The sequence below is a fragment of the Curtobacterium sp. Leaf261 genome, from assembly GCF_001422205.1.
GTDB lineage: Bacteria > Actinomycetota > Actinomycetes > Actinomycetales > Microbacteriaceae > Curtobacterium.
Map to the genome: position 1 here is coordinate 1 of NZ_LMMJ01000002.1, position 57,671 is coordinate 57,671.

46 protein-coding genes (1 of these 46 running past the window's edge) are annotated in these 57,671 nt (G+C 70.0%); 26 read left to right on the forward strand and 20 right to left on the reverse strand.

Going from position 1 to position 57,671, the window contains the following annotated elements; translation table 11 throughout:
• Positions 1 to 271: 271 nt before the first annotated feature.
• Positions 272 to 1,213, reverse strand: a complete 942-nt coding sequence (locus tag ASF23_RS03775) for a helix-turn-helix transcriptional regulator (protein WP_200919296.1) — start codon at positions 1,211 to 1,213, stop codon at positions 272 to 274.
• Between the two features lie 18 nt (positions 1,214 to 1,231).
• Between ASF23_RS03775 and ASF23_RS03780 the strand changes: the two genes are divergently transcribed.
• From ASF23_RS03780 to ASF23_RS03800, 6 genes are all read left to right on the forward strand, one after another.
• Entirely contained in the window at positions 1,232 to 1,555 is a 324-nt protein-coding gene (locus ASF23_RS03780) for a putative quinol monooxygenase (protein WP_055949290.1), read from the forward strand.
• Positions 1,556 to 1,566: 11 nt separating this feature from the next.
• On the forward strand, positions 1,567 to 2,259 hold the full coding sequence (locus ASF23_RS03785; RefSeq protein WP_055949293.1) for an SDR family NAD(P)-dependent oxidoreductase: 693 nt from the start codon (positions 1,567 to 1,569) through the stop codon (positions 2,257 to 2,259).
• Positions 2,260 to 2,388: 129 nt separating this feature from the next.
• On the forward strand, positions 2,389 to 2,715 hold the full coding sequence (locus tag ASF23_RS03790; protein WP_055949296.1) for a putative quinol monooxygenase: 327 nt from the start codon (positions 2,389 to 2,391) through the stop codon (positions 2,713 to 2,715).
• A gap of 362 nt (positions 2,716 to 3,077) precedes the next feature.
• Positions 3,078 to 3,647: a recombinase family protein gene (locus ASF23_RS03795; RefSeq protein WP_055949299.1), complete on the forward strand. Its 570-nt coding sequence runs from the start codon at positions 3,078 to 3,080 to the stop codon at positions 3,645 to 3,647.
• 83 nt (positions 3,648 to 3,730) lie between these two features.
• On the forward strand, positions 3,731 to 3,985 hold the full coding sequence (locus ASF23_RS18135) for a hypothetical protein (protein ID WP_156364151.1): 255 nt from the start codon (positions 3,731 to 3,733) through the stop codon (positions 3,983 to 3,985).
• Between the two features lie 321 nt (positions 3,986 to 4,306).
• On the forward strand, positions 4,307 to 4,744 hold the full coding sequence (locus ASF23_RS03800; protein ID WP_055949301.1) for a hypothetical protein: 438 nt from the start codon (positions 4,307 to 4,309) through the stop codon (positions 4,742 to 4,744).
• 104 nt (positions 4,745 to 4,848) lie between these two features.
• On the opposite strand, the gene ASF23_RS03805 is transcribed toward ASF23_RS03800, so the two are convergent.
• From ASF23_RS03805 to ASF23_RS03820, 4 genes are all read right to left on the reverse strand, one after another.
• A complete protein-coding gene (locus ASF23_RS03805; RefSeq protein WP_055949304.1) occupies positions 4,849 to 6,123 on the reverse strand; it encodes a bifunctional glycosyltransferase family 2/GtrA family protein in 1,275 nt (424 codons plus the stop codon).
• 66 nt (positions 6,124 to 6,189) lie between these two features.
• Positions 6,190 to 7,680, reverse strand: a complete 1,491-nt coding sequence (locus tag ASF23_RS03810) for a sensor histidine kinase (RefSeq protein ID WP_082473794.1) — start codon at positions 7,678 to 7,680, stop codon at positions 6,190 to 6,192.
• A 53-nt stretch (positions 7,681 to 7,733) separates the two neighbouring features.
• The gene (locus tag ASF23_RS03815; RefSeq protein ID WP_055949307.1) at positions 7,734 to 8,453 is read right to left on the reverse strand and encodes a response regulator transcription factor; all 720 of its coding nucleotides are present in this window, start codon (positions 8,451 to 8,453) and stop codon (positions 7,734 to 7,736) included.
• Between the two features lie 35 nt (positions 8,454 to 8,488).
• Positions 8,489 to 10,669: an ArnT family glycosyltransferase gene (locus ASF23_RS03820; protein ID WP_156364157.1), complete on the reverse strand. Its 2,181-nt coding sequence runs from the start codon at positions 10,667 to 10,669 to the stop codon at positions 8,489 to 8,491.
• 328 nt (positions 10,670 to 10,997) lie between these two features.
• Between ASF23_RS03820 and ASF23_RS18930 the strand changes: the two genes are divergently transcribed.
• The 3 genes from ASF23_RS18930 (at position 10,998) to ASF23_RS03835 (ending at position 13,710) form a co-directional block, all read left to right on the forward strand.
• On the forward strand, positions 10,998 to 12,929 hold the full coding sequence (locus ASF23_RS18930) for an ArnT family glycosyltransferase (protein WP_055949311.1): 1,932 nt from the start codon (positions 10,998 to 11,000) through the stop codon (positions 12,927 to 12,929).
• A 113-nt stretch (positions 12,930 to 13,042) separates the two neighbouring features.
• Positions 13,043 to 13,252: a hypothetical protein gene (locus ASF23_RS03830; RefSeq protein WP_055949315.1), complete on the forward strand. Its 210-nt coding sequence runs from the start codon at positions 13,043 to 13,045 to the stop codon at positions 13,250 to 13,252.
• Complete coding sequence (locus ASF23_RS03835) at positions 13,249 to 13,710, forward strand: hypothetical protein (RefSeq protein ID WP_055949318.1); 462 nt, start codon at positions 13,249 to 13,251, stop codon at positions 13,708 to 13,710. Before ASF23_RS03830 ends, ASF23_RS03835 begins: the two co-directional genes overlap by 4 nt.
• Before the next feature lie 52 nt (positions 13,711 to 13,762).
• Here ASF23_RS03835 and ASF23_RS03840 read toward each other — a convergent pair whose 3' ends face one another.
• Positions 13,763 to 14,131, reverse strand: coding sequence for a winged helix-turn-helix transcriptional regulator (locus tag ASF23_RS03840; protein ID WP_055949321.1), 369 nt, complete (start codon positions 14,129 to 14,131; stop codon positions 13,763 to 13,765).
• Between the two features lie 106 nt (positions 14,132 to 14,237).
• Between ASF23_RS03840 and ASF23_RS03845 the strand changes: the two genes are divergently transcribed.
• On the forward strand, positions 14,238 to 14,459 hold the full coding sequence (locus ASF23_RS03845) for a 2-hydroxymuconate tautomerase (RefSeq protein ID WP_055949324.1): 222 nt from the start codon (positions 14,238 to 14,240) through the stop codon (positions 14,457 to 14,459).
• A 482-nt stretch (positions 14,460 to 14,941) separates the two neighbouring features.
• On the opposite strand, the gene ASF23_RS03850 is transcribed toward ASF23_RS03845, so the two are convergent.
• Entirely contained in the window at positions 14,942 to 16,543 is a 1,602-nt protein-coding gene (locus tag ASF23_RS03850) for a Na+/H+ antiporter (RefSeq protein WP_235510772.1), read from the reverse strand.
• Between the two features lie 220 nt (positions 16,544 to 16,763).
• On the opposite strand from ASF23_RS03850, the gene ASF23_RS03855 reads away from it, so the two are divergent.
• From ASF23_RS03855 to ASF23_RS03870, 4 genes are all read left to right on the forward strand, one after another.
• Positions 16,764 to 17,939: an ROK family protein gene (locus ASF23_RS03855; protein ID WP_082473796.1), complete on the forward strand. Its 1,176-nt coding sequence runs from the start codon at positions 16,764 to 16,766 to the stop codon at positions 17,937 to 17,939.
• An 80-nt stretch (positions 17,940 to 18,019) separates the two neighbouring features.
• On the forward strand, positions 18,020 to 19,213 hold the full coding sequence (gene xylA, locus ASF23_RS03860; RefSeq protein WP_055949329.1) for a xylose isomerase: 1,194 nt from the start codon (positions 18,020 to 18,022) through the stop codon (positions 19,211 to 19,213).
• The gene (locus ASF23_RS03865) at positions 19,206 to 20,744 is read left to right on the forward strand and encodes a xylulokinase (protein WP_235510773.1); all 1,539 of its coding nucleotides are present in this window, start codon (positions 19,206 to 19,208) and stop codon (positions 20,742 to 20,744) included. The genes xylA and ASF23_RS03865 overlap by 8 nt, the downstream gene beginning before the upstream one ends.
• Positions 20,745 to 20,846: 102 nt before the next feature.
• On the forward strand, positions 20,847 to 21,836 hold the full coding sequence (locus tag ASF23_RS03870) for an Abi family protein (protein WP_055949332.1): 990 nt from the start codon (positions 20,847 to 20,849) through the stop codon (positions 21,834 to 21,836).
• A 49-nt stretch (positions 21,837 to 21,885) separates the two neighbouring features.
• Here ASF23_RS03870 and ASF23_RS03875 read toward each other — a convergent pair whose 3' ends face one another.
• The gene (locus ASF23_RS03875; RefSeq protein WP_055949335.1) at positions 21,886 to 22,884 is read right to left on the reverse strand and encodes a LacI family DNA-binding transcriptional regulator; all 999 of its coding nucleotides are present in this window, start codon (positions 22,882 to 22,884) and stop codon (positions 21,886 to 21,888) included.
• 205 nt (positions 22,885 to 23,089) lie between these two features.
• On the opposite strand from ASF23_RS03875, the gene ASF23_RS03880 reads away from it, so the two are divergent.
• From ASF23_RS03880 to ASF23_RS03895, 4 genes are read left to right on the forward strand one after another with little or no spacing between them, the layout of a single operon-like run.
• The gene (locus tag ASF23_RS03880; protein WP_055949337.1) at positions 23,090 to 24,388 is read left to right on the forward strand and encodes an ABC transporter substrate-binding protein; all 1,299 of its coding nucleotides are present in this window, start codon (positions 23,090 to 23,092) and stop codon (positions 24,386 to 24,388) included.
• A 2-nt stretch (positions 24,389 to 24,390) separates the two neighbouring features.
• Positions 24,391 to 25,440, forward strand: a complete 1,050-nt coding sequence (locus tag ASF23_RS03885) for a carbohydrate ABC transporter permease (protein WP_055949340.1) — start codon at positions 24,391 to 24,393, stop codon at positions 25,438 to 25,440.
• On the forward strand, positions 25,440 to 26,354 hold the full coding sequence (locus tag ASF23_RS03890) for a carbohydrate ABC transporter permease (RefSeq protein WP_055949343.1): 915 nt from the start codon (positions 25,440 to 25,442) through the stop codon (positions 26,352 to 26,354). The genes ASF23_RS03885 and ASF23_RS03890 overlap by 1 nt, the downstream gene beginning before the upstream one ends.
• A complete protein-coding gene (locus ASF23_RS03895) occupies positions 26,351 to 28,900 on the forward strand; it encodes a beta-glucosidase family protein (protein ID WP_082473798.1) in 2,550 nt (849 codons plus the stop codon). Before ASF23_RS03890 ends, ASF23_RS03895 begins: the two co-directional genes overlap by 4 nt.
• A gap of 154 nt (positions 28,901 to 29,054) precedes the next feature.
• On the opposite strand, the gene ASF23_RS03900 is transcribed toward ASF23_RS03895, so the two are convergent.
• Positions 29,055 to 29,885: an oxidoreductase gene (locus ASF23_RS03900; protein ID WP_055949346.1), complete on the reverse strand. Its 831-nt coding sequence runs from the start codon at positions 29,883 to 29,885 to the stop codon at positions 29,055 to 29,057.
• A 120-nt stretch (positions 29,886 to 30,005) separates the two neighbouring features.
• Here ASF23_RS03900 and ASF23_RS03905 point away from each other — a divergent pair, with 120 nt between their 5' ends.
• Complete coding sequence (locus tag ASF23_RS03905) at positions 30,006 to 30,887, forward strand: helix-turn-helix transcriptional regulator (protein WP_055949349.1); 882 nt, start codon at positions 30,006 to 30,008, stop codon at positions 30,885 to 30,887.
• Between the two features lie 58 nt (positions 30,888 to 30,945).
• Here ASF23_RS03905 and ASF23_RS03910 read toward each other — a convergent pair whose 3' ends face one another.
• Positions 30,946 to 31,830 carry an aldo/keto reductase gene (locus ASF23_RS03910; protein WP_055949352.1) on the reverse strand — a complete coding sequence of 295 codons (885 nt, stop codon included), beginning with the start codon at positions 31,828 to 31,830 and terminating at the stop codon, positions 30,946 to 30,948.
• Between the two features lie 117 nt (positions 31,831 to 31,947).
• On the opposite strand from ASF23_RS03910, the gene ASF23_RS03915 reads away from it, so the two are divergent.
• Positions 31,948 to 32,388 (forward strand): MerR family transcriptional regulator, encoded by a 441-nt coding sequence (locus ASF23_RS03915; protein WP_055949355.1) that lies wholly within the window; start codon positions 31,948 to 31,950, stop codon positions 32,386 to 32,388.
• On the forward strand, positions 32,385 to 33,362 hold the full coding sequence (locus ASF23_RS03920) for an NAD-dependent epimerase/dehydratase family protein (RefSeq protein ID WP_055949358.1): 978 nt from the start codon (positions 32,385 to 32,387) through the stop codon (positions 33,360 to 33,362). The genes ASF23_RS03915 and ASF23_RS03920 overlap by 4 nt, the downstream gene beginning before the upstream one ends.
• 443 nt (positions 33,363 to 33,805) lie before the next feature.
• On the opposite strand, the gene ASF23_RS03925 is transcribed toward ASF23_RS03920, so the two are convergent.
• The gene (locus ASF23_RS03925) at positions 33,806 to 34,564 is read right to left on the reverse strand and encodes a TetR/AcrR family transcriptional regulator (RefSeq protein WP_055949361.1); all 759 of its coding nucleotides are present in this window, start codon (positions 34,562 to 34,564) and stop codon (positions 33,806 to 33,808) included.
• Positions 34,565 to 34,646: 82 nt separating this feature from the next.
• Between ASF23_RS03925 and ASF23_RS03930 the strand changes: the two genes are divergently transcribed.
• The gene (locus ASF23_RS03930; protein ID WP_055949363.1) at positions 34,647 to 35,528 is read left to right on the forward strand and encodes an NAD(P)H-binding protein; all 882 of its coding nucleotides are present in this window, start codon (positions 34,647 to 34,649) and stop codon (positions 35,526 to 35,528) included.
• Between the two features lie 30 nt (positions 35,529 to 35,558).
• On the opposite strand, the gene ASF23_RS03935 is transcribed toward ASF23_RS03930, so the two are convergent.
• The gene (locus tag ASF23_RS03935) at positions 35,559 to 39,539 is read right to left on the reverse strand and encodes an ABC transporter ATP-binding protein (RefSeq protein ID WP_055949366.1); all 3,981 of its coding nucleotides are present in this window, start codon (positions 39,537 to 39,539) and stop codon (positions 35,559 to 35,561) included.
• 247 nt (positions 39,540 to 39,786) lie between these two features.
• Between ASF23_RS03935 and ASF23_RS03940 the strand changes: the two genes are divergently transcribed.
• Entirely contained in the window at positions 39,787 to 40,353 is a 567-nt protein-coding gene (locus ASF23_RS03940; protein WP_082473799.1) for a DUF4304 domain-containing protein, read from the forward strand.
• 207 nt (positions 40,354 to 40,560) lie between these two features.
• Here ASF23_RS03940 and ASF23_RS03945 read toward each other — a convergent pair whose 3' ends face one another.
• Both ASF23_RS03945 and ASF23_RS03950 read right to left on the reverse strand, forming a co-directional pair.
• Positions 40,561 to 41,898 carry an alpha/beta hydrolase gene (locus ASF23_RS03945; protein ID WP_055949372.1) on the reverse strand — a complete coding sequence of 446 codons (1,338 nt, stop codon included), beginning with the start codon at positions 41,896 to 41,898 and terminating at the stop codon, positions 40,561 to 40,563.
• A gap of 240 nt (positions 41,899 to 42,138) precedes the next feature.
• Positions 42,139 to 43,635, reverse strand: coding sequence for an L-serine ammonia-lyase (locus tag ASF23_RS03950; RefSeq protein ID WP_082473800.1), 1,497 nt, complete (start codon positions 43,633 to 43,635; stop codon positions 42,139 to 42,141).
• Positions 43,636 to 43,806: 171 nt separating this feature from the next.
• Between ASF23_RS03950 and ASF23_RS03955 the strand changes: the two genes are divergently transcribed.
• A complete protein-coding gene (locus ASF23_RS03955) occupies positions 43,807 to 45,900 on the forward strand; it encodes a potassium transporter Kup (protein ID WP_235510774.1) in 2,094 nt (697 codons plus the stop codon).
• A gap of 248 nt (positions 45,901 to 46,148) precedes the next feature.
• Here the strand turns inward: ASF23_RS03955 and ASF23_RS03960 are convergent, their stop codons facing one another.
• The 5 genes from ASF23_RS03960 to ASF23_RS03980 all read right to left on the reverse strand — a co-directional run bounded on the left by ASF23_RS03960 (position 46,149) and on the right by ASF23_RS03980 (position 51,601).
• On the reverse strand, positions 46,149 to 46,868 hold the full coding sequence (locus ASF23_RS03960; RefSeq protein ID WP_055949375.1) for an NUDIX hydrolase: 720 nt from the start codon (positions 46,866 to 46,868) through the stop codon (positions 46,149 to 46,151).
• Positions 46,865 to 48,502, reverse strand: a complete 1,638-nt coding sequence (locus ASF23_RS03965) for a nicotinate phosphoribosyltransferase (protein ID WP_082473801.1) — start codon at positions 48,500 to 48,502, stop codon at positions 46,865 to 46,867. Before ASF23_RS03965 ends, ASF23_RS03960 begins: the two co-directional genes overlap by 4 nt.
• The gene (locus ASF23_RS03970; protein WP_055949378.1) at positions 48,499 to 49,359 is read right to left on the reverse strand and encodes a phosphoribosyltransferase family protein; all 861 of its coding nucleotides are present in this window, start codon (positions 49,357 to 49,359) and stop codon (positions 48,499 to 48,501) included. Before ASF23_RS03970 ends, ASF23_RS03965 begins: the two co-directional genes overlap by 4 nt.
• Positions 49,360 to 49,629: 270 nt before the next feature.
• On the reverse strand, positions 49,630 to 51,282 hold the full coding sequence (locus ASF23_RS03975) for a cation:proton antiporter (RefSeq protein WP_156364159.1): 1,653 nt from the start codon (positions 51,280 to 51,282) through the stop codon (positions 49,630 to 49,632).
• 70 nt (positions 51,283 to 51,352) lie between these two features.
• Complete coding sequence (locus ASF23_RS03980) at positions 51,353 to 51,601, reverse strand: hypothetical protein (protein WP_156364160.1); 249 nt, start codon at positions 51,599 to 51,601, stop codon at positions 51,353 to 51,355.
• Positions 51,602 to 52,169: 568 nt separating this feature from the next.
• On the opposite strand from ASF23_RS03980, the gene ASF23_RS03985 reads away from it, so the two are divergent.
• A complete protein-coding gene (locus ASF23_RS03985; protein WP_055949383.1) occupies positions 52,170 to 54,380 on the forward strand; it encodes an NADP-dependent isocitrate dehydrogenase in 2,211 nt (736 codons plus the stop codon).
• Positions 54,381 to 54,590: 210 nt separating this feature from the next.
• The gene (locus tag ASF23_RS03990; RefSeq protein ID WP_055949386.1) at positions 54,591 to 55,301 is read left to right on the forward strand and encodes a DUF4240 domain-containing protein; all 711 of its coding nucleotides are present in this window, start codon (positions 54,591 to 54,593) and stop codon (positions 55,299 to 55,301) included.
• A 112-nt stretch (positions 55,302 to 55,413) separates the two neighbouring features.
• On the opposite strand, the gene ASF23_RS03995 is transcribed toward ASF23_RS03990, so the two are convergent.
• A protein-coding gene (locus tag ASF23_RS03995) for an excinuclease ABC subunit UvrA (RefSeq protein WP_055949389.1) crosses the window boundary here: on the reverse strand, positions 55,414 to 57,671 show its 3' portion. It continues 160 nt past the right edge of the window; 2,258 of the gene's 2,418 nt are visible here — the last part of the coding sequence; its start codon lies beyond the right edge, outside the window — the gene reads right to left on this strand; it ends in the stop codon at positions 55,414 to 55,416.

Below are 57,671 nucleotides of genomic sequence, written 5' to 3' on the forward strand. Positions count from 1 at the left end.
TGACCGCATCGTCGAGACCGTGGGGCCAGCAATACAATCCGTCCTTGACCGCATCGTCGAGACCGTGGGGCCAGCAATACAATCCGTCCTCACTCCGCCCAGCCCCGTTGTCTGATGGTTCGTTGCCTGTCTCGATAGCCGATCCGATGATGCAGGAAGAGTGGGCGCTGCCGCACTCGCGGGGCGTTCGATCATCACGGAGGAGCGGTCGGCGTGGAAAATTCTTTCCAAGACGACGCCGTGGCCGGCTGCGAGGCAGTGTCGGCTCCTATCAGGGGAATGCGGTGATGGCGGCCACGCGGAGGAAGTCGAGCTTCTCGGCGTTCGGCCCCGTGCTCGTCGTGCTGTAGAGCACGATCTTGACGTCGGTGTCCGGTATAACCACGACATCGCAGTCGAGGACTACGTCGCCGACGACGCGGTTGTGAACGGTCTTGGTGAGCGTGGTGTGTGCGGCTGCCTGTGCGTCGCCCCACAGTCGGTCGAAGCGGGGGCTACGGGCCCGGAGATCCGTCACGAAGGTGTGGAGAGCGACGTCCTGGTCGAGCAGCCCCACCGACCGACGCAGGTCGGCGACGAGTGCGCGTTCGAAGCGGTCAGAGCCGCCATGCGCGGTCGCGATCTCCGCGATCGAGTTGTCGATGAACGTCTGGACCAGGAGGTTCTGGTCTGGGTCCGCGAGCACGGACGGGGTGTGGAACAGGCGCTGCCACAGCGACGTCGAGTACAGCAACGACCAGTCCGCGGCGAAGACGGCGACCGGGAACGCGGACAGCCGCGAGACGATGCGCTGCACGCCTGGTGGGACGTGACGAGTAACCGTGCCCGCCGATGGGGGAGCGACTCCGGCGGCGCGGTGCAGCAGGTCGTTCTCGCTGCGGCTCAACTGGAGCGCACGGGCCAGGGCTGCCACGACCTGCGCCGATGGGGTGCGGAACCGTCCTTGCTCCAGCCGGGTGACGTAGTCGACGCTCACGCCGGCGAGCTGGGCCACCTCCTCACGCCGTAGGCCCGGCGTGCGTCGCCGTCCGTACGGCTCGAGGCCGACATCCTCAGGTGTCAGGCGCTCCCGCCAAGCACGCAGCAGCTCGCCGAGATCAGTGCTCAGAGGGTGTTCGTTCACCGTCACATTCTCCGGTGGAACGGGCACGCCAGGGTGGCAGCGGTCTTCCCTGGCTGCGCGCCCCGCCAACACTGACGCTGGTTCCTGCACGACGAAAGGAAGCAGCCCATGACCGCAACACCCAACGGATACGTCACCGTCATCTGGCAGACCCGCGCGAAGCCGGGCAAGGAGACCGCGCTGCGGGACTTCATCACCGCAGCTGTCACCCCGTCCCGGAACGACCCGGGGAACATCGACTACGAAGCGCACCAGGTAGAAGGCGACCAAGCCGCGTTCGTCATCTACGAGCGGTGGGAGAGTCGACAGCACCTCGACGACCACCTCGGTGCGCCGCGCATGCAGGGACTCGTCCCGCAGATGCTGGAGCTCATCGATGGCTCGATCGAGGACGGCATCACCCTGCTCCAGCCGTTCCGTCCGAGCAACTGACGCGAACCGGCGTGACCATCACCCTGATCACCGGCGCCAACACAGGCATCGGCTTCGAGACAGCCCGACAACTAACCGCAGCAGGACACAACGTGTGGATCGGCGCGAGGAACCTCGATCGCGGCCGTACCGCCGCTGAGGCGCTCGGCACACACGTGGTCCAGCTCGACGTCACCGACGATCGTTCCGTCGCTGCCGCGGTCGCGCACCTCGAAGAACACGCTGGGCGGCTCGACGTCCTCGTGAACAACGCGGGCATCCTCGGCGAGGTCGTCCCGCCCGAGGAGATGACCGTCGAGCAGATCCGCACGGTCTACGAGACGAACGTGTTCGGCGTGGTCCGGGTCACCCGCGCATTCCTCCCGCTGCTCCGACGCGGCACCGATCCGTCGGTGGTCAACGTCACCAGCGGACTCGGGTCCTTCACGCTCACCGGCGACCCCGACCGCGTCGAGTCGCAGTACCCGCTCGTCGCCTACGGATCGTCGAAGACGGCCGTCACCATGTTGACGATGCAGTACGCCAGGACAACTCCCGGCATCCGATTCAACGCCGTCGACCCGGGGCAGACCGCCACTGACTTCACCGGCGGGCTCGGCGGCACCATCGAGGACGGTGCCGCCGCGGCCGTTCGCATCGCAACGCTCGGAGCAGCCGCTCCAACCGGCACCGCGACCGACAAGGACGGCACCTTGCCCTGGTGAGGAGTGCGAAGTGCTGCTCTGTCAACGGCGCCCCAGCCATAGAACCTCGACTCACAAATCAGGTGGCATCGCGCTTCCCTGACCCGTCCGCCCGATCCATCAACCCTCGAACAGAGAGACAGACCACCGATGACCACCATCTCCACTCCTGCGACCATCATCATCGCGGGCCGAGTGTTCTTGCCGCCCGAGCAGGTCCGGGACTACCTTGCCGATGCTCAAGCCCTCTACCCGATCGGCGAGGCAAACCCCGGGGCCCGTCTCATCTCCTTCGGCCTCGACGACGAAGCAGCTGGGGTCGTCACCATCCTCGAACACTTCGGGTCCCAGGAGGCCCAGGACCGACACTTCTCCCACCCCGACGTCGTTGCCTTCCTCACGAAGTGGAGCCCACTCATGCGTAACGAGGTGCTCAAGTTCGACGCTTCGAACGAACGCAACCCCACCGAGGCCTAACCCTGTCACCACGTCGGTAGAACCCGGACACAGCTCGCACTAGGAGGGGCCATGACCCGCAACGCGGAGCAGGGCCCCTCCTAGTGGTTCCACCTGGCGTGGCTTCGAGGTTGAGCCAAACCATCCCGCGCGACGGACACCCGACGACGAGTGCGTTGCCGCGTTGTACCAGCTACGTGGGCGGCGTGCTTTGCAAGACAACAAGCGCCACCTCGTGTCCGCTGGCCGGTCGCCTCCCGGACACGCCTGCGGCGTTGTGGGAGTGGATCAAGAACTCAGGCAACGCTTGGGTTCGTCGAGTCTCAACAGACTGTCCCGCGAATCTGCCCGGGGAGGGTGCGGCTGACAGTACAGTTGCCGTCATGCTGATCGGATATGCCCGTGTATCGACCTCGGGGCAGGATCTCGCGGCGCAACGCGATGGTCTACATGCCCTCGGCGTCGAAGACCTGAACCTTCACGTCGACCACGGCATGTCTGGAACGTCTCGCGAACGCCCTGGCCTCCGTACCGCTCTCGCGGCGGTCCGTGCGGGCGACACTCTCGTCGTTACGAAGCTCGACCGGCTTGCGAGGTCGCTCCGTGACGCCACCGACATCGCGGACGAGCTGACGAAGAAGGGTGTGGCGCTCAACCTTGGGGGAGCGGTCTACGACCCTACCGATCCAGTCGGCCGGCTCCTGTTCAACGTGCTTGGTATGGTCGCCGAGTTCGAGGCCGACCTCATCCGGGCACGCACCCGTGAGGGGATGGCGATCGCGAAGGCCGCTGGGAAGCTGCGCGGTGGCAAGCCCAAGCTCAACAAGGCGCAGGAGAAGCACCTGGTCGATCTGCACCGTGCCGGCAGCCACACCACCAGCGACCTCGCCGAGCTCTTCGGTGTGGGACGCGCCACCGTCTACCGCGCGGTACACCGGGCCGAACCTCAGTAGAACGTCCCAGTCCTCGGGCGCCGATCCGCTTCCGGTCAGGGCTCAACCACTCGCTGCCGCTCGCGTACAGATACCGTGAAGCGGTGTCCAACCTGTCTGAGGAGCAACTGCGTCGAAGCGTCCGCCGCGCAGCGCGCAACACCGTGATCTTTGGGGCTGCGTTCGTCATCTTCGGTGCGGCGATCGTCATCGGCAGGTGGGGGCACCTTGGCGAGCCTCTGAGTCATCGCCCTGTACCACCCGCAATTCTCGCCGGCATCATGCTCGTGTGCGGCCTCGGCCTGGTCGTTCAGGGCGTCGTGCGTTGGAGAAGAGTCAAGCGGAACGGCCGCGACTGACCAGCTGACGTCGGTGCGCCGATCAGCTGCCAGGGTGTCCGATGGCCGATCGGTCTGCGACAGTGACAGCAGCGCGACACCCCGTCGAGCAGCACACCGGTCTCAGCGCCAGGTCGAGCTTCCGTCGCTGATCTGCAACAGAAGACGGAGGGCCGAATCGGGTGTGAGTCCTCTGCGCCGCTGAGCGGGTTGAATGAACCCATGCTCGAGGTGAGAACACGTGCCGCACGTTCTACGGCTCTTTGGACGGCGTCGGCACCGGTTGACGTGGTGCGTGAGCGGCTACTGAACGAGATCGCACAGTCACCACGTGCACAACTGATGACGAGCACGAACGACGCTATCGAGGCATCGGTGCATGGCAACGCGTTCTCGTGGGGTGAACGGATCACGGTAAGGCTGACCCCGACAATGGGCGGAACGAGCGTGGCCGTCGAGACGCGACCAGCCATGCCTTTCACGCTGTTCGACTGGGGTGAAGGCGAACGGGATATCCGCCTCCTGCACGCGGCGGTGCCAGGAATTGACGGCGGCTCGGGCCAGCAATCCGTCGTCGACGGTGCTCCTGCCAGGCTCGGGAGGACGTCGAGGCTCACGAAGCCCCTCGGGTGGTCCGTCGTGTTCGTTGCCGGCGTCATGCTCGTGCTCGCGCTGGTCAACCTGGTGGTGAACACCGAACGCATCGGGTCATGGCTCCCACTCCTTGTCCTCATGTCGTTCGCACTCATCGTCGTGCTGCGGGACCTCAGACGGCGCTGAAGTCCGCGCCACGTTATGCGGCGAACTGTTCCGTTAGCGGATCGGCTATCGAGATGGGTCGAAGGGGTGTGTCTGAGACCAGCTCGGCACCCCGACTGCTCGGGCTAGGGGTGCGTCGTAGCGGTCGTCGGCAGCGGTTCGGTGCTGGCCGCTGTGGCGGGTGTCGTTCCGGGGCGGATGAGTTCGGGTTGGCGGCGGGTGCGGAACACCCATGCTTTGAAGAGCAGGAATCGGACGAGTGTTGCTACCAGGTTCGCGCCGGTGAGGACGGCGATCTCCGCTTGGTGCGTCGACCCGGGGTCCGTCGCGTGGAGAATGACCAGCGAACCGGAAGTGATGGCCCAAGCGATGCCGAAGACGACCAGGCCTTGTATCTGGTGTTGTCCGGCGCCTGCTCGGCCTCGGACGCCGAATGTGAATCGGCGGTTCAGCGCGGTGTTGCCGACCGCGGTCAGCAGGAGTGCGAGGAAATCGGCGGTCTGTGCGCCGAGCGCGGGGCGGAGGACGGCGTAGAGCAGCGCGAACGCGATCGTGGACAGGATGCCGATCGCTCCGAACCGGAGGATCTGCCCGAGAATCCCGACGGGTGGAGTGGTGAACGGTTGCCGGCCGATCGCGGCGTAGATGGGCGTGATCGGGGTGCGACCGGTGGCGAGGCCGCGGGAGACTCGCCACATGCCCTTGAGGTCCTCGGTGGCGGTGGAGGTGATGTCGACGGAGGAGTTGACGTCGTCGACCCAGTCGACGGGAACCTCGTGCACGCGCAGGCCTGCGTGTTCGGCAAGGACGAGCATCTCGGTGTCGAAGAACCAGGCGTTGTCCTCGCAGAGCGGCAGGATGTGCTCTGCGGCCTGTCGGGTGATGGCTTTGAACCCGCACTGCGCGTCGGAGAACGACACGCCCATTGTGGTGCGGAGGAGCAGGTTGTAGGAGCGGGAGATGAACTCACGCTTCCCGCCTCGGACAACGCGGGAGGAGCCAGCGAGGCGGGTGCCGATCGCGACGTCGGAGTGGCCTGAGAGCAGCGGTGCGATGAGGGGCTCGAGGGCGGCGAGGTCCGTTGACAGGTCCTCGTCGACGTAGACGAGGACCCGCGCCGGCGATGCACCCCATACCGCTTTGAGTGCGCGCCCACGGCCCTTCTCCGGCAGGTGCACGGCGTGGACTTCGGGGAGCATCGCGACGAGGTCGTCGGCGATGCGGGCGGTGTCATCCGTCGAGGCGTTGTCGGCGATCGTTATCCGCCAGCTGTGTGAGAACGTCGCCTGGCAGAACGCGTGGAGTCGTCGGACGTGTGCCGCGAGGGTGTCCTGCTCGTTGTAGCAGGGGACGACGATGTCGATGTCGAGTGGGGGGTTCGTCTCCGTCATGCTGCTCATGCTCGGCAGCGGGGTTACGGGGATTGCAGCAGCCGGCTGTGCTCGATCTAAGAACGCATCGGGCTGTCACCGACCTGCGGGGAGGGTGACGGTGAAAGCGGTGCGGGCAGTGTCCGAAACGACGCGGATGGTGCCGCCGTGCGCCTCGATGACGGCTCGCACAATCGCAAGACCAAGCCCACTGGTGCCGTACTCGCGGGATCGGGAAGCTTCGCCGCGTGTGAACCGGTCGAACAGTGTCGGCAGTGTCTCGGCGGGGATCGATGGGCCGTCGTTCGTGACGACGAACCGTACGTCGTCGCGCACGCGTTGTAATGAGACGACGATCGCGGTGTCGGGTGGGGTGTGTGTTCGGGCGTTGGTGAGGAGGTTCGTCACGACCCGCCGTAGCTCTGCGTCGTCCCCGGTGACGGTGATGGGTTCGGGATCGACCTGAAGCGTCCAGCGGTGATGCGGCGCGGTCGCTCGGGCGTTCATTGTCACCTCGACAACGATCGCGGTGAGGTCGACGGGACTGTGCACAGTGGGCGCCGCGGCAGCGATCGCTGCCGCGTCGAGACGGGCGAGCAGGAGGAGCTCCTCGACGAGGTTCCCCATCCGGATCGCTTCGGTGCCGATGCGTGTGACGTTGCGATGGATGTCGTCCGGGTTCTGGGTTCGAGTGGTGAGTTCCGCGTATGCGCGGACTGTGGCGATCGGCGTGCGGAGCTCGTGCGAGGCGTCCGCGACGAAGGTCCGCATCCTGGCTTCAGCGTCACGGCGCACAGTGAGTGCACGGGCGACGTGTCCGAGGAGCTGGTTCAGTGCGGTGCCGACTTGACCGACCTCCCGGCTCGCGCGGAGGTCCGCCAAGGCGACGCGGGCCTGGATGTCGGGGTCGCCGCGTTCGAGGTCGAGGGTGGTCACTCCGGAGGCGACCGCTGCGACGTGTTCCAGCGGGCGCAGGGAGCGGCGCACCAGCATCGCTCCTGCCCACACGGCAATCAGTAGACCCGCGAGCGTGACGCTGCCGATGACCACGAGGAGCCGGGTGATCGAGGCGTGGAGGTCTCCGAGGGGGAGCGCGGTAATGATGACGTCGTCGTCAGCAGTGGCGGCTTGAGCGCGATAGGAGCCGAGGGAGCCCAGCGACACCGTGACCGGTGCCGTGGTGGCCCGCACTTGGCGGAGGGTGCGCTCCTGCGCCGTCGTGAGGCTGTGCTGCTCGCCCTGGGCGTCGGTGTAGCCGGCGAGGACCGTCGTGCCGTCGTTGAAGATCGCGATGACGGTGTTCGCGGCCTGTCCTGGCGCACCGATGAACGCGTTGTCCGGGTCAGGCTGCGAGGCGGACCCCTCCGCTGATGAACCGGACGTCGGTGCTGCCGTCGGTACTCCAGCAGGTGGGCTGCCCGGTACACCGCCTTGCGGACGATCGTTGCTGCGTTGGGTTGCGGTAGCGAGCTCGGAGTCGAGTCGACCCACGAGGTAGCTGTTGTAGGCGACCACGGTGACCGCGCCGACGGCGATGTTCGTCGCGACGAGCAGCAGCGCCACGGCAGCGACGATCCGCCACCGCAACGATGGAACCCTCCGATCCTCACCACGGGGCCTCGGAGCGCTCACCTGTCGACTCACACTGTGGGCCGGAGCGCGTAGCCGGCGCCGCGAACGGTCTGCAGCATTGGTTCGCGGCCGAGGTCGATCTTCTTCCGCAGGTACGAGACGTACATGTCCACCAGGTTCGATGATGAGCCGAAGTCCATGCCCCACACATGAGTGAGCAGGTGTTCGCGAGAGAGGACCCGGTTGGCGTTGCGGACGAAGTACCGCAGCAGCTCGTACTCGGTCGGCGTCAGGTCGATCAGGTCACCGCCCCGGCTGACCGCACGAGTGTCCTCGTCGAGGCGAAGGTCCCCGACGACCGTCGCGGTGCGGGCCGTGGACACCACCCTGGGAGATGTGCGCGCAAGGATCCGGGCGCGTGCGAGGAGCTCGAACACGCCGAACGGTTTCGTGAGGTAGTCGTCGCCGCCGCGGGTGAGGCCAGCGAGTCGGTCTTCGGAGGAGTCGCGGGCGGTGAGGAACAGCACGCGGACGTCGTCGCGGGACGTCCGGAGTCGCTCGAGGACTTCGAATCCGTTGATGTCGGGCAGCATCACGTCGAGCACGATGACGTCGGGTTGGAACTCCCGTGCTGCGAACAGGACGTCCCGGCCGCGGTGCACGGCCTCGACGGCCCACCCGTCCGTCTCGAACGCGAGGCGGACGGCGTCGGCGAGAGCGTGTTCGTCATCGACGACGAGAGCACGGACGGGCGAGCCGTCGGTACGCTGCAGCGGTTGGTCAGCCATCGTTCAGACCCTACCGACCGTGCCCTCGTCGCTGATCACTTGGCGCTGCTCAGGTCGTAGACCGTCTGGCCGCCGACTGGGGTGCTGGTGAAGTTCGCTTCGACCCACTTCTTGATCTCGCTCGAGGTCGAGGAGTCGCCACCCATGCCGCCGCCGTTGCTGGACGCGATGTAGTAGCCGATCTCGCCGTGCTTCACGTAGGCCTTGAACTGGGCGAGGGTGGGTGCTGGGTCGCTGGACCAGCCGCCGATCGCCATCACCGGGGTGTTCGTGTCAAGCTCCAACTGCGCTGCGGACTGGGATCCGTCCACCGCTGCGGCCCATGTCGTGTCCGTGGCCCTCAGCAGCTTCTCCAGCGCCGACGACGTCGACGCGCCCCCACCGCCCATTCCTCCGCCGGAGGGAGCACCATCGTCGGCGGCCGCGTCGGTCGAGGAGTCAGACGTGCCGCTCTGGGAGCCGCTGGACGAGCCTCCCGGCGGGGTACCCATCTCACCGGAGGGCTTCTTCCCGGACGGCATCTCACCGGAAGTGCCGCTCGGTGGGGTGCCGCCGGGTCCCTGCTGCGCGCTGTCGCTGTCGCTAGTGCTGCTCGATCCGCCCGGGCCGGTGGAGCCGCCGGGCGTTCTGCCCATCCCTCCGCCCATGCCGCCGCTGGAGGACCCGGACGGGCCGACCGACGGGATGGAGCCGGAGTGCGCCACCGTCGTGGTTGCGAATGCGTATGCGGTGGTGCCGGTGAGTCCAAACAGTGTCCCGGCGAGGACGCCGACGGTGACGAGCTTCCGGAGAGTGGGAACGCTGCCGATGACGATCGCGGCGGCGGAGAGAAGCCCACCGAAGAGGATCACCCAGCGCAGCCAGGGCAGCCAGGATGCATTCTCGTTGAGCAGGCACCAGCCCCAGAACGACGTGATTCCGATCATCGCGGCGAGACCGAGCCTGCCGGTGACTCGCTCGCGGGCGTTCCACAACAGTGCGCCACCGGTACCGACCAGGCCAGCGATCGCGGGCACGAGGGCCACCGTGTAGTACGGGTGGATCGTCCCGGACATGAACGAGAACACCAGGCCCGTGATGATCAGCCAACCGCCCCAGAGCGCCAGGCTTGCACGGGGAAGATCGCCCAGGTGCTGCCGCCCGATGACGATCACGCCGAGGATGAGCGCGATGAGTGCGGCGGGCAGGAGCCAGGAGATCTCCAACCCCATCTCGGAAGAGAACAGTCGGTTCAGGCCGGTCGATCCGCCGAAGGACGAGCCTGCGGTGCCGCCGGTCATTCCCCCGCCCCCGCCTCCCCCGCCGTTGCCGGAGCCGCCGAAGATCCTGCCGAGCCCGTTGTAGCCGAACACCAGGTCGAGGACGGTGTTGTTCGTTGAACCGCCGATGTAGGGGCGAGCGGACGCGGGCCAGAGCCACACGGCGACGATCCACCACCCGGCCGAGATGACGAGCGAGACCGCCGCGATGAGCAGGCCGACGATGCGCTTGCCCCATGAGGTATTCGCAGCAACGAGGTAGACCAGGCCGAATGCCGGCAGGACGAGGAGTCCCTGCAGCATCTTCGTCAGGAACGCAAACCCGAGGGCGACGCCGGCCAGGGCGATCCACCGCCAGCTGCCGCGGGGCAGAGCCCGGACGGTGCAGTACGCGCCAGCAGTCATCAGCAGCACCAGCAGCGCGTCCGGGTTGTCGAACCGGAACATCAGCGCAGCGGCCGGGGTGGCGGCGACGACGAAGCCCGCAAGCAGCGCGCCGACGTTCGCAGTTGTGGTGCCGACGCGGCTCAGGGTGCGACGGACGGTTCCCCAGACGAGTGCGACCGACGCAACGGCCATGAGCGCCTGCGGAAGCAGCAGGCTGAACGACGAGAACCCGAACAGCCGCGCTGAGAGCACCATCACCCAGAGCGAGGCCGGGGGCTTGTCGACGGTGATGAAGTTCGATGAGTCGAGGGAGCCGAAGAAGAAGGCCTCCCACGACTTCGTGCCGGCCTGCACGGCGGCTGCGTAGAAAGAGTTCGCGTAGCCGGAGGAACTGAGGTCCCAGAGGTACATGACGGCGGTGACGGCGAGGAGCAGCCAGAACGCCGGGCGAAGCCAGCGGGCGTCGGTCTGCTCGCCGAGGAAGAGCCGGGGGACGGCTCGGCGACGTGTCTGCGCTCCCGTGTGCGCTCTGTCGCGACGGTCGGTCACGGGGATCGGGTACGTGGTCATGGCAGAGACGCTCCCAAGCGCGCCCCCGACAAGCCCCAGCGGCGCCTATGCGAAATCTAAGACCCGCCAGTGCGTCGCTTGGCACGTCCGGCGATACGGGTCCCTTAGATGCTGCAGAGGATCCGGCAATGCTGCATGCACCGAAGCCCCACATCGTGACGGGATGGCTTACACGACGACCCCGGGACGATCGCAGTCACCGCGCTTTCAACGAATTCCGTCGACCCGCAACATCCTCCGTTCCCTGATTCGGGGCAGCACAGACGCGGCTCGCTGGGAGCGCCCGGCGTTCCTCGGGCTGCTAGTGGCGACCGCGGTCCTGTACCTAGTGAACCTCAGTGTCAGCGGATGGGCGAACGCGTTCTACTCGGCGGCTGTCCAAGCCGGCAGCCAGAGCTGGCAGGCCTTCTTCTACGGCTCGTCCGACGCTGCCAACGCGATCACCGTCGACAAGCCTCCAGCCTTCCTCTGGGTGATCGGCGTCTTCGTTCGCATCTTCGGGTTGAGCTCCTGGTCGATCCTTGCCCCCGAGGCACTCATGGGCGTAGCGACCGTGGCGATCCTGTACCGGATCGTCCGCCGCCGCTTCTCCGCCGGAGCCGCCCTCCTCGCCGGTGGTGCACTCGCGACCACCCCGGTCGCCGCGCTGATGTTCCGGTACAACAACCCCGACGCGCTCCTCGTGCTGTTGACGGTCGGTGCGATCGCCCTGACCCTCCGCGGGATCGACACCGGCAAGATGCGCTGGATCGTATGGGCCGGGGTCCTGATCGGGTTCGGGTTCCTCACCAAGCAGCTGCAGGCGTTCCTCGTGCTCCCACCGCTGGTCGGTGTGTACCTCTGGGCATCGCCACGTCCGGTCCTCCGTCGGATCGGGCACCTGTTCGCTGCCTCGGGCGCGCTCATGGTCTCGGCCGGGTGGTGGGTCGCGATCGTCGAACTCGTCCCCGCGTCAGCCCGGCCCTACATCGGCGGATCGCAAACAAACGACTTCCTCGAACTCACCTTCGGCTACAACGGCTTCGGGCGGGTAACCGGCGACGAGGCCGGCAGCGTCGTTCCCGGCAACGGCACCACCGGAGCCGGCTCGTGGGGTTCCACCGGCCTGACGCGGTTGTTCGGTTCCGAGTTCGCGACCCAGATCACCTGGCTGCTACCGACCGCCTTGATCCTGCTCGTCGTCGCGCTCGTTGCCGTCGGCCTTCGCCGTCGCACCGATGCCCGCGCAGCGACGGTCCTGGTCCTCGGACTGTCGCTGCTGACCACCGGCCTGGTCTTCAGCTTCATGGGCGGCATCTTCCACCCGTACTACACAATCGCCCTTGCCCCCTACGTCGCGGGGCTCGTCGGTATTGGAGCGAGCCTGCTGTGGCAGCGTCGAGCGCAGCTGCCGTGGCGGATCGTTGCCGCTGCCACCATCGCCCTCACCGGTGTGTGGTCATTCCACCTCCTCTCGATGGCGTCGACGTGGCAGCACTGGATCCGCTGGACCACGCTTGCGACGACAGTCCTGGCCGCGGCTCTCGTGCTGCTACCGCGGCGAAACCGCCCCTTGAGCGTCGTCACCGTCAGCGCCGTCCTCGTCACCGCGCTGCTCGGCCCGACCGCCTTCTCCGTGCAGACCGTCACCGTCAGCCACACCGGGGCGCTGCCCTCCGCTGGGCCGTCTGTCAGCTCCGGCGGGCAGGGCGGACCGGGCGGGCAAGGCGCTCCGGGTGGGCAGGGCGCCCCTGGCGGGCAAGGCGGATTCGGCGGCGGGCAGACCGGGACGGGTGGCGGTGCGCCGGCGGGGCAGAACGGGCCCGGCGGTTCCGCTCCGGGAGCGCCGAACGCCTCCGGCGGCGGACAGTCTTCGACGGGTGAGAGCGCATGGACGGGTGGCGGGCCCGGGAACGGCGGCATGGGCGGCGGGAGCATCCTTGGCGGATCGATGACTGTGTCGGCGGCGCTGCAGGCGGCACTGTCGAAGGATGCGGACCAGTACACCTGGGTCGCGGCCACGGTCGGCTCGAACAGTGCCGCAACGTACCAACTCGCCACCGGCGAACCGGTGATGGCGATCGGTGGTTACAACGGCACCGACCCGTCCCCGACCCTGACCCAGTTCCAGCAGGACGTCGCCGATGGAAAGATCCACTTCTTCATCCCCGGCACCTCGAGCAGCTCCAACACCGCCGCCGCGAAGATCACCGCATGGGTGACGTCGCACTACGCCACAACCACCATCGGTGGAACCACCGTCTACGACCTCAGCGCTTGATCGGAACGGCGTCGGTCCGTGACGGAGGAGGCGGTGCGATCGTCTACACCCGTCCGGTAGCCGATCGGCTGCCGAGACGCCCGTTCGAGTGTCGCGATGCCTACAGTCGAGGCATGAACACAGCCGACCTGTTCCTACCGATCCTGATTGCGACCGTGACGATCGGGACAGTGCTCCTCCTGGTGGCCGTGGTAAAGACAGTGCGGTACCACGGGTGGGGACAGCAGCGATGGGCTCCGTCCGCCGTCCCCTGGTTCGTGTCCGGATTCGGCGTCATACTGCTGGGCGTCATCGCCGCGTTCGTCACCTCGAACGTCGCATGAAACGCATCCTGGCGGGCAGAGATGTGCCGGTACCGCTCGCTACTCGGCTCACGCTCGGTGCAAGTGCTGCCGTTCTCTCCGTCTTCGCCGTCGTCCTTCGGGACGCACGAGATTGGCCCTTCGCGCTCCTGCTTCTCGGTGCGGCTGCTCTCGTGACCACCCGCGGCCTGGTGGCCGGCATCGATCTCCGGGGAGACGAGCTGGTACTGCGCGACTACCTGCTCACCACTCGCATCAAGCGGGAGCGAGTCGTTAGCGTCGAACGGTTTCCGGCAATCGATTGGCGTAATAGCGAGGGTGTGCCGCGCGAGACGCTGATGTGGGCCTTCGTCCGCCGCGCTGCCACCATCACCGCCCCCACCGATAATGATCGAGCGGAGGCCCGGTCCGTCCTTAAACGATGGCTTCAATACGGTGAGGATCACCAGCAACCATCTGACGACGGCGCGGCGCAGTAGCAGCACCAGTCAGGCGCTCTCGCGGCCATCACAGCGTCCGATAGATGATCGGCTACCGCGCAGGCGATTCGGCGCCGTCCGCGCCCCGCGAACCATCGGCTTCGGACGTTCGGCTGCCCCAGCGGTGCAGCTCAGCGAAGACAGAACGGAGGCTCCGCCCTTCGTCCGTGATCCGGTAGGTCACCTCAGGCGGCACCGCCGGCACCACCTCCCGCTGCACAAGGCCAGCACCCACAAGGGACCTCAACTCGCTCGAGAGCACCTTCTGCGAGATCCCGCCGACATGCCTCTGAAGATCGGCGTAGCGGCGCTCGCTCTGCAACAACTCCCACAGCACCAGCATCGACCACTTGCCCCCGATCACGTCGATCGTTGCCCGAACCGACGATTCGCAGTACTTCGAGCCCTGTTCGTCCGTCATCACGGTCTCCTACCTGTAGGTACGGCCCCGACAAGAAGGTGCCGTCTTCCCCATCTGATGCTCGTGGCGCATCCTCGTTGAGACCAACCAACGAAAGGAACCATCCATGCCGATCATCCACATCGACATCGTCCCGGAGCTCATGCACGGCGATCGGGCCGAGCAGTACAAGACGATGACAGCGAGCATCACAGAGGCTTTCGTCGCGAGCACTGGTGCACCCGTCGAGTCCGTGCACATCCTCATCAACGAGGTCTCCGACACTCAGTACTCCGTCGGCGGGGTGTTGCTCCGCGAGAAGATGAAAGGCACGCCCTCCGGAGACTGAGACCCAGGTTATCCATACACCATCGTGTACCGGACGGGCGTGTCACTCTTCACGAAGAGCGCGGAGCCGGTGGAGGCAGATGAACGCTCCGGCGATGAGCAACGGTCCGAGAATGAGGGTGAATCCGAGAACCGGCCCGGCGTTCCCCACACCGCCGGAAGCTCGTACGATCCTGAAGACGATCAATGCGACGCCGACCAGAGGGCACACGACTACTCCCGCTGCCATCTGGATCCGCAGCAGACGCCGCGTGCTTCGTTCGACCCCGCCCATGACCGCAGCATACGTGCGCACCTCGGGTCAGGCCAGCGGCCGAGCAATTGGTCACGTCCCGATAGGCGATCGGCTATTGAGACGCTGCTGTGTCTGGTTCAGGGCGTGAAAAAGGCGTGGAGAGCTGCGCTGATCTGCTCAGTCTCGCCGCTGATCCACGCGATACGACGAATGCGCCAGTTCCGGGCCACCGTTGTTCCGCCACCCCCTCACGCCGGCGCGCCCGCGGCCCCCTCGGCCCCGCCGAGCAACCGCGTCTCCTCGGCATCGAACTCCGCCCGGACCTGCCGGAGCACGAGGTCGTCGATCTCGTCGTCGTCGCGGAGCCGCAGCACGGTGGCGGACTTGTGCCGCACGAGCGCGAGCTCCAGGTCGACGACGCTGTCCCGCCGCTGCAGCACGGGGTGGTCCTCGTCCTCGGACTCCCGCGCCGCCACCACGTCGAGGTGCGCCTCGTAGTCCGTCCGGATCCGATCGACGATCCGCTGGTCGGCCCCGGCGTCGCGCGCCAGACGGGGGAGGGCGTCGAGCGCCTCCTCGATCGCGGTGCGTTCCGCGTGCCGCCGTTCCTCGCCGATGGACTCGTCCTCGGGGAGCGCCGCGCGACGCAGCACCGCCGGGAGCACGAGTGACTGCCCGACGACCGTGACGATGACGACGCCGGCGGTCACGAACACGATGAGCCCGCGGTCCGGGAACGCGTCACCGGACTCGAGCATCCGCGGGACGGCGACCGCGGCCGCCAGGGACACCGCCCCGCGGAACCCCGTGAAGCCGCTGACCAGCCGGTCGCGGTGTCCCTCGCGCGGGCCCGCCCCGACCCGCCGGCTGATGAGCCAGATCGACCCGCCGACCGTGTACAGGAACGCGAAGCGGAGGACGATGAGCGCGATGGACACGGCGAACACGATGCCGAGGCCGCGCAGGAACTGCCCGAGGTCGAGGCCGCGCGCCGCGACGTTCGCCTCGATCCCGACGAGCACGAACAGCGCTCCGTTCAACAGGAACGTCAGGAACGACCAGAACGCGCGGACCTGCTGGCGGGTCGCGGCACGGTCGAGCTTCGGACCGACCTGGCTCACGACGAGCCCGGCGATCACGACGGCGAGCACGCCGGACGCGCCGATCGCCTCGGCCGCGAGGAACGCCGTGAACGGCACGAGCAGGGTGACGAGGTTCTCGAGCACCACGGTGTGCACGCGCTTCAGGACGAGGGTGCCGACCCACGCGGCGAGGAGTCCGGCCGCGATGCCGCCGACGTAGGACAGCACGAGCATGCCCGACACGCCCCAGAACGTCAGCTGCTGGGTGCCCGCCGTCACCGCCACCGCGATCCCGTAGACCACGAGCGCGGTGCCGTCGTTGACGAGACTCTCCGCGCGGAGCACCGTGACGTTCCGCCGCGGGAGCATCTTCGTCAGGACGCCGACCGCCGTGGCGTCCGTCGGTGCGACCGCTGCGCCGAGCACCCACGCCGGACCCCACGGCAGCCCGAGCAGGTGCAGGAGCGTCGCGACCCCGCCCGCCGTGACGACCACGAGCAGCGTGCCCATCAGGACGATGCCCCGGAGGTTCTTCCGGATCTCGCGGAGCGACGTCGTGAGGCTCTCCCAGTAGAGCAGCGCCGGCAGGAAGAGGAGCAGCACCGCGTCGGCCGGCAGTTCGACCTTGCCGAACGCCGGGACGAAGGCGAGCAGACCGCCGATGACGAGCAGGATCACCGGGGGCGCGACCTTGATGCGGTCGGCGACCGCCGACGTCAGCGCGATCGCGAGTCCGAGGACGACGACCAGTTCGGGTCCGAGCAGCACGGGGGTTCCTTGTCTCGCGGGCCGCGCCGGGGCGCGGCCTCGGTGGGTGGTGGGGGAGGCGGACGGACGCGGCCCGGTGTGTGGTGCGGCGGATCGGACGGGAGGCGCGGTGCCAGCTGCAACCGCGCCTCCCGTCCGATGATGCCCGGGTCCGCCGGTCCGGGCGGGTCGCTGACCGCATACCGCTGGCCGGGCGCCGTCGGCGCGGTACGCTCCGACCGTGGCAGCCGTCGATGACCGAACGCGGACGCGCGTGGATCCGGCTCGGCACGCGAACCTCGTCGCGGTCCTCCGGCGCGTCCACCTCGGCCCGGTCAGCCGGAGCGAACTCACGACGCTGACGGGCCTCAACCGGTCGACCGTGGCCGCACTCGTCGCCGAGCTCGTCGACCGACGCCTCGTGGTGGAGGACGTCCCGGCCGGCACGGGGTCCGTCGGACGTCCGAGTCCGGTCGTGCGCCCGGCCGACCACGCCGTGGCGGTCGCCGTGCACCCCGAGATCGACGCCGTGCGCGTCGCCGCCGTGCGACTCGGCGGGCGGGTGGTGCACCGCATCCGGACGGCCCTCGACGAGCCGCCGGACCCGGAGACCGTGGTCGCGATCGCCGCCGACGGACTCCGCGAGATCCGGTCGGTCCTGCCGTCCGGGTCGGTGGTCGTCGGGGCCGGGGTCGCGGTACCGGGGCTGGTGCGGCTCGGCGACGGCCACGTCCGTTTCGCGCCGCACCTCGGGTGGCGCGATGTGCCGATCGCGAGGCAGCTCCAGACCGCACTCGGCGTGCCGGTCCTGGCGGCGAACGAGGCCTCGCTCGGGGCGGCCGCGGAGTGGACGTTCGGGGCCGGTCGCGGGACGGGCGACCTGTTGTTCGTCAACGGCGGGACGAGCGGCATCGGCGGCGGGATCGTCGCGGGCGGGATCCCCTTGCTCGGCGCCACGGGGTCCGCCGGGGAGATCGGACACGTCACGGTGCGTTCCGACGGGGTGCGGGACACCGCGGGGCTCGCGGGCACGCTGGAGTCCGAGGTGTCGCTCGCCCGGCTCACCGCGGCGCTCGGGGCGCGGTCGACGGACCCGGAGGCGTTCGAACGGGCGATCGTCGACTCGCGCTCGGAACGGGTGCGCACCGAGCTGCGGCACCAGACCGACGCGCTCGCCACCGCGCTCGGGGGCGCCGCGAACCTGCTCGGGTCGGAGCGCATCGTCCTCGGGGGGTTCCTCACCGCGCTCGCGGCGATCGAGGGTCCACGACTCCGCAGCGTGTTCGAGGGGCGCCTGCTCGGGCCGCTCGTCGGCGAGGTCGAGATCCGTCGGGCGGAGCTCGGCACGGACATCCTGCTCATCGGAGCGGCGTCGCTGCCGTTCGAACGACTCCTGGTCGAGGTGCCCCGGCTCTGAGGCCGATCAGGGCTTGCGCGCGCCCGTCGCAGCGAATAGGTTGTGCGCAACAACAAATCTGACTCGGAAGTGATCCACTCATGGCAACGACGCCCACGCGTGACGACAAGTTCTCCTTCGGTCTCTGGACCATCGGCTACAACGGGTCCGACCCGTTCGGTGGACCCACGAGGCCCCCGCTCGACGTCGTCGAGGCGGTGGAGAACCTCGACCGCCTCGGCGCGTACGGGCTGACGTTCCACGACGACGACCTGTTCGCCTTCGGGTCGACCGACGCCGAGCGCCAGACGCAGATCGACCGGCTGAAGGGCGCGCTCGAGTCGACGGGCATCGTCGTGCCGATGGTCACGACGAACCTGTTCTCCGCCCCGGTGTTCAAGGACGGCGGGTTCACCTCGAACGACCGCGACGTCCGCCGCTTCGCGATGCGCAAGGTGCTCCGGAACATCGACCTCGCCGCCGAGCTCGGCGCCGAGACCTTCGTCATGTGGGGCGGGCGCGAGGGCGCGGAGTACGACGCCGCCAAGGACGTCCAGGCGGCGCTCGAGCGCTACCGCGAGGCCGTGAACATGCTCGCCCAGTACACGACCGACAAGGGCTACGGCCTGAAGTTCGCGATCGAGCCGAAGCCGAACGAGCCGCGCGGCGACATCCTGCTGCCGACCCTCGGCCACGCGATCGCGTTCATCGACACGCTCGAGCGTCCGGAGCTGTTCGGGGTGAACCCCGAGGTCGGACACGAGCAGATGGCGGGCCTCAACTTCACGGCCGGCATCGCGCAGGCGCTGTACTGCGGCAAGCTGTTCCACATCGACCTCAACGGCCAGCGCGGGATCAAGTACGACCAGGACCTGGTGTTCGGGCACGGCGACCTGCAGAACGCGTTCTCGCTCGTCGACCTGCTCGAGCACGGCGGCCCGGACGGCGTCCCGGCGTACACCGGCCCGCGCCACTTCGACTACAAGCCGAGCCGCACCGAGGACGTCGACGGCGTCTGGACCACGGCGGCCGCGAACATGCGCATGTACCTGCTCCTCAAGGAGCGTGCGCAGGCGTTCCGCGCCGACCCCGACGTGCGGGCCGCGCTCGAGGCATCCAAGGTCGCCGAGCTCCGCACGCCGACGCTGAACGAGGGCGAGACGTACGACCAGCTCCTCGCCGACACGTCGGCGTACGAGGACTTCGACACCGACGTCTACCTCGGTGGCAAGGGCTTCGGCTTCGTGCACCTGCAGCAGCTCGCCCTCGAGCACCTGATGGGCGCTCGTGGCTGACGAACACCCGACGTCGACGCCGGCGGCCCTGGTCGCCGGCGTCGACTCGTCGACCCAGTCCTGCAAGGTCGTCATCCTGGAGGCACGGACCGGCAAGCAGGTCCGGTCCGGTCGCGCCGCCCATCCGGACGGCACCGAGGTCGACCCCGCGCACTGGTGGACCGCGCTCGGAGCCGCGATCGCGGACGCCGGGGGGCTCGACGACGTCGGCGCGATCGCGATCGGCGGGCAGCAGCACGGCATGGTCGTGCTCGACGTCGACGGCCGGGTCATCCGTCCTGCGCTCCTCTGGAACGACACCCGGAGCGCCGACGCCGCCCGTGCCCTGACCGACGAGGTCGGTGCCGACGAGTACGCACGTCGGACGGGCCTCGTCCCGGTGGCGTCGTTCACCGCGACGAAGCTCCGCTGGCTCCGTGACGCGGAGCCGGAGAACGCCGCCCGTGTCGCCGCGGTCGCACTGCCGCACGACTGGCTGTCCTGGCGCCTCCGCGGGTACGGCCCGACGGACGAGAGCCCGCTCGGGCCCGACCTCGACGCACTCGCGACGGACGGCTCGGACGCGTCGGGGACCGCCTACTGGGACTCGTCTCGTCGCGAGTACGACGGCGACCTGTTCGAGCGTGCGCTCGGCCGACCACTCCGCGAGGCGCGTGGTGACGCGACCGGTGCGGGTGCCGTTGCCGGGGTCGGGGACGACGCCGGGCCGGACCGCGTCGTCGTGCCGCGGGTCGTGCCTCCAGACCGTGCCATGGGCGTCCTCGACGCCGACGTGACCCTCCCCGGCGGCGCGACGGTCCGGCGGGGTCTCACCGTCGCGCCCGGCGCCGGCGACAACGCCGGGGCGGCGCTCGGACTCGGCCTCGGGCCGGGGGACGTCGCCGTCTCGCTCGGCACCTCCGGCACGGTGTTCGGCGTCACCGAGACGGTCGCGGCGGACCCGACCGGGACCGTCGCGGGCTTCGCGGACGCCACCGGTGTGCGGCTGCCCATCGTCACGACCCTGAACGCGGCGCGTGTGCTCGAGGTGGTCGGCGGACTCCTCGGCACCACGCACGACGAGCTCGCCACCCTCGCCCTCTCGGCGCCGCCCGGTGCGGACGGACTCGTGCTCGTGCCGTTCTTCGTCGGTGAGCGCACGCCGAACCGTCCGGATGCGACGGCTTCGCTCACGGGGATGACCCCGGCCACCACCGACCGGGCGCACCTCGCGCGGGCGGCGGTGGAGGGGATGCTCTGCTCGCTCGCGGACGGCCTCGCCGCGGTCGAGTCGAGCGGGACCACCGTCGAACGACTGCTGATGATCGGCGGTGCTGCGGCCAACCCCGCGGTGCGGACGATCGCAGCGCAGGTGTTCGGGCGCGAGGTGCTCGTCCCGGAGCCCGGGGAGTACGTCGCCACGGGTGCGGCTCGGCAGGCGGCGTGGGTGCTCGAGGGTGCCCTGCCGGACTGGCCGATCCGGACGGAGACGATCCCGGCCGATCCTCGGACGGAGGTGCTCGAGGCCTACCGGGCTGCCGTCGGGACCTGACGGACATCGGTACCCCTCTCGACTTGGGGTACAGTTGAGGAATCACGATCGGCCCGCTCGCCTCACGGCTCGGGCCGATTTTCTCGTTGGTGGGAGCGAGTTTTGGAGTACGTCAAGCCGTGGCTCTCGATCCAGGACCAGGTCGATGGCCTCGCCCGCCGTGGCCTGGATGTCGGGGACGCAGGCGCCGCCGGTGTCCTCCTCCGGGAGGTCGGCTACTACCGGTTGACCGGCTACCTCTACCCCTTCCGTGAGTCTGAACCTGTTCTCGATGACCGCGGTCGCGAGCGCGTCCGTGTCCTGGATTCGTACAAGTCGAGAACTCACCTCGATGATGCGAGGGATCTCATCGACTTTGATCGCGACCTGCGGCTGCTCGTGCTCGAGGGGGTCGAGCGCATCGAGGTCGCGTTGCGCACGCAGCTCGCTTCCTCGCTGGGCAAGCTGTCCGCTTTCGCGCACGAGGGTAGCTCTGCATTCGTGCCGACGTTCACGCAGCCGCGGACAGACGGGGACGGCAAGCCGCTCCCGAGCCGGCAGGAAGTGTGGCTCGAACGCGTGCGAGAGCGGCAGGCGGACTCGGACGAGGCATTCGTGACGCATTTCCGTGTCAAGTACGACGGACGTATGCCGATCTGGGCTCTCACCGAGATCCTCGAGCTCGGCCAGGTCGCTCGTCTGTACATGGGACTCCGCAACGACATCGCGACCGAGATGGCCGCCGCGTTCGGCGTCCCGACGAAACAGCTCATGCAGAGCTGGATCGCGACCCTCAACTACGTCAGGAACATCGCCGCGCACCACGCTCGCCTCTTCAACCGCAAGCTCGTCATCGCACCCAAGCGGCCAAAGGGAGGAGCGGTCCCACTCCTCGCGCACCTCACACGGCAGGAAGCGCCGAAGCAGTTCGGTACCTACAACGCCCTCGCCATGATGGCCTACCTCCTGGAGACTCTGGATCCGAGCCGTCAGTGGTCCGTCCGAGTCGCAGCGCTGCTCCGGGCGTTCCCCTCCACAGAACATCTGAGCGTCGAGTCCATGGGCCTGGTCCCTGACTGGCTGGAACTGGACCTGTGGAACGCGCGCACCTGACGCATCGTGGGGACGACGCGGTGTCTCGGTCTCGGTCTCGGTCTCGGTCTCACCGCACCGCTGGCGGCGGCGGGGCGGTGCTCCCGCGCACCACGAGGGTCGCCGGGAGCCGCACGTGGTTCGGCACCTCGCGTCCCTCGAGCAGCCCGAGCAGCATGCCGAACGCCTGCGCCCCGAGGTCCTGCAGCGGCTGCGACACGGTCGTCAGGGGCGGTGTCGCGGCGAGCGCCTGGGGCACGTCGTCGAACCCGACCACGGACAGGTCATCCGGAACGCGCAGTCCCAGCTGCCGTGCCGCCTGCAGGACCCCGAGCGCAGAACCGTCGTTCGCGGCGAACACGGCGGTCGGTCGGTCGGGGCCGGAGAGCAGCGCGCGGGCGACCTCGGCGGACAGCGCGGTCTGGTACCCGCCGACGGGTTCGAGCGCGGGATCTGCCGTGATCCCGGCCGCCGCGAGTGATGCGCGGTAGCCCTGTCGACGTTCCTCGGAGGACGCCAGGTCGACGCGGCCGCGGACGTGTGCGATGCGACGATGGCCGAGCGCGAGCAGGTGGTCGGTCGCGGCACGGGCGCCCGCGACGTTGTCGGCGTCGATCGCGGCGTGTCCCTCGGGGCCGGTGTGCGGGTCGATCGAGACGACCGGGACCGCGGTGTCGGCCATCAGCGTCGTCGGGGTGACGATGATCGCGCCGTCGATGAGCGTGCCCGCCAGCCGTGACAACGACCGCCGTTCCCACCCCTGCCGGGCTTCGCCGACCACGAGACCGGCGTACGCGAGCAGCTCGTAGCCGCTCTCGATGGCGGCGGCGGAGATGCCGGTGAGGATCTCGGTGGAGAACGGCTCGAACTCGGTGACCAGGATCCCGATGACCCCCGTGCGACTGCGTCGGAGGCTCCGGGCGACGAGCGAGGTCTCGTACCCGAGTGCCTCGATCACCTCGTGCACCCGTGCGGCGGTGGCGGGGGCGACGCCGTCGCGCCCGTTCATCACCTTCGAGACGGTCGGGACCGACACCCCGGCGGTCCGTGCGACGTCGCTGATCGTCACTCGTCCAGAGGACGGGAGGGGGTGCACGGCCGATTCCACGTGCTCACCGTAGCGTGCCCGGCACATGTCGCTTAGTGCGACTCACCGGAGTATCCCTCATAGAAATCGTTATCGAAATCGATTGACAAGGCTCCTGAGGCCTGGCACGCTCACTCTCGCGACACTCGACGTCGCGGTCAACGACGACAAACCAGGAGTTTCCACAATGACGAGGAACAAGCGAATCGGCGCGATCATCGCCATCGCCGCAGGGACCGCGCTGCTCGCGACGGGCTGCTCGAGCGGCGGGTCCGACAGCGGGTCGGGTGACGGCAAGGTCTCCATGACCTTCTGGCACAACTCGACCACCGGGCCGGGCAAGGCCTACTGGGTCAAGACCGTCAAGCAGTTCGAGGCGGCGAACCCGAACGTGACGATCACCATCCAGGCCGTCCAGAACGAAGACCTCGACGGCAAGCTCCAGACGGCGCTCAACTCCGGCGACGCGCCGGACATCTTCCTGCAGCGCGGTGGCGGCAAGATGAGCGCGATGGTCAAGGCCGGCCAGGTCATGGACATCAAGGACTCGATCGGATCCGCAGCCAAGTCCGCGATCAGCTCCGCGGCGTTCGACGGCTACAAGCAGGACGGCGGCACCTACGCCATGCCGGTCGACGTGCTCCCCGAGGGCATCTGGTACAGCCAGGACCTCTTCAAGGCGGCGGGCATCACGAGCACCCCCACCACGATGGACGAGCTCAACAACGACATCGCCAAGCTCAAGACCAGCGGGGTCGCACCGGTCGCGGTCGGGGCGAAGGACGCCTGGCCCGCCGCGCACTGGTTCTACAACTTCGCGCTCCGCGAGTGCAGCGCGGGGACCCTCGCCAAGGCGGGATCGACGCTCAAGTTCGACGACCCGTGCTGGAAGAAGGCCGGACAGGACGTCGCGCAGTTCAACGACACGAAGCCCTTCAACGACGGCTTCCTGACGACCGCCGCCCAGCAGGGTGCCGGCAGCTCGGCCGGTCTCGTCGCGAACCACAAGGCCGCCATGGAGCTCATGGGCTCGTGGGACCCGGGAGTGATCTCGTCGCTGACGCCGGACGCCAAGCCGCTGTCCGACCTCGGCTGGTTCCCGTTCCCCGCGATCTCCGGCGGGAACGGCAAGGCCGGATCGATGATGGGTGGCCTCGACGGCTTCTCGTGCTCGGCCAAGGCGCCGAAGGGCCCGTGCACGGCCTTCCTGAACTTCATCGTCAAGAAGGACCAGCAGGAGGCCTACTACAGGGCCTTCGACACCATCCCGGTGAACAAGAACGCGCAGTCGGTCATCACCGAGCCGTACCTCAAGGACGTCCTCGCCGCCTACACGAAGGCCCCCTACGTGTCGCAGTACCTCGACACCCTGTACGGCCAGAACGTCGGCAACGCGCTGAACACCTCGGTCGTCGACCTGCTCGCCGGCAAGGGCAGCGCCGCGGACATCATCTCGACCACCAACCAGGCCGCGGCCAAGGGATAGTCATGAGTTCCTCCCTCAGCACGACGTCGGTCGACGACGCCGGGCGACCGAAGGGACCGACCGACGGGCGCGCCACCACCACGGTGGCGCGCCCGTCGGGTCGATCCCCCCGACCCGGGACAGCACGACCCGGGACGTCGCGTCGTCCGGGCGAACACGGCAAGCGGCTCGAGATCGCGCTCCTGACCGGGCCGGCGATCATCGTGTTCGTCGCCTTCGTGATCTTCCCGGTCGGCCTCGCCGCCTACTACGGCTTCTTCAAGTGGCAGGGGTACGGCCCCGCGACGGACTTCGTCGGCCTCGGCAACTACGCCATCATCTTCACCGACTCCGCGTTCGTGCAGGCGGTCTGGCACAACGGCATCCTCGTCGTGCTGTCGCTCGTCCTGCAGGGGCCGGTGGCGATCTTCCTCGCGCTGCTGCTCAACCAGAAGATGCGCGGGCGAGGACTCGTCCGCGTGCTCATCTTCGTGCCGTACGTGATCTCCGAGGTCATCGTCGGTACCGGGTGGACGCTCATGCTCCAGTCCGCCGGCGCCGTCAACGACCTGCTGCAGTCGATCGGACTCGGCGCGCTCCGGGCGGACTGGCTGTCGAACCCGTCCATCGCGATCTGGACGCTCCTCGTGATCATCACGTGGAAGTACATCGGCTTCGCAGTCATCCTGTTCCTCGCCGGACTCCAGAGCATCCCCGAGGAGCTCTTCGAGGCCGCGGCGATCGACGGCGCGACGTACTGGCAGATCCAGCGGCGGATCACCCTGCCGCTCCTCGGCCCGACGATCCGCATCTGGGCGTTCCTGTCGATCATCGGCTCGCTGCAGCTGTTCGACCTCGTCTACATCATCTGGGGCCAGTACATCGCCTCGACCGCCGGGACCTCGACGATGGCGACCTACATGGTCGGCAACGGGCGGAACTCGGGGAACTTCGGGTACGGGAACGCCGTCGCCGTCGTGATGTTCGTCATCTCCCTGACCATCGCACTCATCTACCAGCGCTTCGTGCTCCGTCGCGACACCGCCGGAGCACTCACCGAGAGGACCAGCTGATGGCGACCACCACGTTCGACGCCCCCGACCGCAGGCTGGTCGGGCGTCCGGGCGGCGGCCCGCGCACCGGGTCCGTCCGCCGCCGCCGCGGGGGGCGTCTCGGAACCGCGAACGCGCCGACCTACATCGTCGCGGTCCTCTTCATCGCGGTGAACCTCGCGCCGGTGCTCTACATCGTGCTCGGCGGGTTCCGCACGAACGCGCAGATCACCGCGAGTCCGGCCGGGCTGCCGGGTCCGTGGGCGATCGGCAACTACGCGGACGTGCTGTCGAGCAGCACCTTCTGGCGGGAGCTCGGGAACTCGACCATCGCGGCCGGTCTCACCACCGTCGGCGTCGTGGTGCTCGGCCTCATGGTGAGCTTCGTGCTCGCCCGCTACCAGTTCCTCGGCCGCGGGGCGATCTACGCGCTCTTCGCCTCCGGGCTGATGTTCCCGATCACGGTCGCGATCACACCGCTCTACCTGCTCGTCAAGGACCTCCACCTCACGAACAGCCTCGCCGGGGTGATCCTGCCGCAGATCGCGTTCGCGCTCCCGACGACGGTGATCATCCTCGTGCCGTTCCTCCGCGCGATCCCCGACGAGATCGAGGAGGCGGCGTCGATCGACGGCGCGAGCCGCCTCGGGTTCTTCTGGCGGATGGTCGTCCCGCTGTCGCTGCCGGGCGTCGTGACCGTCGGGATCCTGGCGTTCATCGCGAGCTGGAACAGCTACATCCTGCCGCTCTTCATCCTGAACGGCGAGGGCTCGTACACGCTGCCGCTCGGGGTCCAGGCGTTCTCGTCGCAGTACTCGGTGGACACCGCCAAGGTCCTCGCGTTCACCTCGGTGTCGATGATCCCGGCGTTGATCTTCTTCACGATCTTCCAGCGGCGCATCGTCGGCGGGCTCACCGGGGCGGTCAAGGGATGACCGCGCCGGTGGGGACGACCCGCGGACGCGGACCGTCGGACCGCGGATCCGGACTGGAGGCGCGCTCGGGTGAGCGGACCACCGCACCCGAGCCGTCCCTCCAGTCCGGTACGCGTGTTCCCGCGTTCCCGACCGTCAGCGACCGGGTCGCCGCGCTCCACGCCCGGATGACCCTCGAGGAGAAGCTCGCACAGATCGTCGGGTACTGGCTCGACCAGAACGGGGTCGTCGCCCCGATGCAGGGCGAGATGACCTCGGGCGACGGGCCCACCGCGACCCTCCCCGAGATCACCCGGCACGGCATCGGCCACTACACCCGCGTGTACGGGACCCGGCCCGTCGAACCGGACGAGCGCGCCGCGTGGCTCTGGTCGGAGCAGCGTCGGCTGAAGCGCGAGACCCGTCTGGGCATCCCGGCGCTCGTGCACGAGGAGTGCCTCACCGGACTCGCCGCGTGGAAGGCCGCGAGCTTCCCGACGCCGCTGGCATGGGGCGCGTCGTTCGACCCGGAGCTCGTGGAGCAGGTCGGCCGCGTGATCGGCGAGTCGATGCGCGCGCTCGGCGTCCACCAGGGGCTCGCACCCGTGCTCGACGTCGTCCGTGACCCCCGGTGGGGACGGGTCGACGAGTGCATCGGCGAGGACCCGTACCTCGTGGGCACCGTAGGGACCGCCTACGTCCGCGGGCTGCAGTCGGCCGGCGTGCACGCCACGTTGAAGCACTTCCTCGGCTACTCGGCCTCGCGCGCCGGTCGCAACCACGCGCCGGTCTCCGCCGGGCCGCGGGAGATCGCGGACGTGTTCCTCCCACCGTTCGAGATGGCGGTCCTCGACGGTGGGGCCCGCTCGGTGATGAACTCCTACGCCGAGATCGACGGCGTCCCGATGGCCGCGAGCGAGGAGTACCTGACCGACGTGCTCCGCGGACGACTCGGGTTCGACGGGGTCGTCGTCGCGGACTACTTCGCGGTCGCGTTCCTCCAGGTGATGCACGGCGCCGCGGCGGACCGGGGGGAAGCCGCTGCGCTCGCCCTCCGTGCCGGCATCGACGTCGAGCTGCCGACCGGGGATGCCTACCTCGAACCCCTCGCCGATCGGGTCCGCTCCGGCGCGCTCGACGAGGCGTGGGTCGACCGCGCGGTCCTCCGGGTGCTCGCGCAGAAGGAGTCGCTCGGACTGCTCGACGAGGACGCCTTCGAGGACGAACCCCCGACCGGCATCGACCTCGACACCGCCGAGCACCAGGTCCTGGCACGCCGCCTCGCCGAGGAGTCCGTCGTGCTGCTCGCGAACGACGGCGTGCTGCCGCTCCGGCCGCCCGAGCACCCGGTGCCCGGCACGGACGGACCGCGGATCGCCGTGATCGGTCCCAACGCCGACCGCGCCGAGGCGCTGCAGGGCTGCTACTCGTTCGCGAACCACGTGCTCGCCGGCCACCCGGACCTGCCCCTGGGGTTCGCGATCCCGACGGTGCTCGAGGCGCTGCCGGCCGCCACCAGGGCCGCCGGTCTCGGGCAGACGGACATCCGCTTCGCCGAGGGCTGTGCCGTCCAGGGCGATGACCGATCCGGCATCGCGGATGCGGCGGCGCTCGCCGCCTCGTCCGACGTCGCGGTCGTCGTCGTCGGCGACCAGGCGGGGCTGTTCGGCCGCGGCACCGTGGGCGAGGGGAACGACTCCGAGTCCCTCGAGCTCCCGGGCTGCCAGCGTGAGCTCGTCGAGGCGGTCGTGGCGACGGGGACCCCGGTCGTCATGGTCCTCTTGACCGGCCGACCGTACGCGATCGGGTGGGCACTCGACGGCGACGGGCCGCGGCCGGCAGCCGTGCTCCAGGCGTTCTTCCCCGGTGAGGGTGGCGGGCTCGCGATCGCCGACGTCCTCGTCGGGCTCGTGAACCCGTCCGGGCGGCTCCCCGTCTCCCTGCCCCGATCGGCGGGTGCGCAGCCGTACTCGTACCTGCACCCGGTGCTCGGCGGGTCGTCGGACGTGACCGCGACGGACTCCACACCCGTTCGGCCGTTCGGGTTCGGGCTGTCGTACTCGTCGTTCGACTACGCGGACCTCGCGCTCGACCGGTCGGTCACCGCCGGGGACACGTTCGCCGCCGGTGTCACGGTGACGAACTCCGGGCAGGTCGCCGGGGCCCACACGGTGCTCCTGTGGGGACGTGACGTGCACGCGTCCGTCACCCGTCCGGTCGTGCAGTTGCTCGGGTACGCCCGTGTCCGGCTCGACCCGGGTGCGTCCGCGCGGGTGGCGTTCTCAGTCCCGTCGACGCGGTTCGCGTTCAGCGACCGGGCGATGACCAGGGTCGTCGAGCCGGGCGACACCGAGGTCTGGGTCGGATCGCACGCCGCCGCGTCCGTCGCGCTCGTCGACACGGGGGCGAGCACCGACGGCGTGATCGTCAACGAGCGGCGCACCGTCGCCGATCCGGTCGCCGGAACGGCGACGCCGCGGCGGACCATGGCGATCACCGGGGCGGTGCACCCGGTGACCGTCGCCGATGCGCGACGGGTGACCGCGACGGTCACGCCGACCACCTGACGGACGGGAGGCACGGTGCGGCCCCGCCCCGTGCCTCCCGTCCGCACGCCGGCGCGTCCGCACGCCGGCGCGTCGCGTACGCCGGTGCGTCGCGTACGCCGGGTACCGCCGGCCCGTCGGGTGGACCGGCACGGACGCGTCGGCCGACCCGTCGCTAGTCGGTGAAGTCGGTGCCCCGGCTGACCGTCTCCCAGGCGTCGACCTCGGTCCGGAGTGCGTCGAGCGCGGCGCGGAAGCCGTCCGACGCGTCGTTGCCGAGCAGGAGCATGAACGGCGGCTCGTCAGCGTCCACCGCGGCCAGGAGCGCCGCGGCAGCCTTCGCGGGGTCGCCCTTCTGGGTGCCGTGCACGGTGTCGTGCTCCTTGCGGCGCTTGCCCGCGGTCTCGGCGTAGTCCGCGATCGGCTCGGCCGCCTGCGTCAGGGACCGACCCGCGAAGTCCGTCCGGAACCCGCCGGGCTCGACGACCATCGCGGCGATGCCGAGCGGGGCCACCTCCTTGCGGAGTGAGAGGGTCAGCGCCTCGATCGCGGCCTTGACCGCCGCGTAGTAGCCGGAGCCCTCCGGCGAGATCCGGGCGCCGATCGACGACAGGTTCACGATCGTGCCGGACCTGCGGGCGCGCATGCCGGGCAGGACCGCCTTCATGGTGCGCACCATGCCGTGGACATGCGTCTCGAAGAGCTGGCGGACGGCGTCGTCCTCGCCCTCCTCGACCGCGGCGCGGTACCCGTACCCGGCGTTGTTGACGAGGACGTCGATGCCGCCGAAGTGCTCTTCGGCGGCGTGCACGGCGGCCGTGACCTGGGCGTCGTCCGTGACGTCGAGCGCCAGGGCGAGTGCCGTGTCGGGGTGCGCGTCCGCGAGGTCCTGGACCGTCGACACGTCGCGGGCGGTGACGACGACCTCGTCGCCGCGGTCGAGGGCGGCCTCGGCGAACGCGCGCCCGAGTCCTGTCGAGCAACCGGTGATGAGCCAGGTGGCCATGGTGTTCCTTCCGTCGGTGTCCTCCCAGCAAACCCCGTCCGCGTGGTGGCTGGAAGTGCCTGGTCGTCCGGGTACTGCCAGCACCTGTCGCCCGGGGGTCGGAGGCCGTACCGTCGACTGGTGGACATCAAGAACCAGGTCAGGGAGTTCCTGACCACCAGGCGCGACCGGATCACCCCCGAGCAGGCGGGGCTCCCCGTGTTCGGCGGCAACCGCCGCGTGAGCGGACTCCGCCGCGAGGAGGTCGCGATGCTCGCCGGGGTGAGCGTCGACTACTACGTGCGGCTCGAGCGCGGGAACCTCTCCGGGGTCTCCGAGAGCGTCCTCGAGGCGCTCTCGCGGGCGCTGCAGCTCGACGAGACCGAGCACGCGCACCTGCTCGACCTCGCGCACACCGCGAACGCGTCCCCGAACGCCCGGCGTCGGACCCCGTCGAACCGGGTCCGACCGGGGGTGCAGCGGATCCTCGACTCGATGGCGGTGCCCGCCTGGGTCCGGAACGGGCGCTCGGACTTCCTGGCGGGCAACCGGCTCGGGCGCGCGCTGTACTCGCCGATCTTCCTCGATCCGCACGGCACCCCGAACACCGCGCGGTTCACGTTCCTCGACCCGCGGGCGAAGGACTTCTGGGCCGACTGGGACCAGCTCGCGTCCGACTCCGTGGCGGTCCTCCGGGCCGAGGCGGGGCGTGCGCCGTACGACAAGGGACTGACGGACCTCGTCGGGGAGCTGTCCACGCGGAGTGAGGAGTTCCGGGTCCGCTGGGCCGCTCACGACGTGAAGAACCACCGCGCGGGGGCGAAGCGCCTGCACCACCCGGTCGTCGGGGATCTCGAGCTGGCGTACGAGGCGATGGACCTCACGGCCGACATCGGCCTGACGTTCATCGCGTACACCGCGGAACCCGGATCGGCATCGGAGCAGTCGTTGCAGCTGCTCGCGAACTGGGCCGCGACGGACGAGCTCGAGGCGCGGGTCGCAGCCGCGAGCCCGACCCACTGACGGACTGGAGGGACGGTGTCAGCTGGCACCGTCCCTCCAGTCCGCGTCCTGGTGGCGTTCAGTCCTCGGGGATGACCACCTCGAAGCGCGACGAGTCCGTGCCGTCCTGGTCCGGCCCGCTCCGCACGCCGGTGTCGAGCGCATCGATCGCGGCCACCTCGTCGTCGGACAGCGCGAAGTCGAACACCGCGAAGTTCTCCGCGATCCGCCCCGGGTTCGTCGACTTCGGGATCGCGGAGCGCCCGTGCTGGAGCTGCCAGCGGAGCATGACCTGCGCTGGGGACCTGTCGTGCGCCTCGGCGATCGCCCCGATCGTGGCGTCCTCCATCACGCTCGTCTGCCCGCCGCCCCATCCGGGGTAGAACGTGATCCCGCCGATCGGGGACCATGCCTGGTCGAGGATCCCGTGCTCCGCGTCGGCGGCCCGGACGTCCGGCTGCGAGAAGTACGGGTGCAGCTCGATCTGGTTGAGCGCGGGCACCACGTCGGTCTGCGCGAGGAGGTCCGCCAGGTGGTGCGGCAGGAAGTTGCTGACGCCGATGGCTCGGACGCTGCCGTCGGCGAGGAGCTTCTCGAGGGCCCTGTAGGCCTGGACCGTCCGGTCGAAGTACATCGGTGCCGGCTGGTGCAGGATCAGGACGTCGATCTGGTCGACGCCGAGCTTCCGGGTGGCCTTCTCGAACGCGTGCAGCGTGTCCTCGTACCCGTAGTCGGAGACCCAGATCTTGGTCTCGACGACGATCTCGGACCGGTCGATCCCCGAGGCGCGGATGCCCTCGCCGACCTGCCGCTCGTTGCCGTACCGCGCTGCCGTGTCGATGTGTCGGTACCCGACCTCGAGCGCGGTCTGCACGGCCTGTGCGGTCTCCTCCGCGGAGCTCTGGAAGACCCCGAAGCCGATCGGCGGGATCTGCACGCCGTTGTTGAGTGTGAGCATGTCCATGGCGGCAACGCTACGAGCGGACCGCGCCCGCTGAGAGGTGCTGCCGGTACCGGGATCCGAGGACCTGGTTCGATCTCGGCTTGACCTCAAGCGCTTGAGGTCTGTTCTGATGGCCTCATGACCACGATGACCATCCAGGACGCGTCGCGGCAGAGTCGACTGAGCGAGCCGACCCTCCGCTACTACGAGGAGGTCGGGCTCATCGGCCCGATCCCCAGGGACGAGCGGAGCGGGCACCGCCGCTACCGCGAGCAGGACCTCGACACCCTGCAGGCGCTCGCATGCCTGCGCGCGATGGGCGTCGGGATCGAGGACATGCGGACCTACCAGGCGAACCGGGAGATCGGGCGACCGGCGGCCGGCGAGCAGCGCGACCTCCTCACCCGCCACGCGCAGCGCATCGAGCGTGAGATCGCGACGCTGCACGTGCACCTCCGGTACCTCGAGGCGAAGTCCGCCCTGTGGGACGCACGCTCCTGCGACGACGCCCATGCGGAGGCTGCGGCCGCTGAGCGCGTGCAGGCCATGCTGACCGAGCTCGAAGCGGTGTTCGCATGACCCGCGTGCTCGTGACCGGCGGTGCCGGTTACCTCGCCACCCGCCTCGTCGCGGATCTGCTCCTCGACGGGACCGAGGTGCGGACCACGGTCCGGTCCGCTGCGAGCGAGCAGGGCCTGCGGGACGCGCTCGACCGCGCCGACGCGGACACGTCCGGGCTCGAGGTCCGGTTCGCCAGCCTCACCGAGGACGACGGGTGGGCGGACGCCGCGGTCGGGATGGACGGCGTGTACCACCTCGCCTCCCCGATGGTGCTCGCGACCGACCCCGCCGAGGTCGTCCCGCCGGCGCGCGACGGTGCGCTCCGTGTGCTCCGGGCGGCCAGGGACGCGGGTGTACCGCGGGTCGTCCTCACGTCCTCGTTCGCGGCGGTCGGGTACGGCGCGCGTCCCGATGCCGATCCGCAGGCCGTCCGCGAGTTCGACGAGCGCGACTGGACCGACCCGGATGCCCCCGGGCTCCCGCCGTACCCGCTCTCGAAGGCGGTGGCCGAGCGGGCGGCGTGGGACTTCGTCGGGCGCGAGGGCGGGGACACCGAGCTCGTCGTGGTGAACCCGACGTGGATCGCTGGGCCGACGCTGACGACGGACGCGCGGTCCTCGCTCGGGGTGTTCACCGCCATGCTCACCGGTGCCATGCCGCAGGTGCCACGGCAGCGGTTCGGGATCGCGGACGTGCGGGACGTCGCGGCGCTGCACGTCACGGCGATGACCACACCGGAGGCCGCGGGCAGGCGGTACCTCGCGCTCGCGGACGGGCCGACGACGACGTTCCGCGGTGTCGCGGAGGTGCTCCGTGCCCGGCTCGGCGATGCGGCGGAACGGGTGTCCGTCGAGGAGGTCCCGGGTGGCGACCCGGCCCCGCTCGTCATCCACAACGACCGGGCGAAGTCCGAGCTGGGCTTCCGTCCGCGGCCGGTCGAGGACACCATCGTCGAGACCGCGCGGAGTCTGCGGGCGCTCGGCCTGGTCTGAGCGGCTCGCCTCGACGACATGACAGATGGTCGGACTGGAGGGACGGTGCGGGCTGGCACCGTCCCTCCAGTCCGGCACACTGCTGGTGCGCCCGTGCGCCGCTCTCCCCATGGGTGCTGCGCCAGTTCCGTTGGATCGAACCACCGGCCGCTGGCAATGACGCGACACCATCGCAGACGTGGACGGGGGCCCGGGAACGTGGTCCTGAGAGGAAGCGATCGGGCTCCGGCCCGAGCAGCAGGGCACGCTCGAGGGCCGGAGCCTCGATGCTCTTCAGCGAACCTCGGGCCGGGAAACCCGATCGGGTGTGGCTCGCTGTGACCAAGCATACGTCCCCTGAAAGGAGGACAACCAGGCGCTTCGACCCCAGTTCGGGGGGTACTTGGACGCGCGTTGCGGGGGCGGGCGGCGGATGGCGGCTGGCTTGCGGCTTGCGGTTGGTGTCAGTCGATGGCGGGTCGGTCGGCGAGCTCGCGGTCGAGCCAGTCGACGAGGAGCGCTCGTTCGGCGGTGCTGAGCGTCTCGAGCTCCGGGACGACGGCGCGGAACGCCACCGTGGCACGGGTGCGTGCGTCGGGGCCGGGGTGTGCATCGAACGGTGACGCGGGCGGATCGACGAGCACCTGTCCGAGCACCGCCGCGAACATGCTGTCGGCGAGACGATCGTCCCGGCGCGCGGGTGTCGTCGCCAGGAGCATCTGGATCGCGCCGATGCCAGCGGCCTGCAGCAGGTCGACCGCGCGGTCCTCCCCGACCCGGAGACGACCGGCGCGCGCGAGTCGATGGACGCGCGCCACCAGGACGTCGCGGCCGGACTGCGCAGCGGGCGACGCCACGACCCGGGCCGGATCGCTGAGGAGCCGGAACAGGGTCGGGTTGGTGATGCCGAAGTCGATCTGGGCGTGCCAGCCGGCGCGGAGGTCGTCGAGGGGATCGACGTCCTCCACGGTGGCCCGGGCGACGATCGCTGCCTTCGCGGTGACGTAGGTGGCCATGACGTGCTCGGCGACCGCGTCGAGCAGACCGTCCTTGTCCCCGAAGAGCCGGTAGATCGTCGGGGCCTGGATCCCGGCGGCCACGGCGACGCCCCGTGTCGTCACCGCGGCAGGCCCGCGCTCATGGAGCAGTCGCATCGCAGCGTCGACGATCCGGGCTCGGACGTCGTCCCTGGAGGCGCCCGGGCCCGTGGCGGTGTCACTCATGGACCAACGATAACGCGCTCTTGCTATCGTCGTGTTTCCGGTGCTACCGTCGTCACAGGATCACCGATAACGAGGAGCGACCATGATCGTCATCACCGGAGCGACCGGGGCCCTGAACGGCGCCACCGTCGACCACCTGCTCGACCGGATGCCCGCGCGCGAGATCGCCGTGGCGGTCCGCGACGTCACGAGGGCCGACCGGTTCGCCGCACGCGGGGTCCAGGTCCGACACGCGGACTATGCCGAGCCGGCCTCGTTGCCGGGTGCCTTCGCCGACGCAGAGCAGCTCCTGCTGGTGTCGTCGAGCGACCCGACGGCCGATCACGTCGCGCTCCACCGCACCGCGATCGACGCTGCGGTGTCGGTCGGGGTCGGGCGCGTCCTCTACACGAGTCACCAGGGCGCTGCGGCCGACACACCGTTCGGCCCCGGCCGCGGGCATGCCGCCACGGAGCAGCTGCTCGCCGAGTCGGGCCTGCCCTGGACCTCCCTCCGGAACGGCTTCTACGCGCACACCCTGCAGTGGGCGCTCGGTCGGTGGCGGGAGACCGGGTTCATCGACGTGCCGGCGGATGGTCCGATGTCCTGGACGGCCCGCGGCGATGCCGCAGCAGCAGCCGCGGTGATCATCGCCGACCAGGCTGCCGGCACCCGGGAGTTTGACGGTCCGACGACGCTGACGGCCGCGGACGCGCCGACGTTCGCGGACATCGCGGTGATCGCCACGGGCATCGCGGGTCGTCCGGTCGAGTGTCGTGTCCTCGGGGACGATGCCTGGATCGATGCGCAGGTGGCCGGTGGGCAGGAGGAGTTCGTGGCGCGCTTCATGCTCGGCATGTACCAGGCGGCGGCCGGCGGGTTCTTCGCGGGGACGGATCCGCTGCTCGGGGAACTGCTCGGGCGTGAGCCGGAGACCGTGCGCGACGTGCTCGAGGCCCCCGCACCCACGCCGGCCGGGCACTGAGGACGCCGGAGCGGTGGGGGCGGCGAGATGCTACCGGGCGTCGACCGACTCGTAGGCGCGCCACATCATCGCGTACCGTCCATCGGCTGCGATGAGTTCGTCGTGGGTCCCGAGTTCGGCAATCCGCCCTCCCGCCAGCACCCCGACCCGGTCGGCGGCCCGTGCGGTCTGCAGCCGATGCGCGATGACGATCGTGGTCCGACCCGCAGCGACTCGCTGCATGGCCGCGGTGACCCGCGCCTCGGTGAGCAGGTCGAGGTTGGACGTCGCCTCGTCGAGCAGCAGGATCGCGGGATCCACGAGTTCGGCCCTGGCCAGTGCGATGAGCTGACGGTGGCCGGCGGAGAGCGATCTCCCGCGCTCACTGAGCATGTGGTGGTAGCCACCCGCGAGCTCGGTGACGAACTCGTGCGCACCGACGGCCCGGGCGGCGGACTCGACCTCGGCGTCGGTGGCGTCCGGTCGCCCGTACGCGATGTTTTCCCGGACCGTCCCGGTGAACAGGAACGCCTCCTGGGGGACGTACCCGAGCTGTCGCCGGAAGGTCAGCAGATCGAGCGCACGGAGATCGACGCCGTCCACGAGCACCGCGCCCTCGTCCGGGTCGTAGAAGCGCGCGACGAGCTTCATCACCGTGGACTTGCCGGCGCCGGTCTCACCGACGAGCGCGATCGTCTCACCGGGCGCGACCCTCATGTCGATGTCGTGCAGCGCTTCCGGCGGCTTCGGCGGCGCGGCGGGTGCGACGACGATCGAACGGGTCTCGGCCGGGCCGCGGAGCACCGGACGGGCGACCGGTGCCGCGGGGTAGGCGAACCGCACACCCCGGAGCTCGACCCTGCCGCGGAGCCGGGTCGACTCGACCGGCGACGCGGCGTCGGGTGTGAGCGTCTCGAGGCGCATGAGATCGCTGATGCGCGACACCGACACCCGCGTCTGCTGCCACGAGTCGAAGACCTGCGACAGCTGCTGGATCGGCGAGAAGAACATGTCGATGTAGAGCAGGAAGGCGATGAGCGCGCCGGACGTCAGGTGTCCGGATGCGATCAGGGAGGCCCCGACGCCGAGCACGATCACGTCGGCCACCCCGGAGAGGAACTGCACGAACGGGAAGTACGTGGCGACGAGTCGCTGCGCCGCGACCCTGGAGTCGAGGTACCGCCGGCCGAGCCCGTGGAAGTGGGACATCGTCGCCGTCTCGTGCACGAACGCCTGCGACTCGCGGACCCCGGAGAGGCTCTCCTGGAAGTCTGCGTTGACGATCGCGATCCGTTCGCGGGCCTCGTCGTAGAGCCGCGACGACCGACTCCGGAACCACACCGTCGCGAAGACGAGGGGCACCACGACGGAGAGCGTCAGCAGCCCGAGCTCCGTGTCGATGAGCACGAGAGCCACCCCGACCCCGACGAACGTGACGATCGAGACGAGCGCCGACAGCAGGCCGTTCTGGATGAGCGACTCGAACTGGTCGACGTCGGTCGTCATGCGCGTCATCACGCGGCCGGCCATCTCACGCTCGTAGAAGTCGAGGGACAGCCGCTGCAGCTGCGCGAAGATCCGGATCCGCAGGCCGAGCATGATCCGCTGGGCGACACGGCCCGTCACGAAGGTCTCGGCCATGCCGTCCGCCAGGTCCGCGAGCGTGACCACGAGGAACAGCCCGGCCGCGGTGAACAGCACGATCTCGGAGCCCTGTTGGACACCGCCGTCGATGCCGGTCTTGACGAGGTACGGGCCGATGAGCCCGGCCACGGCGTCGATCACCACGAACACGAGCGCCAGCAGGAGCGGGCGGCGGAACTCCCGGAGCAGCGTGCGGAGCGAGAACTGCCGCTGCTGGGCGGTCTCGGTGTCGAGGTCGATCGCCGGGACGTCCCGGATCGGTCCGAGCGCCTCGACCCGCGCGAGGAGTTCGGGCGTCGCGGCGAACATCGCGGCCATGCCGCGGCCGCCCCCACGCCCGCCGCCGCCACCGAGGCCCATGCCGAGGCCGCCCCCGGGGGCACCGGCCCGGCCACTGCGGCTCCGGGCGGGGTCCTTCCCCCATGCACCCTCGGTCGTCCCGCGCGCGGGTGCGGGTGCGGCGCCGCGGGCGGTGGTGGCGGCAGCAGCGGTCCCGGTCGCGGCCAGACGCGAGAGGGTGTCGACGTCCCCGGACGCGGCGGCGGCACGAGCGTCGTCGGAGTCGTCCTCGCCCATGCCCGTGATGAGCGCCCGGTAGATCGCGCTCGAGGCGACGAGCTCGTCGTGCGTGCCCTCGTCGACCACCCGGCCGTGGTCGAGCACGATGATCCGGTCGGCGAGGTGCAGGGTCGACTCGCGGTGCGCGACGAGGAGCACGGTCCGGCCCTCGAGCGTGTCGCGCAGAGCGTCGTGGATGGACTGCTCGGTGGACGCGTCGATCGCACTCGTGGCGTCGTCGAGGATCAGGATGCGCGGATCGGACAGGATCGCCCGGGCGAGGGCGATCCGTTGGCGCTGGCCACCGGACAGGCTGAGGCCGCGCTCACCGACCACGGTGTCGAACCCCTTGGGCAGAGCGTCGATGAACCCGCTGGCGTGGGCGACGGCGGCTGCGGCACGGACCTCGTCGTCCGTCGCGTCGGGGCGGCCGTAGGCGATGTTCGCGCCGACGGTGTCCGAGAACAGGAAGCTCTCCTCGAACACCATGCCGATGCCGCCGCGCAGGGAGTGCAGCGTGAGCTCGCGGAGGTCGTGTCCGTCGAGCAGCACCCGCCCGGACTCGGGGTCGTGGAAGCGGGCGACGAGCGATGCGACGGTCGACTTGCCACTGCCGCTCGGGCCCACCAGGGCGACGCGCTCCCCGGCAGCGATCCGGAGGTCGAACCCGTCGAGCGCCGGAGCCGCACCGACGTGAGCATCGGCGGACGGATCGGTCGGCCCGGACGTGCCCCGCTCCGCCGGGCCGGATGCCGCGTCGGCGTCGGCGTCGGCGTGTTCCGCGCCGTACCCGAACGTGACGTCCTCGAAGGCGATGTCGCCGCGCACGTCATCGAGCGCGACGGCGCCGGGAGCATCCCGGATGGTCGGCTCGCGATCGATCAGCTGGAAGATCCGCTCGATGCCGACCTGCGCCTGCTGCCCGATCGTCAGGACACCCGCCAGTTGCCTGGCCGGCGCCATGAGCGCCGCGACGTAGCTGGTGAACGCCAGGAAGGTGCCGATGGTGATGTCGCCGTGCAACGCGAGCCATCCGCCGAGTGCCAGGATCGCGACCTGCGCGAGCGTCGGGATCGACTCCAGGAGCGGCTGGAACCGCGACTGGATCCGCACACTCCGCATCTGCGAGCCGTAGACGCCGGACGCCACCCCGGCCATCTTCCGGACCTCGTGCTGCTCCCGCCCGAAGGCCTTGACGACACGGACGCCGCCGACGTCCTCGTCGACGATCTGCGCGACCTCGCCCTCGCGCTGCTGCGCGTCCCACGTCGCGGGCATGATCTTCGCGCGCATCCGGTACGCGGTGACGACGAGCGCGGGGACCATCACCAGGCTGACCAGGGCGAGCACCGGGGCGAGTGTGAACATCACCACGATCGACAGGATCATCAGGATGACGTTGCCGCTCATGATCGGCAGCATGTTGAGCAGGCCCTGCACGAGCGCGGAGTCCGAGTTCGCCCGGCTGACGAGCTGGCCGGTCGGCATCCGGTCGAGGCTCGCGGCGTCCATCCGCTGCAGGTGGTCGTGCATGTCGTTGCGGAGGTCGTTCTGCACCTCGAGGGCGACCCGTCCGCCGCGGTACCGTCGGAGGTAGGTGAACCCGAACGTCGCGGCCGCGAGCGCGAGCAGCAGGACGAGCCACGGTGCGAGCGGCGACGACTTGTCGACGATCACCCCGTCGACGATCTGCCGCGCCACAAGGGGGACGAACACCTGGCAGAGGCTGCCGAGGAGCGCGGCGACGAGCGAGATCACGACGCTCCGACGGTGGCGGAGCATGTACCGCCAGAGGCGCCGGATCCAGCCCTCTGCGCGCGCCTCGGCCATGCGCTCACTGTACGCGCGCATGGTTGCGTTTCTGAACCATCGGGAACCCGGCACGTTCCGGACTGGAGGCGCGGTGCCGTCCCGTCCCGTCCTTCCAGTCCGCCATCGGCTCACACCGGTGAGGTGCGTCGAAGTGTCGGGTCGCGCGACGTGAGCCGACAGTTCGACGCACCTCACCCACCGGCGGGCCGGACATCGACCGGCCGGCCAGGGGCGGTTGGGCGGGCTCCGGTGCCAAGATGCTCCAATGACCACTCGGCAGCTGTTGCGGGACGCGTTGCGGACCATCCTCGGGCCGGCCGTGCGCGCACACGGCTACCGGGGGACCGCCCCGACGTGGCGGAAGGAATCGGAGCTCGGCGACGTCGCAGTGATCAACATGCAGATGTCCGCGTACGGCTCCGCGTGGGACAGCTCGTGCGTGGTGAACCTCAGTGTCGAGGTCGTGCCGTGGGCTGAGATGACCGCCGCTCGCATGGGTATCGGGACGCGTCAGCTGCTCCACTCCCCCGGCGGCCTGTGGCACCGCCGTCTCACGCCCTCGGAAGCCTCGGACGACGGGCCGGAGCAGTGGTGGTCGGTCACTGACGAGGCTTCCGCCCGGTTCGTCGTCGAAGACGTGGTCGCCCAGCTCGAGGACCGGTGGTTCGGTGTGCTCGACGACCTCCTCGCACCGGGTGGCATGCTCCGCCAGGTCCGGAGTGGCGACCTCGGCTACGGCCATGTCGCGGACTGGCAGGAGCACTTCGCCGAGGAGATCGAGATGCTCGAACGTGAGCGCCCAGAGCCGGATACGCCCCGCGCGCCCCAGTGAGGAGTGCCGAACTGTCGGGTCGCCCCCAGTTGGGCACCTCTCGCCGGCCTTCGGCAGCGCCGCCCTTGTGACCACGCGCCGGACGGGAGGGACGGTGCCAGCCCGCACCGTCCCTCCCGTCCGGCGGTGAAACGTGCCGAACTGTCGGATTGCGCAGGAGCACCCGACACTTCGGCACGTCTCACCGGCCGGCGGACACGCACCCCGTCAGTGGCGGTCGGCGGCGACGAGCCGGTCGGCGATCGACGGCAGGGCCCGCTCGAGCGCGTAGTGCACCGTGTTCCAGTCGTGGCCGCTGCCCGGCGCCTCGAGGACGCTCGTCGTGATCCCGGCCCTCCGCGCCGCCCGTGCGAGCTGTCGTCCGTTCGACCGGTACTCGCGGTCGGAGCCGCCCCACGCGAGCGTCGTGAAGTGGTGGGAGTACGGCGCGTGCGCGGCCATGAGCCCCTCCGGTGTCGCCGCGCGGTACCGGGACGCCGACCCGCCGAAGGCCGCGTCGATGGTGTGGTCCCGGTCGCCGTTCAGCGGGACGCGCTCGCTCGAGATCGCCAGCGCGTTCGTGAAGAACTGCGGGTACCCGGTGCTGAACTGCATGGTGCAGGTCCCGCCCTCGGAGAACCCCATCACACCCCATCCGGCACTGACTGGCTGGACGCGGAGGTGCTTCGTCGCCCACGCCGGGACGTCTCGCAGGATGTAGGTCGCCGCGTTCCCGAGCGGGGAGTCCACGCACATCGGGTTGTGGCCCGGCACGGCGAGCTGGTCTGCGGAGATGACGATCGGGGCGACCCCGTGGTGCGCGTCGGCGTAGGAGTCCATCACCGCCGCGAGACGACCGGCAGAGAACATGTCGCTCGGCGTACCCGGCTGACCGGACAGCGACAAGACCACCGGGAGCCGGGGCGGATCCGCCGTGAGGGCGGCGGGCGGCAGGTACACGACGGCCTTCCGCGCCGGGAAGCCCGACTCCGAGCCGGGGATGCGCACCCAGCCGACGCGGCCGTGCTCCGGGAGGTCCGTCGGAGCCCGCCAGGTGGCGAGCGTCGGCACGTTCCCGTCGACGGGCGGAGCCTCCGCGCCGATCGGCAGGTGGCCGTAGGGCGACTCCTGGAGCAGTGCGTTCAACGTCGGGTAGGCCGCGAAGTCGACGTTCACCCCGAGACCGGCGGCCAGCAGCGCGAACCCGACGACCGTGGCGCCGGCGAACCGTCGGAGCCGGCCGCCCTGCACGAGTGCGGTGACCCCGAGCGCGAGTCCGGCCACGGCGATCGCGACCCACATGCGGACGACGGTCGAGAACGCGACGTCGAATGCGTCGACGACGTCCGACACGATCCAGCAGGCGAGGACGCCGAGTGCGGCACTGCCGAGCGTCGCGACCAGTCGGACGACCGCACGACGGCGGGCGGCGGCGTCGTTCGACCTGGACCGTCGTCGGAGCGGCAGGATGACGAGGACCGCGAGCACCGCCGTGACGACGTCGATCGGGATCAGCTTCGTCCAGACCTCCAGGCGCGTGCCGAGGAGCCAGTGGAGCAGTCCCATCGTGGTGCGGCCTCTCGCGCAGCGTCCTCCGTTCCGAGCGGACGATGCTCGGGGGGACGGCCCACGCGGGTCGCGGACACCCCACCTTGCCGGGCGATGTGCGTTCTCCGGCGGAACGGACGCTGGGGCTGCCTGCGAGTCAGCTCAGCTCAGCGCAGCGCAGCGCAGCCCAGCCCAGCGCAGCTCAGCCCAGCCCAGCCCAGCCCCGCGCAGCCCAGCCCCGCGCAGCCCAGCCCAACCTCAGCACTCCGGGACGTTGACCGCGAGCCCGCCCATCGCGGTCTCCTTGTACTTCGAACTCATGTCCCGCCCGGTGTCCCGCATCGTGGTGATCACCTGGTCGAGGGAGACGCGGTGGTCCCCGTCGCCCCAGAGCGCCATCTGTGCAGCGTTGATCGCACGGGCCGCGGCGATCGCGTTCCGTTCGATGCACGGGATCTGCACGAGACCGCCGATCGGGTCGCAGGTCAGCCCGAGGTTGTGCTCCATCGCGATCTCCGCGGCGTTCTCGACCTGCTCCGGGGTCCCGCCCGACACCTCGGCGAGCCCGGCGGCCGCCATCGACGCGGCCGATCCCACCTCGCCCTGACAACCGACCTCCGCGCCGGAGATCGACGCGCGCACCTTGTAGAGCAGCCCGACGGACGCCGCCGCGAGCAGGAACCGGACGCGGACGTCGTCACGGAGTGCCTGGTCCCCGTCGCGGATCTCGGGGACGAAGTGCAGGGCGTGGTGGAGCACCGCGGGGATGATGCCGGCCGCACCGTTGGTCGGCGCCGTGACGATCCTGCCGCCGGACGCGTTCTCCTCGTTCACGGCGAGCGCGACGAAGTTCGCCCAGTCCTGCCACCGAGCGGGATCGTGGCGCGGGGTGCTGCCCGCGGTGTCGTCGCCGAGCTCCGACGGTCCGCCGAGGCGCTCGAGCCAGGCACCTGCGCGCCGTCGGACTCGGAGCCCGCCCGGCAGCTCACCGGTGCGTGCGGCGCTCGCCCGGACGGAGGCGGTCATCACGGTCGCGATCTCGAGCAGGCCGTCGCGGATCTCGGGCTCGGAACGGCGGGCGCGTTCGTTGCGGAGCATCACCCCGGCGAACGACAGTCCCTCGGCGCGGCAGTGCGCGAGCAGCTCGGCGGCGGAGGTGAAGGGCAGCGGGACGTCGTCGGGACCGCTCGGACGGACCCCTCCCGGCTCGGCGGAGAGGACGGCGGGCGTGGACCCGCCCGGCTCGGTCGCCACCACGAACGGCTCCGACCGCTCGATGAACCCACCGCCGACGGAGTAGTACGTCGCTTCGTGGAGGAGCCCCCCGTCGGTGTCGAGGAGCTCGAAGCGCATGCCGTTCGTGTGCTCGGGCAGGATCGTCAGGGGGTGCAGCACGATGTCGAACGGCACGGCGACGGCACCGCCGTCGAGCCGGAGCGAGGGCTCCGTGGTGAGCTCCACGCACCGGGCCGCGTAGTCCTCGGGGTCGACCCGCTCCGGCAGCACGCCCTCGAGCCCGATGACCACGGCGTCGAGCGTCCCGTGGCCACGGCCCGTCGCCGCGAGCGACCCGTAGAGGTGCACCGCGACGGACGCGACGCGGTCCACGAGACCCATGCCACGGGCCTCCAGTGCGACCGCGGCACCGGCCCGCATCGGGCCGACCGTGTGCGAACTCGACGGTCCGATCCCGATCGAGAAGAGGTCGAAGACGGAGATCCCGGCGGCGACGGCGTGGACATCGGGCTCGGACACTCCTGCACCCTACGTCGTCCGGACGGTACAGCGCTCCGCCGGCCCGCGGTGGACACTCGGCAACCTTGCACTCGGACCGCGCGAACGCGGTGTAGACATGGCCAGCGGTACGTCGCACGGGCTCCGTGAACGCTGCCTGTGCCAGATCATGTACTGCGAGAGGACCATGCGGTGAGCGAGTCGGCGTCGACGGGATCGTCGGGCGAGGGAACGAAGCAGATCCCCGGCCTCGAGCCGACGGACGCGCCAGGCGCGACGGACGCGGCCGGGCGTGAGGCGGCGGCCGAGTCCGGCACGGACGGACTGGAGGCGCGCCCCGCGCCCGGCAGGTCCGACGCGTCCGACTCGGGGTCGGCCGAGCGGCACGGCAGCGGTCTCGGTGGCAAGGCGCTCGCCGGCGTCGCGCTCGCCGCACTCGGAGTGGTGTTCGGTGACATCGGTACCAGCCCGCTGTACGCGCTGCGCACCGTGTTCACGATCGACGACGGCGCGGTCAAGGCGACGCCGGACGACGTCTACGGTGTGATCTCGCTGATGTTCTGGAGCATCACGATCATCGTGTCGGTGAAGTACGTCGCGATCCTGCTCCGGGCCGACAACAACGGCGAGGGCGGCGTGATGGCCCTGGCCGCACTCGCGCGCCGCCTCTACGGCAAGAACGCGAGCCGAGCGGCAGCACTCCTCGTGATCGGCATCGTCGGCGTCTCGCTGTTCTACGGCGACTCGATCATCACGCCCGCCGTCAGTGTGCTCTCCGCGGTGGAGGGTCTCGAGGTCGCGACGCCCGGTGTGTCCCACCTCGTCGTGCCGATCGCCGCGGTGATCCTGACGATCCTGTTCGCCGCGCAGCGGTTCGGGACGGCCAGGGTCGGCAAGCTCTTCGGGCCGGTGATGCTGCTGTGGTTCGCGGTGCTCGCCGTCGCCGGCATCGGCTCGATCGTCAAGGACCCGACCGTGCTCCGGGGCCTGTCACCGACGTACGCGATCAGCTTCACGGTCGCCCACCCGGGGATCACCTTCGTGGCGATGGGTGCCGTCGTCCTCGTCATCACCGGTGCCGAGGCGCTCTACGCGGACCTCGGACACTTCGGGCGCCGACCGATCCACCGCGCCTGGTTCTTCGTGGTGTTCCCGGCGCTGACCCTGAACTACCTCGGGCAGGCGTCGCTCATCCTCAACGACCCGTCGACGCGCTCGAACCCGTTCTTCCTGCTGATGCCGGAGTGGGCGCGGATCCCCGTGGTCATCCTCGCCACGATGGCGACGGTGATCGCGAGCCAGGCGGTGATCTCGGGAGCGTTCTCGTTGTCGGCGCAGGCGGTGCAGCTCGGGCTCCTGCCGCCGCTCAACATCCGGCAGACCTCCGAGAAGGACGGTGGTCAGATCTACCTGCCGGCCGTCAACCTGCTGCTGTTCCTCGGCGTGATGGCCGTGATGCTCACGTTCCGGTCGTCCGAGCGGCTGGCGACGGCGTACGGGGTGTCGGTGACGGGCGCCCTCGTCGTCGACACCGTGCTGCTCCTCATCGTGGCGCGGCGGCTCTGGAACTGGAAGATCTGGCACCTGGTCGTCGCCGCCGTGGCGTTCGGCGGGCTCGAGCTGACGTTCCTCGCGGGCAACCTGTCGAAGGTCATCCACGGTGGGTGGGTCCCGCTCCTCATCGCGGCCGCCGTCATCATGGTCATGACGACGTGGCGCCGTGGGCGTCTGCTCGTCATGGAGGAGCGCACCGAGCAGGAGGGCTCGCTCGAGGACTTCATCGCGAAGGTCCAGGCGCACGACATCCCGAGGGTCCCCGGGGTCGCGATCTTCCCGCACCCCAACAAGGACACGACACCGCTGGCGCTCCGCGCGAACGTGGAGCACAACCACGTGCTGCACGAGCGGGTGATCATCGTGTCGGCCATCACCGTCGGGGTCCCACACGTGCCCGCCGCGAAGAAGTACGTCTGGGACGACCTGGGGTACGCCCACGACGGCATCGAGCACCTGCTCATCAAGTCCGGGTTCTCCGACGACCCGAACATCCCCGCGGCGCTGCAGCAGGCCTGCGTGGCCGACGTGCTCGACCTGTCGCCGGCCGACATCGAGGACGCGTCCTACTTCGTCTCCCGCGGTGCGCTCCGGCCGAGCCGTGGTCCGAGCATGGTGCGCTGGCGCAAGAAGCTGTTCGTCGCGCTCGCGCAGAACGCGGCGAACCCGGCCGCACGGTTCGGGTTGCCGCCGCACCACACCGTGACGATGGGGAGCGACGTCGACTTCTAGGCGTCGCGTCGGCCGCGCCGGCCGCGCCGGCCGCGCCCGTCCGTCCGTCGGGTGTTCTGAACACGGCGGTCCGGCGTGAACACCGTGATCCGGGTGTTCCGGTCGGACGCGCGTGTTCAGAACACCCGCGGCTCCGGCCTGGAGGGACGGCGCAGCCCCGCCTCGCGCCTCCCGCCGCGTCGGGTGTTCTGAACACGGCGGTCCGGCGCGAACACCGTGATCCGGGTGTGCTGGTCGGACGCGCGTGTTCAGAACACCCGCCAGCCCCACACGGCCGCGGGCCGGCCGCCGGCGGAGCCTGGCCGGCCGCCCGCCGCGCCCGCGACGGCTGCCGACGGATCGCGGCGCTCGAGGGCCTCGTGCTTCTGCAGGAACCGGTGGAAGTTGCCGGCGTGCGGATCGTGCCCGGCGAGGACGCTCTCGAGCCGGGCGGCGTCCGCGGTGGTGAACGTCTCTCCGAGGAGCGCCCTCGTGAGCGGGACATCGGACCAGCGGCGGGTGCGGACGGTGTCGAGGGCGGCCCGGACGATCCGATCGTGGTCGAACGGCAGCCCCCTGGTGTCACGAGCGTCCCCCCACAGCACGCTCGTGACACCACCACCGGCCCCACCGCCGGCTCCGGCTCCGTTCTCACCCGCGGCCGCCGGGTCCACGACGGCCAGGAACGCCACGCTGATCGCGGCACTCCGCGGATCGCGCTCCGGCCCGTCGAACGCCCCGATCTGCGCCAGGTGTCGCACCCCGCCGCCCGTGATGCCGGCCTTGACCCTGAGGGCCCGCATCGCCCCGCGCGCCAGGAGCTCGGTGCCGTCGAGGAGCACCCCCGGCAGCGCCTGCGCCCCGGCGTACGGTGCGAACGCCCGCGCCGAGGTCGCCACGCGGAGACCGTCCGCCCTCGAGTACGACATCGGGACGACGTCGATGGCGATGAGCGGCTGGTCGCGGACCGCGTGGTCGACGCTCGTCACGGCGCGGGAGTCTCTGCGGCCCCCGCCGACGTGATGTCCGTGCCCCGTCCCTCCCGGCCGGCCCCGTCCGAGTGTCCGGCAGCCTGCCGGCGCTCCGCACGCGCCGCGCGCTCCTGCCGGAGCGTCGCCCGGACGTCCGCGAACGACTGGTGCACCAGGAACCGACCATCCACCCACACGGGCTGCAGGAGGCTCGTCGCCTCGTCGGCGGCGGTGGCCTCGTCCATCTGTCGGATCTCGCCGTCCGCGTCGCGGTGCAGGGCGATGCGACCCTTCGCGCTCTTCTTGCCGGAGCCGGTCTTCGGGTCCTTCTGGATGTCGATGGGTTCGCCGTCCACCAGGGCCCACGTGGCCTTGACCGCACTGCCGAGGTTGTCGCGCGTCATGTACTGGTACGTGTACGAGCCGATCCCGAGCACGATGTTGTCGCTCGCGTACCCCTTCGCCGCGAGCCGCTCGTAGATCCGGCGAGCGCGGTCGAGCGTGATGCTGTCGCCGTAGATGACACCGATGTGGCTGTCCAGGACCTTGAAGCCCGTGGCGTTCACGGTGTGCCCGAACTCCTCGTCGAGGAGTTCCACGACGCCCTTCTGCTCGGCTGTCCGCTCGGGGTCCGCGAGTGCCGCGGGATCGACGTCGTGGACCGAGCCCGTGATGATGTCGACCGGGTCGCCGGAGTCCGGGCGGATGACGAGCTTGCCGTCGCGCGCCATGATCCGGTCCCGCAGCGCGGGGAGGGTCTCGGTGACGACCTTGAAGAGGTCGAACCCGTCGCTCACGGCCGAGACGATGCCCGTCGGGTACACGTCGAGGATCTGCTCGAAGGTCTCGAGCTCGCCGTCGGCACCCCGGACGCACATGACGCTGTGCTCGGTCGCGGGCACACTCGCCCCGACCATGCCGTTGTCGCCGGGGTAGTAGCGGTCCACGAAGTCGAGCGTCGGCATCGAGTCGGTGCCGAGGAACGACAGCAGGTGCCCCGCCCCACCGGCCGCCGCGGACTCGATGCTCGTCTGTCCACGCATCGAGAAGTCGTGCGCCGCGAAGTCGATCGACGCGGGCTCCGCACCGGTCCGTGCCGCCCAGTCCTCCATCAGGTCCCGGTACTCCAGCGCCTTCGTGGCGACGGTCGACGGGTGCCAGATCGACGCCGAGAGGGCGGTCTCGATGTAGTTCGGGAGCCAGAAGAACTCGTCGACGGTGTTCTCGACGGTCAGGGTGGCGACCCCGATCGGGGCGAGGGTGCCCTCGGGCAGTGCGTTGATGCGGAGCGGCAGGTACCCGAGGCGGTGCAGGGCCCTGACGTGGTCGGAGCCGATGTGGTTCGGACCGAAGTAGTTCAGGAGCGCCTGCTCGAACAGGTCCGCGACCTCGTCCTCGTCAGCGGCGAAGAAGGGTGCCCACGCTTCGACGAGGCTCCGTTGGATGAACGCCTGCAGCCCGAACACGACGGCGTGCGTCGACTCCGGCATGTGCGCGTTCGAGCGGTTCGTCCAGTTGATGAGGATCCGCGTGGTGCCCTCGGGGTAGACCTGCCGGTGCGAGTGCTTGTAGCCGTCCGTGGCGAGCAGCGGTGCGATCGGGCTCGCGGTGGTGATCCGTGGGCTGAGGCCGGTGGCGGGGATGATGGTCACTTGATGACTCCTGTCAGGTAGGGCATGAGGTGGACGGTGGTGAGGCCGGCGACCTCGGTCTGTGGTGTGTACGAGTCGGTCGTGACGATCTCGCCGAAGTGCTCGGCGAGTGCCGGCGCGCGGCCGGAGAACACCCCGTGCGACACCCAGAGTCCGAGGCGCTCCTTCGGCAAGCCGGTCGACTCGGCGAGGCCCATGAACGTCCCACCGCCGTCGCAGATGTCGTCGACCACCAGGAACCGGCCGGTCTCGGGGAGTGGCTCGCACGAGAAGCTGGACAGCTTGCCGGTGGATTCGTCACGGTGCTTCTCGGCGCGGAAGACCGGCAGGTGGCAGGCATCGGCGACGGCGGTGGCCCGTGCGACCGCACCCTTGTCCGGGGCGATGATCCCGTCGTAGCGCTGGGGGACGTCGCGGTCGCGGCGGCCGACGACGGCGTTCCGGATGACCCGGTCGCTCGACACCACCGTCAGGCGTTCGACCAGTCCGACGATGACCGGCGAGTGCGGGTCGAAGGCGACGACCTGGTCGATGTGGAACCCGTTGAGGATGTCGGCGTAGACCTTCGCACCGAATGGCAGCCCGCGGTCCTGGCGTGCGCCGGGGAGGTACGGGATGCAGGCGACCGACTTCGACCCGCGCTGGCGGACCGCGTCTGCCCACATGCCGAGCATGACGAGGTCGTCGGCCATGGAGCCCTGTGCGCCGACGATCGTGGCGACCTCGGTGAGGGGGCCCTTGTCGGCGTTGTCGTCCGCGACCTTGACGTGGGCCTCTCCCGCGGGGAAATGCATCGTCGCGAAGGTCGGTGTCGTGACGTGTCCCGGGCCGATCCGGGTACTGAGTTCAAGTGCCATGTGAACACCGTAGCACGGTTCTTCTCTTTGTGAGAAAAACCGTGGCGGCTGTCGGTTTCCCCCGAAAGCGACCGATCTGCTCAGGGTTTCGCCGGATCTCGTCGCTGTGCGCCCAAAGCGACTCCGGACGTGTGCCGCGTGCCGCGGTGCCGCGGTGCCGCGGTGCCAGGCGCCGCGGTGCGGGCCCGCCCCGGCCCTCCCGACCGTCTCCGGACTGGAGGCGCGGTGCGGGCCCGCCCCGGCCCTCCCGTCCGCCCCCGGGTCTGGGGCTCAGCCCTTCGGCCCACCCAGCCCGTCGATCTGGATCTGTGCCGCGTCGAGGTTCTGCAGCGCGGACGCCAGCACGTCGGCGTCGAACGTGCCGTCGTCGCGAGCGTCGAGGAGTGCCGTCCGCTGTGCCGTGATGCGCTCGAGCATCTGCGTCTTCGCGGCCTCCGGGTCCGACGGGCGCTCGAGCTCCGTCGTCGGCACCGCGTCGCGGAGGAGGTCGTGCAGCCGTGCGCGCTCCTCCGTGCTGCCCTCGGCGTCCACCGTGGTCGGTCTGATCCACCGGACGAGTGCGGAGAGCGTCCCGCCCTGCACCACGAGCGACAGCGCGGCGACCCCGAACGCGATGAGCACGAGGAGGGATCGGTGCGGCGTGTCCTGCGGCAGGGTCTGCGCCGCCGCGACCGTCACCGCACCGCGCATGCCGGCCCACACGACCACGGTGCCGTCACGCCACCCGAGCGGTGCCGCGGCGAAGTACTCGATGTCCGCGACGAGACGGGTCAGGCGAGTGCTGAACCGACCGAGGTCCTTCGCCGACGGCACCCGCCCCGCCCTCGGTCCCCTGTTGAGCGACCGGTAGGTGTCCGACGCCGTCTCCGGGTCCTCCAGCCCGGCGCGCATCTCGGCGATCCTCGGTTTCATGTCGTCGCCGCGCGTCGTCCGAGCGGCGAGTGACCGGAGGAGGGGCACCACGTACACCGCCCGGATGAGGATGGTGAGGACGAGCGCACCGATCGCGATCCAGACTGCCGGCGCGATGCCATCGGCGCTGTCCTGGACCTCGCCGAGGACGGTGGACAGCTCCAGCCCCATCGTGAGGAACACCGCGCCCTCGAGCACCATCTCGACGGTGCTCCAGTTCTGCGAGTCGGACAGCCGGGCCTGCGGCGACAGCACCCGCGGGGCGCGTCGGCCGGTGACCAGCCCCGCGACCACGGCCGCGACGAGTCCCGATGCTCCGAGACGCTCGGCCGGCAGCGACGCGATGAACGGGACCGTGAACGACAGGATCGTGTTGACGGTGGCGTTGCTGATCCGAGCCCGGACCAGGAGATCGAGCCGCCCGACCAGCCAGCCGATCACGAGTGCCACGGCGACCGAGTAGGCGAACGTGCCGAGCGCGCCCCAGAACGAGAACGCCACGGCGATGCTCGCAGTGGCGGTGCGGAGCAGGACGAGCGCGGTGGCGTCGTTGAGGAGGCTCTCGCCGTCGAGGATCGCGATGACCCGTTTCGACACCCCGGTGCGCTTGACGATCGACGTCGCGACAGCGTCCGTCGGGCTGACGATCGCACCGAGCGCGATGCCCCATGCGAGTCCGAGCCCCGGGATCACCCACGCGAAGAACAGCCCGAGCAGCACCGCGCTCCCGATGACGAGCACGACCGACAGTCCGCTGATCGCTGCGAACTCACGGCGGAAGTTCATCGCGGGCATCGACACCGCGGACGAGTAGAGCAGCGGAGGAAGGATGCCGGCGAGGATCCACTCCGGCTCGATCTGCACGTCGGGGACGATCGGCAGGAAGCTCGCGCCGATGCCGAGCAGGACGAGCACCAGCGGGGCGGCCACGCGGAGCTTCGGCCCGAAGACCGTGGCACCCGCGATGAGCAACAGGCCGAGCACCACGACCACGATGAAGAGATCCGTCACGGAGTCAAGAGTGGCGGCTCCGCCGAGTCAGCGCCAGCCACGGGTGCGCCCGTCATGGGCGGGTGGCGGATCAGGCCCGCTCCGTCTTGTCCGGATCGCGGAGTGTTTCGCGGAACAGGTCCGCGATGCTCCGACCGAACTGGTTCGAGCACTCGCGCAACGCATCACTGACCGGCGTGACGTCGCGGATCGTGCGGTGTCCGGGCGCCGCCGCTGCGACCGCACCGCCGTCCCAGAAGGCGGTGTAGGCGAACCCCGCGTCGCGCATGCACCGGCGCATCGCTGTCCTGGAGTCCTCGAACTCGGTCTCGGTGATCACGCCGTCGGCCAGGATCCTTCGCTCGAACGGGCCGGCAGTCGAGCTCGCTTCCGCGAACTCGTGCGCCCACGCGCCGGCCGGAGCGAAGTCCGACGGATCGGGTGTGGGGCGCACAGGCACCCGGCTCAGGGGCGATCCACTCTCCGAACACACTCCGGAGCAACAGACGACCAACCCCACGACCGCGATGCTCATGGCAACCACGCCGGGCATGTTCCGTATGTCCATCACTGGCCCCCTCTGCCGGATGTGAGTTTCACCGTTAACATAATGGACGGTTCCGGCCCCCCGCAACACCCGGACCGCACGACGTGTCCGACCATCTGACGGACCCACTCGGCTCCGCCGCTCGCGACGGTGACCGCGTCGCAGACTCGCACCGTGCCTCCAGTCCGGTTCCTGCATCCATTCCGGACTGGAGGCGCGCCACTTGTCCACAGGCCGGGTCGCGCCCGGCGCGTTCCCGGCCCGGCAAGGTATCTTGATGTCAAGAGATCGCCGGACGCGAGTAGCGTGGCGATCGATCGATCGACATCAGCACGAGCGACACAAGGGAGTACCTGCCGGCATGGCCAAGATCATCTACACGCTCACGGACGAGGCGCCGCTGCTGGCGACCTACTCGTTCCTGCCCATCATCGCCGCCTACGCCAAGAAGGCCGGTGTCGACGTCGAGACCCGCGACATCTCGCTCGCCGGCCGCATCATCGCCCAGTTCCCGGAGCGGCTCAGTGACGAGCAGCGCATCGGGGACGCATTGGCGGAACTCGGCGACCTCGCCAAGACCCCCGAGGCGAACATCATCAAGCTGCCGAACATCTCGGCGTCGATCCCGCAGCTGAAGGCCGCCGTCAAGGAGCTCCAGTCGCAGGGCTACGACCTCCCCGACTACCCGGACGACCCGAAGACCGACGACGAGAAGGCAGCCCGCGCCAGCTACGACAAGGTCAAGGGCAGTGCGGTCAACCCCGTCCTGCGCGAGGGCAACTCCGATCGCCGGGCGCCGCTCTCGGTGAAGAACTACGCCCGGAAGCACCCGCACCGCATGGGTGCCTGGTCCTCCGACTCCAAGACGAACGTCGCGACGATGGGTGTCGACGACTTCCGCTCGAGCGAGAAGACCGTCATCATCCCGGCCGACGACACCCTGACCATCGAGTTCGTCGGCGCCGACGGTTCGACCCGGGTCCTCCGCCAGTCGGTGCCGGTGCTCGCGAACGAGGTCGTCGACGCCACCGTCCTGCATGTCGGCCCGCTCGAGACCTTCCTGCAGGCGCAGATCGACCGCGCCGCCGCCGAGGGCGTCCTGTTCTCGGTGCACCTCAAGGCCACCATGATGAAGGTGTCCGACCCGATCATCTTCGGCCACGTGATCCGCGTGTACTTCGCCGACGTCTTCGCGCAGTACGGCGACGACATCGCCGCCGCCGGCCTCACCCCGAACGACGGCCTCAACGCGATCCTCCAGGGGCTCGACTCGGTGCCGAACGGCGCGGAGATCCGCGCGGCGTTCGAGCAGCGCATCGCCGACGGCCCCGACATGGCCATGGTCGACTCCGACAAGGGCATCACGAACCTGCACGTCCCGTCGGACGTCATCGTGGACGCGTCCATGCCGGCGATGATCCGCACCTCCGGACACATGTGGGGTCCGGACGGCGACGAGCACGACACCCTCGCGGTCATCCCCGACTCGAGCTACGCCGGGATCTACCAGGCGACGATCGACGACTGCCGGACCAACGGCGCCTTCGACCCGGCGACCATGGGCTCCGTGCCGAACGTCGGTCTCATGGCGCAGGCCGCCGAGGAGTACGGCTCGCACGACAAGACCTTCCAGGCGCCGGGCGACGGCACGATCCGCGTGGTGAACGCCGCCGGAGAGTCACTGCTCGAGCACGAGGTGTCCGAGGGTGACATCTGGCGCGCGTGCCAGACCAAGGACGTCCCGATCCGCGACTGGGTGAAGCTCGCCGTGACGCGCGCCCGTGCGAGTGACACCCCCGCGGTGTTCTGGCTCGACGAGACCCGCTCGCACGACGCGACGCTCATCGGCCTCGTCCGGGAGTACCTGCAGGACCACGACATCGACGGTCTGCAGATCGAGATCATGTCGCCGGTCGACGCGATCAACTTCTCGCTGGAGCGCATCCGCCGCGGCGAGGACACCATCTCCGTCACGGGCAACGTGCTCCGTGACTACTTGACGGACCTGTTCCCGATCATGGAGCTCGGTACCTCCGCCAAGATGCTCTCGGTCGTCCCGCTCATCGCCGGCGGTGGTCTGTTCGAGACGGGGGCGGGTGGCTCCGCACCGAAGCACGTGCAGCAGCTCGTCGACCAGGACTACCTGCGCTGGGACAGCCTCGGTGAGTTCCTGGCGCTCGCGGTGAGCTTCGAGCACCTCGCGACGTCCACCGGGAACGCCAGGGCGCAGGTCCTCGCGGACACGCTCGACCGTGCCACGGGTCGGTTCCTCGACGAGAACAAGTCCCCGGGGCGCAAGCTCGGCTCGATCGACAACCGCGGGAGTCACTTCTACCTCGGACTGTTCTGGGCCGAGGAGATCGCTGCGCAGACCGAGGACACCGAGCTCGCGGCGCTGTTCGCGGACCTGGCGGGCAAGCTCCGCTCGCACGAGCAGCAGATCACCGAGGAGCTCATCGCGCCGCAGGGCACGGCGGTCGACATCGGCGGCTACTACCGCCCCGACGCCGCCAAGACCGAGGCGGTCATGCGCCCCTCGGCGACGCTGAACGAGGCGCTCGCCGCCTTCTGACGCGCGCGTGACCGGCTGAGCCGGTTGCGGACTGGAGGCGCGGTGTCAGCTGGCACCGCGCCTCCAGTCCGTCTGTGGGTCGCGCCCGCGACCGCCACAGCCTGCGGTCCGCGCCCATGAGCGCCACAGCACAACCGAACCCACGCCACACAACGGCATCCCGCTGTGTCATGTGGGTCCCGTTGTGTCGTCGGACGCTAGTGTCCTGCCGTGCCCCGTGTTCGCGCGCTCGTCGTCATCGCCACCGCCACCGCCGTGGTGCTCGCCGCCACCCTGGGCGGGTGTACGCAGCCCCCTCGGCTGCTCAACAAGCTCCCGGAGCAGACGCACGCCGCGCAGTGCCGGTCGAACGTGCCCGGCCACGCGGGGGCGGTGCCCTCGCCGACGCCGACGTCGAAGTTCGACCGGGCCACGTCGCGGGAAGTCACCGAGGCAGACGCGGTCGCGATGCCGGAGGACGAGTTCTGGCAGCTCATCGACACGCTGCACGGTTCCGTGTCCGACGCGGCCTTCCACCGACTCCGCGCAGCGCTCGAGGCTCGACCCGTGGCTGACCTCGTGGCGTTCGAAGCCCGTCTCGACCTCGCCCTGTACGCCCTCGACGACGAGTGCCGCGTCGACTGGTACGACCGCCACGACCCGACCGGGCTCGGAGACTTGGCCGACGACGACTTCCTGTACGTGCGGACCGACACCGTGGCAGCGGGCCGCGCTGTGTGGGAGGACGCGAACACCCACGACACGCTCCCGTGGGGCACCGTGGACGCGGCGGACGATGACGGCGAGGAACTGCTGTACGTCGCCGCGGAGGCGGGCCACCATTCGGGCATCAGCGGTGATGACTTCGCGGACATGGTCCCCTTCGACGACCTGTACGAGACGGCCACGAACCCTGCCGGGTGGTCGGACACGGGAGACTGAGCTCCACGTCGACCCTCGAACGCCCACCACACAACCCGATCCACATACACAACGGGTTCGCGCTGTGTCATGTGGATCGGGTTGTGCCGTGCCGACGACAAGCCCGGCGTGCTCAGCGCCCGAGCTGCGCCCGCAGGTACGGTGCCGTCCGGCTCGCCTCCGACGCAGCGACCTCGGCCGGCGTCCCCGCGGCCACCACATGGCCCCCGTCGGAACCGCCGGACGGCCCCATGTCGATGACGTGGTCCGCAGCGGCGACGACGTCCATCGCGTGCTCGACGACCACGACGGTGTTCCCGGCGTCGACGAGTCGCGAGAGCTGTTCCGTCAGGAGTTCCACGTCCGCCGGGTGGAGTCCCGTCGTCGGTTCGTCGAGCAGGTACAGCGTGTGGCCGGAACGGGCTCGCTGGAGCTCGGTCGCGAGCTTGATCCGCTGCGCCTCGCCGCCGGACAGCTCCGGGGCGGGCTGCCCGAGCCGCAGGTACCCGAGCCCGACCTGCTGCAGCGTCTCGAGGCTCCGTGCCGCCGCAGGGACGTCGGCCAGGAACGGTGCCGCCTCGTCCACGGTCATCCCGAGGACGTCGGCCACGGACGCTCCGTGCCAGAGGACCTCGAGCGTGTCGGCGTTGTACCGCGCGCCGTGGCACTCGGGGCACGGTGCCCAGCTCCCGGGCAGGAACAGCAGCTCGACCGAGACCGACCCCTCGCCCTGGCACACCTCGCACCGGCCCCCGGCGACGTTGAACGAGAACCGGCCGGCACCCCAGCCGCGGGCCCGGGCGTCATCGGTCGCGGCGAAGGCAGCCCGCACCGCGTCGAACAGCCCCGTGTAGGTCGCCAGGTTCGACCGAGGGGTGCGCCCGATCGGCTTCTGGTCGACCTGCACGACACGGCTGACGAGCGGATGGTCAGCGCCGTCCGACGCGAGGACACCGCCGACGAGGGAGGACTTGCCCGAGCCGGACACCCCCGTGACGGCGGTGAGGACACCGAGCGGCACGTCGACGTCGAGCCCGCTGAGGTTGTGCCGGGTCACGTCGCGGAGCTCGAGCGTGCCGATCGGCGTGCGCGGCGCGCGGGTTGGGTCGGCCGAGCCGGCAGGACCGGGCTGCAGGAACCGCCGGGTCACGGATGCCTCGACGTCGGCGAGACCCTCGACCGGCCCGCTGTAGAGCACCGTGCCGCCCCCGGATCCCGCACCGGGTCCGACGTCCACGATCCAGTCCGCGCGCCGGACGATGCTCATGTCGTGCTCGACGACGAACACGCTGTTGCCGCTGGCCCGGAGGTCCTCGAGGACGTCGACGAGCGGTTCCGCGTCCGCTGGGTGCAGCCCGGCGCTCGGCTCGTCGAGCACGTAGACGACGCCGAACAGCCCGGACCGCAGCTGTGTCGCGATGCGGAGCCGCTGCGTCTCGCCCGGGGACAGCGTCGGAGTGGCGCGGTCGAGGCTCAGGTAGCCGAGCCCGAGTCCACTGAGCACCTCGACGCGGGCGAGGAGGTCCTTCGCGATGGCCACGGCCACCTCGGTGTGCTCGCCGGACGACGCGCGTGATGTGGCCGCAGCGGCGTCGGTCAGCGACGCGATCGGTCGGAGGACGTCGGCCAGGCCGCTCAGCGGCAGCCCGTTGAGTGCGGCGATGGTCCGTCCGCCGATCGTCACCGCGAGCGCCGCCGCGGTCAGTCCGGTCCCGCCGCAGAGCGAGCACGGTCCGGACTCGACGAACCGCAGCACCTTGGTTCGCTGGGACTCGCTCTGGGAGTCCGCGAGGGTGTGCATCACGAACTGTCGGGCGCTCCAGAAACGCCCCTTGTAGGGCTTCGCCACGCGGTCGCGCTTCGGGTGCACCTCGACGACCGGCTGCTCCTCGGTGAACAGCAGCCAGTCGCGATCCGCCCGCGACAGCTCCCGCCACGGCCGCTCGATGTCGTACCCGAGGCCCGCCGTCACGTCGCGGAGGTTCTTGCCCTGCCAGGCGCCCGGCCACGCGGTGATCGCCCCGTCGCGGATGCTCAGCGACGGATCGTGCACGGCGGAGGCCTCGGTCACCTCGTGTGCGATCCCGAGGCCGTGGCACCGAGGGCATGCACCCGCGACGGTGTTCGGCGAGAACGAGTCCGACTCCAGTCGGTCGGCGCCATCTGGGTACGTGCCCGCGCGGGAGAAGAGCATCCGCATCGAGTTCGACAGCGTGGTGAGCGTCCCGACGGTCGACCGGGAGCTCGGGGCACCCCGGCGCTGCTGCAGGGCGACGGCCGGGGGCAGCCCTGTGATGGAGTCCACGTGCGGGGTCGAGCCCTGTGCGATGAGTCGGCGGGCGTACGGGGCGACGGACTCCAGGAAGCGGCGCTGCGCCTCGGCGAAGACGG

What these genes read in the sequence shown, in the direction of transcription:
- ASF23_RS03780 (WP_055949290.1), top strand. Translation starts at nt 1,232, where the DNA reads ATGACCGCAACACCCAACGGATACGTCACCGTCATCTGGCAGACCCGC.
- ASF23_RS03790 (WP_055949296.1), top strand. Translation starts at nt 2,389, where the DNA reads ATGACCACCATCTCCACTCCTGCGACCATCATCATCGCGGGCCGAGTG.
- ASF23_RS03795 (WP_055949299.1), top strand. Translation starts at nt 3,078, where the DNA reads ATGCTGATCGGATATGCCCGTGTATCGACCTCGGGGCAGGATCTCGCG.
- ASF23_RS03800 (WP_055949301.1), top strand. Translation starts at nt 4,307, where the DNA reads ATGACGAGCACGAACGACGCTATCGAGGCATCGGTGCATGGCAACGCG.
- ASF23_RS03805 (WP_055949304.1), bottom strand. Translation starts at nt 6,123, where the DNA reads ATGAGCAGCATGACGGAGACGAACCCCCCACTCGACATCGACATCGTC.
- ASF23_RS03815 (WP_055949307.1), bottom strand. Translation starts at nt 8,453, where the DNA reads ATGGCTGACCAACCGCTGCAGCGTACCGACGGCTCGCCCGTCCGTGCT.
- ASF23_RS03820 (WP_156364157.1), bottom strand. Translation starts at nt 10,669, where the DNA reads ATGACCACGTACCCGATCCCCGTGACCGACCGTCGCGACAGAGCGCAC.
- ASF23_RS03830 (WP_055949315.1), top strand. Translation starts at nt 13,043, where the DNA reads ATGAACACAGCCGACCTGTTCCTACCGATCCTGATTGCGACCGTGACG.
- ASF23_RS03835 (WP_055949318.1), top strand. Translation starts at nt 13,249, where the DNA reads ATGAAACGCATCCTGGCGGGCAGAGATGTGCCGGTACCGCTCGCTACT.
- ASF23_RS03840 (WP_055949321.1), bottom strand. Translation starts at nt 14,131, where the DNA reads ATGACGGACGAACAGGGCTCGAAGTACTGCGAATCGTCGGTTCGGGCA.
- ASF23_RS03845 (WP_055949324.1), top strand. Translation starts at nt 14,238, where the DNA reads ATGCCGATCATCCACATCGACATCGTCCCGGAGCTCATGCACGGCGAT.
- xylA (WP_055949329.1), top strand. Translation starts at nt 18,020, where the DNA reads ATGGCAACGACGCCCACGCGTGACGACAAGTTCTCCTTCGGTCTCTGG.
- ASF23_RS03880 (WP_055949337.1), top strand. Translation starts at nt 23,090, where the DNA reads ATGACGAGGAACAAGCGAATCGGCGCGATCATCGCCATCGCCGCAGGG.
- ASF23_RS03885 (WP_055949340.1), top strand. Translation starts at nt 24,391, where the DNA reads ATGAGTTCCTCCCTCAGCACGACGTCGGTCGACGACGCCGGGCGACCG.
- ASF23_RS03890 (WP_055949343.1), top strand. Translation starts at nt 25,440, where the DNA reads ATGGCGACCACCACGTTCGACGCCCCCGACCGCAGGCTGGTCGGGCGT.
- ASF23_RS03895 (WP_082473798.1), top strand. Translation starts at nt 26,351, where the DNA reads ATGACCGCGCCGGTGGGGACGACCCGCGGACGCGGACCGTCGGACCGC.
- ASF23_RS03900 (WP_055949346.1), bottom strand. Translation starts at nt 29,885, where the DNA reads ATGGCCACCTGGCTCATCACCGGTTGCTCGACAGGACTCGGGCGCGCG.
- ASF23_RS03910 (WP_055949352.1), bottom strand. Translation starts at nt 31,830, where the DNA reads ATGGACATGCTCACACTCAACAACGGCGTGCAGATCCCGCCGATCGGC.
- ASF23_RS03915 (WP_055949355.1), top strand. Translation starts at nt 31,948, where the DNA reads ATGACCACGATGACCATCCAGGACGCGTCGCGGCAGAGTCGACTGAGC.
- ASF23_RS03920 (WP_055949358.1), top strand. Translation starts at nt 32,385, where the DNA reads ATGACCCGCGTGCTCGTGACCGGCGGTGCCGGTTACCTCGCCACCCGC.
- ASF23_RS03925 (WP_055949361.1), bottom strand. Translation starts at nt 34,564, where the DNA reads ATGAGTGACACCGCCACGGGCCCGGGCGCCTCCAGGGACGACGTCCGA.
- ASF23_RS03930 (WP_055949363.1), top strand. Translation starts at nt 34,647, where the DNA reads ATGATCGTCATCACCGGAGCGACCGGGGCCCTGAACGGCGCCACCGTC.
- ASF23_RS03935 (WP_055949366.1), bottom strand. Translation starts at nt 39,539, where the DNA reads ATGGCCGAGGCGCGCGCAGAGGGCTGGATCCGGCGCCTCTGGCGGTAC.
- ASF23_RS03940 (WP_082473799.1), top strand. Translation starts at nt 39,787, where the DNA reads ATGACCACTCGGCAGCTGTTGCGGGACGCGTTGCGGACCATCCTCGGG.
- ASF23_RS03945 (WP_055949372.1), bottom strand. Translation starts at nt 41,898, where the DNA reads ATGGGACTGCTCCACTGGCTCCTCGGCACGCGCCTGGAGGTCTGGACG.
- ASF23_RS03970 (WP_055949378.1), bottom strand. Translation starts at nt 49,359, where the DNA reads ATGGCACTTGAACTCAGTACCCGGATCGGCCCGGGACACGTCACGACA.
- ASF23_RS03985 (WP_055949383.1), top strand. Translation starts at nt 52,170, where the DNA reads ATGGCCAAGATCATCTACACGCTCACGGACGAGGCGCCGCTGCTGGCG.